The sequence below is a fragment of the Prevotella herbatica genome (genome assembly GCF_017347605.1).
Classification (GTDB): domain Bacteria; phylum Bacteroidota; class Bacteroidia; order Bacteroidales; family Bacteroidaceae; genus Prevotella; species Prevotella herbatica.
On record NZ_AP024484.1, the window covers coordinates 2,872,231 to 2,929,901 of the forward strand.

The following is a 57,671-nucleotide window of genomic DNA, read 5'->3' on the forward strand; positions in this document are numbered from 1 at the left end:
AAAGCTTGCAGCTATTCGTTTGTGATATTCTACCTGATATTGTACTACATTACTGGAACCACGATCTATTTGTTTTGCTATGTAATTTTGTAGTTCAGGACTTGTGAATGTTTCTTGTTGTCCTTTTGAGTACACCAAGTCATTAGGTTCCATTTGTATTAAAGTATCTTTTCTTGCTCCTGTCTCTATTTGTTCTCGGTATCCATTAAATCTGCGTATCTTATAATTACTGGCTGACCAGTGATATTTTGAGTCGCTCACAGTATCATATTGGATTTCCATTGCTGTCATGTGGCTGACAAGTTTTTTGTTGTTGAACTTGTCTAAAGAGAATCCATAGCCTTTTTTCGCATTGTTGTCATAGTGCTGAATATACGCAATTGTACCTCTTTCCACTTGGAGCATAACATTATCTGCGGCAGTGTTTTTCTTTTTGTTTTTATACATTGACTCAAAATTCTGCCTTATGACATTACTATGCGGAATAACGTATGCACTTAAATAAAAAGACAACGAAGATAACAATATACATGAAATCATATATGGACGCATAAGACGTCTAAAAGATATACCTGTAGCAAGCATGGAAATAATTTCACTGTTTCCTGCTAGTTTTGACGTAAAGAATATTACCGCAATGAAGACAAATAATGGGCTGAACAGATTGGCGAAGTATGGTATGAAATTCATGTAATAATCAAAAACAATGGCTTTTAAAGGCGCATGATATTGACTGAATTTCGCCAAGTTCTCATTTATATCAAATACAATCGATATGCTTATAATCAAGGCTATTGAGTAGATGTAGGTACCAATAAATTTCTTGATAATATACCAATCAATTCTCTTGATGTAGCGTAAAGGATTCAGATACTTCATCCAACGCATCTTATGGCATGTCCATCTTAAAATTTTACGCAACCATGCTGTATGGCTATGAAGCCATCTAACCAATCTGTGCAGCCATACTGGGTGCTTGCTGGTCCAGCGCAGAAAGCTATATAATTTATGATGTTTTTTAAGTCTACTGAATTCCGTCATGATTATTTATAAACGTTGACCTAATTGATCTATTATCGAGTTTTTCCATGCAACAAAGTCACCTTTCTCAATGTGATTTCTGGCATCTGTAACTAATCGTAGGTAGAAAGCCAGATTGTGTATACTTCCTATTTGCATAGCAAGAAGTTCTTTTGCCTTGAACAAATGATGGAGATATGCTTTGGTATATACTTTGTCAACTTCACATCCGTCTTCGTCAATTGGAGTGAAATCATTCTCCCATTTTTTGTTACGCATGTTCATTGTCCCATTGTAAGTAAACAATAATGCGTTGCGCCCGTTACGTGTAGGCATAACACAATCAAACATGTCAACACCACGCTCTATTGCTTCTAAAATGTTTTGAGGTGTTCCAACTCCCATTAGATAACGAGGCTTGTCTTTTGGTAGGATTTCGTTAACCACTTCAATCATCTCATACATGATATCAGTTGGCTCTCCTACAGCAAGACCACCTATGGCATTTCCGTCAGCACCTTTGTCAGCAACAAATTTCGCAGCATCGCGTCGTAAGTCCTTATATGTGCATCCCTGAACAATGGGGAAGAGACTTTGATTGTATCCGTAAAGTGGTTCTGTCTCTTTAAATCTTTTAAAGCATCTATCTAGCCATCTTTGAGTCATAGCAAGACTTTTCTTGGCATACGCATAGTCACTTTTGCCAGGAGGACATTCGTCTAGTGCCATCATGATGTCTGCACCGATGACACGTTCTGTATCCATAACGTTCTCAGGGGTGAAAATGTGTTTGCTTCCGTCAATATGTGACTGGAAAGTGCATCCTTCTTCGGTTAGTTTACGAATGCCAGTCAGTGAAAACACTTGAAAGCCTCCACTGTCTGTAAGAATAGGACGTTCCCATCCGTTAAAACCGTGCAATCCACCTGCTGCACGGAGTGTTTCCAATCCAGGACGAAGATACAGATGATACGTGTTTCCAAGAATGATCTGGGCATTTATCTGATCACGCAATTCACTGAAGTGTACACCCTTTACGGTACCAGCTGTGCCTACTGGCATAAAGATTGGGGTCTTTATCTGCCCGTGATCGGTTGTAATGACTCCTGTGCGTGCGTCGCTTGCGTTATCTGTGTGTTGAACTTCAAATGTCATTTGTCTTTTTCTTCAGGGATAGTAAATTCTACAGCATTCTCTACTTTCTCTTCTGTTAGGGCGAAATCCCATACCTGTTGAACATTCTCAACGTAATGGAACTCTACACCAATACGATATTTCTCAGGTATTTCCTCTATATCCTTTTGGTTTTCCTTGCACATCACGATGTCTGTTATTCCTGCACGCTTTGCTGCAAGTATTTTTTCTTTTATACCACCTACAGGGAGAACTTTACCTCTAAGAGTAATCTCACCAGTCATAGCTGTATTTTTGCGCACTTTGCGTTGGGTTATAGCAGATGCTATTGATGTAGCGATTGTTATACCTGCAGAAGGACCATCTTTAGGTGTTGCGCCTTCTGGTACATGAATATGTATATTCCAGTTGTCAAAGATGCGGTAGTCAACGTTTAAATTGTCAATGTGAGCCTTTACGTATTGTAGAGCTATCATTGCCGATTCCTTCATCACGTCACCAAGATTACCTGTTAAGGTGAGTTTACCGCCCTTACCCTGATTGAGTGATGTTTCAATAAACAAGATTTCACCACCAACACTTGTCCAAGCCAAGCCTGTTACTACTCCAGCATAGTCATTACCTTGGTATATATCTCTGTAGAAAGGTGCTTTACCCAATAGCGATTCGATTTCGTTTGGAGTAATGTTGTTTTCTACGATATATCCCTTAACAGCTTTTTCGTATGCTATTTTGCGTAAAGCTTTGTTTATTTGCTTTTCTAGTTGTCTTACACCGCTTTCACGTGTGTATTGTTCTATAATTCTTTCAAGGGCGACCTTGTTGAATTTTATTTTAGGTCTTATAGAATCTAGACCTGTATTCTCAAGTTCTTTAGGAAGAAGATGGCGTTTTGCTATTTCAATCTTTTCTTCTGTAATATATCCGCTAACCTCAATTATTTCCATACGGTCGAGTAGAGGGCGTGGAATTGTATTTAGATCATTTGCTGTAGCAATAAACAACACCTTTGATAAGTCATAATCCACGTCAAGATAATTATCGTGGAATGCGTTGTTCTGTTCTGGATCTAAAACTTCAAGAAGTGCAGATGAAGGATCACCATTTACGGTGTTTTGAGTAACCTTATCAATCTCATCAAGTATGAATACCGGGTTACTTGAGCCTGCTTTTTGTATGCTCTTTATGATTCTTCCAGGCATTGCACCAATATATGTGCGGCGATGTCCGCGAATCTCTGATTCATCGTGTACACCACCTAACGATACGCGTACATACTTACGGTGTAAAGATTCTGCAATGCTTTTTCCGAGAGAAGTTTTGCCGACTCCAGGAGGGCCATAAAGACAGATTATTGGTGATTTAAGGTCTCCGCGTAACTGTAGTACGGAAATGTATTCAAGGATTCTTTCCTTAACTTTTTCCATGCCATAGTGGTCGTGGTCCAAAACCTTTTGGGCACGATTGATATTCAAGTCATCTTTAGTGTATATACCCCAAGGTAAATTCACCATGTTTTGTAGGTAATTAACCAGAACGGTGTATTCAGGACTTTGGGGATTACACGTTTCTAACTTTTCAAGTTCCTTGTAAAATGTCTTCGAAACATCTATGTTCCATTTCTTGTTCTTGGCCTTCTCTGCTAGCTCGTGTGCCTCTGGAGATTCGCCATGTCCAAGTTCTTCCTTGATGTTCTTTATCTGTTGTTGCAGAAAGTATTCTTTCTGTTGATCATCAAGGTCGGTGCGAGTCTTCTGGAAGATATCTTGCTTTAGTTTCATTAGCTGAATATCACGGTCAAGTATCTTCAGTAGTGATAAAGCGCGCTCCTGTATATTTTTTGCTTTTAAAAGTTTTATTTTCTCTTCAACATCTAAAGGCAAGTTTGAACAAACATAGTTTATCGTTAATACATCATTGTGTATATTGTCAAGTGCAAACTGAGACTCATCAGGCATTTCATCACTGAGAGTGATGTATTTTTTTGCCGTGTTAAGTACGGTTTCGTATATAGCTTTGAAATCTTTGTCTTTTGCAGGTGTAATATTTTCAGCTAAAGGTGAAACTTTGCCTACATAGTATGGTTTTGTCTTTACTAAATCCTCTAGTTGGCATCTTCCTAATCCTTGAATGATGGCAGTGACGTTTTTCTCAACTCCTGGCATCTCAACAACTTTAACAATCTTAGCATAGACTCCGCTATTATATAAATCCTTGAAAGTTGGATTTTCAACATTTTCATCTTCCTGACTGAATATTCCGAATATTGTTTCAGGGTTCTTTTGTAGTTTCTTTATGAGCTTTACGCTAGGTTCTCTACCTACTAAAACAGGCATAAGTATACCTGGGAACAATACTAGGTTACGTGTAGCAAGAATAGGAATGTCGCCGGCGATGTTTATATCAAGCAGATTGTTGATATCGCCTTCATAGTCGGCAATCATTTGTATCGATGTATATTTGTTATTCATTTTTATAATTGATAACTTTTTGGTCTGCAAAGATACATATTTTAATTAGAAATTCTGCAAAAGCTAGTGATAAAATCAAATTAATAATATGTAAATCAGTAAAATGTATAAAATAAATCTATTCGATATACGTTATTCTGATGATTGAATATGAGCAGTGATATCTTTAAATTCAGACAATTTGATGTCTATCAGGATTTTGACGGCATGAAGGTAGGCTCCGATGGGGTCATGCTTGGAGCTTGGGCTAAAGGAGGCAATCGCATTCTTGATGTAGGTACTGGCACTGGATTGATCGCTTTGATGATGGCACAGCGGTTTCCAAAAGCGGAGTTGATGGCAATAGATATTTCAGAGGATGCCTTTTTACAGGCTGGTAGAAATATTGCAAACAGCATATTCGCTAATAGGATAGAGGTCAAGCATACTTCTTTTCAAAATCTATCAGTTACAGATCGTTTTGATGCTATCGTAACAAATCCCCCATTCTTTATTGATTCATTGAAGAATCCTAATCAAACTCGGAATATAGCGCGTCATACAGATACGCTGTCTTATTCAGATTTGTTTCATTCTGCAATGAGATTGTTAGCTGATGAAGGTTGTTTTTCAGCTATTATCCCATCTGATTATAAGGATAGATTTATACAGGAGGCGTGTCTATGCGGATTCTTTATATCTCGCATTTATGGAATTAAGACAGTAGAGCGTAAACTGGTTAAGCGTTATTTGCTGGAATTTAAGCTCAAACGCTCTGATGTCATAGACGCAAAAACGTTCACAATGATGACTCATAATGAACGTTCAGAATGGTATGAAAACTTAGTTTCTGACTTTTATTTATAAATTCAGTCTACGTTGGATAACTTTGTTTATAGCCAGAATATGTCTCTTTTGTCTGTTTATGTCTTTTCTGAAAATATTTATTTCGTTAAACAGTTCGGCTGCAGCGTTTTGCACAGCGTTTGGTTTGCGTAACTTTTTGTTGGCATTTGGATTTACTATAACTTTTATACCTTTTTCTTTTAGTGTGATTTCAATATCTTTTCCTGTCATTACAGGATCTCCGTCATAGTGGATATATCCAGGTTCTTTGCGATGTATGCTTAGATGTTTGCACTTAAAAGTCTTTATCTTTGAATTTTTATCCAAAGTCTTGTTGAACATGTCTATGCTTATCTGTGGTGCTTCAATTACATCAAATGGTTCCATAACAATTATATCCATCAAGCCATCGCTCATTGATGCTTGAGGTGCTATATATGCATTGTTTCCGTATTGTGATGCATTGGCGCATGATATGAGAAATGCTTTTAGACGTGTAATGCCTTTTTCATCTTGTATTTCATAAGTTTCAGGCTTATATTTCAGCCCCTCTTTTAAAACGTTTTCTACGTAGGTTATAGGACCGCGTTTACCAGCTTCTGCAAACTTATGGCTTACAAAAGCATCAAATCCCATTCCGCATGTGCAGAAAAAAGGAATATCGTTTATTATGCCATAATCAAGTTGATGTATTTCGCACAGATTAATTATCTGGATAGCTTTTGCTAAGTTCATTGGTAGCATCAAGTGTCTTGCCAGTCCGTTTCCCGAGCCACATGGAATTATACCGATTGCAGTGTTTGAATTTACGATGGCTCTAGCCACTTCATTCACTGTTCCGTCACCACCTACAGCTACGACGATGTCAATGTTGTCGTCTTTAGCTTTAGATGCAATTTCTGACGCATGTCCAGCATATTTTGTAAGTGAAATCTCATAATCGAATATATCATGATTGATATATTTATCAATCAAGCTCGGTATTCCGGATTTATTAACCGTACCCGAGATAGGATTCATTATAAAAATTATCTTCTTTTTTTCCATGAGTTTATTATCTGCTGCAAAATTAATAAAATTGTATTATAAATGTGTTTTACCTTTGATTATTTTCACTATTTGGTATATTTCTTATGAAAAGTGGAGAATTATTGGTTCTTTTTTGTATCTTTGCAGCCTAAAATGAATATAAAGTAGTTTACTACACCTATTAAAATGGGACAGTTACAAGAAAGATACAAAAAATATCGTGAGCCTCAAAAATTTATGGAGGCAGGTGTGTATCCTTATTTTCGCGCTATAACAAGCAAGCAGGGTACAGAAGTTGAAATGGCTGGTCATAATGTTCTTATGTTTGGTTCTAATGCCTATACTGGATTGACTGGCGACCAGAGAGTTATTGACGCAGCTAAGGCTGCTCTTGATAAATATGGTTCAGGATGTGCTGGTAGTCGTTTCCTTAATGGAACACTCGATCTACATGTTCAGTTGGAAAAAGAACTCGCAGAATTTATTCACAAAGATGATACACTTTGCTTCTCTACGGGCTTTTCTGTTAATCAAGGTGTGTTGGCACAAGTTGTCGGAAAGGGCGATTATGTAATTTGTGATGACCGTGACCATGCAAGTATTGTAGATGGACGTCGTTTGTCATTTGCTCGTCAGCTTCATTATAAGCACAACGATATGGAAGACCTTGAGCGTGTATTGAAAGGATTACCTCAAGACTCTATCAAATTGATTGTTGTTGATGGTGTATTCTCTATGGAAGGCGACCTTGCTAAATTGCCAGAAATCGTAGAATTAAAGCATAAGTATAATTGCTCTGTCATGGTTGATGAGGCACACGGTCTAGGTGTATTCGGAAAGAATGGACGTGGTGTTTGTGACTACTTTGGTCTTACAGATGAGATTGATCTTATCATGGGTACATTCTCAAAGAGCTTAGCTTCAATTGGTGGCTTTATTGCTTCTGATGAGGATACAATAAACTTTCTTCGTCATACATGTCGTACATATATCTTTAGTGCATCAAATACTCCAGCCGCAACAGCTGCTGCTATGGAAGCACTTCATATCTTGCAGCAGGAGCCAGAGCGCATAGAGCGTCTTTGGGATGTTACCAAGTATGCATTAAAACGTTTCCGCGAAGAGGGATTTGAAATTGGTGAGACTGAGAGCCCTATCATTCCACTTTATGTACGTGATATTGAAAAAACATTCATTGTAACTAAGTTGGCTTTTGATGCAGGTGTCTTTATAAATCCTGTTATTCCACCAGCTTGTGCTCCTCAGGACACACTTGTTCGTTTTGCCCTTATGGCAAATCATACAAAAGAACAGGTTGAGCGTGGTGTTATTGCTCTAAAGAAGGTATTCGTAGAGCAGGGCATAATCAAGTAAATTGTATATCAAATATACTAAAAGGCTACAGTTTTTCTGTAGCCTTTTTTTATTAGTATCTTTTTTTTTATTAGTATCTTTTTGTTTATTTGTAGATTTTAGGTTTTCATATTCGTTTATGTTGATTGAATATTTCCTTAGTAAAAAATGAATAGTTTGCATTTTGTTGTTGATGCATATTCATTAAAATACTATCAGATTACGTTTTTACAAGATAACTGTTTATATTATAAAGACAGATGTTTGATTCATTATTTGTTTTATTTAGATGATGATGGATGCTTTTTGAGTATATATCTGTAACTGCTTACATGCAATGCATGTAGTTTTACTTATTAAGTAGTCGTGGATTTTATATAAAAGTTATAAAAAAAACATTGAATTATTTGGTGCTTTCGGATAAAAGTGATACCTTTGCATTCGCAATTGAGAAATAAGATGCAAAGCGGGGTGTAGCGCAGCCCGGTAGCGCTCCTGGTTTGGGACCAGGCGGCCGCAGGTTCGAATCCTGTCGCCCCGACTTTTAATCTTATTCTATGCAAGCGGGGTGTAGCGCAGCCCGGTAGCGCTCCTGGTTTGGGACCAGGCGGCCGCAGGTTCGAATCCTGTCGCCCCGACAAATTAAGAAAGAGACAATCTATTATAGATTGTCTCTTTCTTTTTTTTGCCAATAACGACGTATTCTAAAGGCTGAAAGTGGGTCTGTTTGTAAAGTTGGGGATTAACAATCCTATGCATAGAGTTTTCCTGAAAAGGAAGAATTCTTATGTGTTGAGTAACATATCTAATCTCTACTACAAAAAGTTTTTTTAATGTCACTAATGTCATAATGTCACAAACCCTTTATTTATAAGGGATGAGCGAGTGACATTTAGTGACATTATCGGGGTAAAAGTGGCATTAACCCCTAGAGTACACCTGTTTTTAGCGTTTTTTCCGCAATTATGCTATTTGCATCATATATTTGTGCTTATAGAGTTTTCACAAACGCAAGCTTTTGAACAGTGTAGATAATTAAAAAATCTATTTAATACATTTATATAAACAAGAATGAACTTGAAGAACATAAATATATTTATAAACTAAGCTCACTAACAATTACCTAAATGTTCACAACTTTTGTGTAATCCAGTTACATAACGTGTGTGTAATCAAGTTACATCAACACGTGTGTAATACAATTACCTCAGCATGTGTGTAATCCGATTACCCAACGTAGGTAATCGGGTTACCTAGCGTGAACAACTCTATTACCTACGTTAGGTAATAGGATTGCCCAGCGTGAAAAAGGATATTACCTGACGCAGGTAAACGAATGATTATCAATAAAACTACAACAAAAGGATTGATGACAATTACTATGATCTTTGCTGTTAAGTTCTGAGATATGAACTTGTCATTTTGCGAAGTATAGTGCACACGATGACGAGTACAGACCTCTACAAACGAAAAATGAGTCTATACGTTTAGTGCATATTTGGTGAAAAATTGCCAAAAACAGGTATGATTTGCTGTTTAATGTCACTTTTACCTCGATAATGTCACTTAATGTCACTCGCTCATCCCTTATAAATAAAGGGTTTGTGACATTATGACATTAGTGGCATTAAAAAAACTTTTTCTAGTAGAGCTTGGTCCATTATAGAGGATATTTCCCTAAATTGATGAAGAACCTTTGTTGTGGTTGGAAATATTACTTTTGTAGCATTTGTTAAATGCCAGTACCTATGAACTGAAAAAGGACTTGGCAATTTAGTCAAGTCCTAATTTTTTTCTTCTGTTAATATACCACTTCACTAAGAAATATATAAATGCTATTGCAACAAGCGCCATTATGATAACCTTTATATATTCTCCATATTCCATGATCTTATCAGTCAGTTTATCTTCTGGAACAATAGCATGTAAATACCATCCAAGTCCAGCTAGAATGCAATTCCATAGTCCCGCACCAAGCGTTGTGTAGAGCAGAAATTGCCAATATTTCATTTTCGACAGACCTGCAGGAATTGATATAAGATGCCTAATTCCTGGTATAAGTCTACCTGTTATAGTAGCAACCATTCCATGTTGGTAGAAGAATTTCTCGCTTTTTTCTACCTTGTGTTGATTAAGGAGGCACATCTTGCCCCATTTACTGTTGGCGAAACGATAAATTATAGGTCTTCCCAAATAGTAACCTGCTAAGTAATTTATAGTTGCTCCACAGTCTGCACCTAGAGTTGCGAATAGTATTACCAGAAATACGTTTAAATTGCCTCCTGCTGCATGATATGCAGCTGGAGATACTACAAATTCAGATGGAACAGGGATGACAGTACTCTCCAATAACATAAGAAGGAAAATAGTGCCATAATTAAGATTACCTAATAGTGTAGATAGCCAATTCATTACTGATCTTTTTTTGTGTTAGTTAGATATTTATAATAGTCTTTGGGATCCATATTCTCTGGAAAATATTCCTTTAATATTTTTTTTGCTTCATTAGGAGTTTTCTTTACTGCTTTTTTTACAGCTTTTTTGAATTCGTCTTCATATCCCAAAGTTTTGCAGCAGGCAGCTAGGAACACATATACCTTATCTGATTGTGCTTCATCGTCATTAATCATGCAATGAAGAATCTTATATGCCATTTCTACGTATCCATTATCCATAAGTGCTGCGGAGATACGTACATATGTTTCTGGATTATTGTTAGATTCTTTTGCCGCTCTTTCAAATACTTCTCTGGCATTTTCCATATCACCATGTTGCAGATATAAATTTCCCTTGTTAAGGATGGTTTCGACGCTTCCGCTATTTTTATAGCAGTCGTCTGCGATTTTTATAGCTTCGTCAAGTTTATCTGCTAGCGAGAGTGCATTAGTTAGCTCTTCATATATTTCGTTTTTAGCGGGGGGATAATCTGGACAATTTTTAAGCGCCTTATTAAAAATATCTATTGCTTCTTCATAGCGTCCAAGATTATTTAGTGCCATGCCTTGCAATATATAACCTGAATATTCATCAGGACATAGTTCTATGTATCTCTTTGAATATTTCAGAGATTCCTCAAAGTTTTCCAATCCGAAAAGCCCATTACTCTTGTTTAGTATAGCGTCTGCATCATTAGGATTTATCGCAATTGAAAATTCACTACTAGATATACAGTCGCTAAATTCAGAATTAAGCAATTGAGTAGATGCCAATTGATTCCAATATTCAGTAGAGTAGGGTTCTTTGTCTAGAAGACTGTTATATATGAATTCACTTTCTTTTAGATTACCCAATCCCAATTCAATTTGTCCCTTAACTTGCCAATAGTCTGGGTCGTCAGGATTGTTGGAAGTGTCAATCCACTTTTTCGCTATTTCTAGTTCTTTGTAGTCTGCGAAAAGAGTAGCTACTTCTATTATATAGCTTTCCGCATCATCTTCATCAATATCATTTGCCTTACGTTTAAGATACTTAGAAGCTAGTTCTGGATGTCCCTCTGCAATTTTCACTTCAGCTACAGCATAGTAATATTCTATGTCGTGCTTATCTATTATAGCTTTAAGATATTTTTTTGCTTTTACAATATCATCTTCCATCAATATTGCCATTCTTGCTCTGAATACCAATGGGTACACGTCACCAGGATAGAGTCTTATTGCATAATCAATTGTATCTATCGCGGCAAGTGAATTATCACGAGTTTCATAGTATCCAGCTATATTGGCAAGAACATCTGTTTCAAGATAGATGTCCTTACCGTTCTTGCGTGCTTCCTCATACTCTTTTAAAATATCGAGGAAATCGTCTTGCTCAAAATACTCTGATTGGTCTAAATGCTTCATTAATAGTTTTTTAGTAATTTAATGACAGCCTTTTATTTATTCTGCTTTGCCCATGTATCTTTTAAACCAACAGTCTTGTTGTAAACAACATGCTCGGTTGTAGAGTCTGGGTCAGCAATGAAATAGCCTGTACGTTGGAATTGTAAATATTCACCATGTAGCAATGTTGCAGCATAGTTTTCAACATAACAATTATTGTAAATTTTAAGGCTGTCTGGATTTAATAGTTCTCTAAAATCACGCTCGTCAGCAGATGGATTTTCAATATTGAAAAGGCGGTCATATTCGCGGATTTCAGCTTTCTGACAATGATCAACAGATACCCAATGAAGTGTACCTTTTACCTTGCGGTTGGCACCTTCCATTCCACTCTTGCTTTCTGGGTCGTATTCTGCTTGTATTTCGACAATGTTACCTTCTGCATCCTTTGTGCATCCTGTACATTTTATGATGTATGCATTTTTAAGGCGAACCTCTTTTCCTGGAGTCATTCTGAAGAACTTTTTCGGAGCATCTTCCATGAAATCAGCACGTTCAATCCAAAGATTCTTTGTGAAGATAATCTTATGGCTTCCTGCTGTTTCGTTTTCAGGGTTGTTTATTGCATCCATCTCTTCTGTTTGATTATCAGGATAGTTGGTTATTACAAGTTTTACAGGATCTAGTACTGCGCTTACACGGATAGCCTTTTTGTTTAGATCTTCGCGAACGCTAGCTTCCAATAAAGCCATGTCGTTTAGTGCATCAAACTTTGTATAACCAATAGAATTGATAAACATTCTGATGCTTTCAGGGCTGTAACCACGACGGCGCATACCACAAAGTGTCGGCATGCGAGGATCATCCCAGCCATTAACCAAATTTTCATCAACAAGTGTGTGCAACTTACGTTTACTCATTACTGTGTAAGTAAGATTCAGACGGTTGAATTCTATCTGTCGTGGGCGATTGTCATGCATATCACCTTTGATTCCTGTTTCATCATATTCTTTTAATAAGTCGACGAACTTATCATATAGAGGACGGTGAGGTACAAATTCCAAAGTACAAATAGAATGTGTTACACCTTCAAAGTAATCACTTTGTCCGTGTGCAAAGTCATACATTGGGTAACAATGCCATTTTGTTCCTGTGCGGTGATGAGAAGTTTGTATAATTCTATACATTATAGGGTCACGGAAGTGCATGTTTGGATTTGCCATATCTAGTTTGGCACGTAGTACCATGCTACCTTCTACTGCTTCAGGAGTATTCATCTTCTCAAAGAGATCAAGATTTTCTTCTACTGGGCGGTCACGAAATGGACTAGGTGTACCTGGGGTTGTTGGAGTGCCCTTTTGTGAGGCAATATCCTCACTAGTCTGTTGGTCTACGTAAGCGTATCCCTTCTTTATCATCCAGACGGCAAAATCCCATAATTTCTCAAAGTAATCAGAAGCATAGTAAATGTTTCCCCATTTGAATCCCAACCATTTGATATCGTTAAGTATATTTTCTACATACTCATTGTTTTCCTTGCTAGGGTTGGTATCATCAAAGCGAAGGTTGCATACTCCATTATATGTTTCAGCAACTCCAAAGTCCATACATATAGCTTTAGCGTGTCCGATATGAAGATATCCGTTAGGTTCTGGCGGAAAACGAGTTTGTATTTTTCCTCCATTCTTGCCATTGGCAAGATCTTCTTCAACAAATTGTTCTACGAAGCTAATGCTCTTCTTCTCTTCGTTAATTTCTTCTTTATTTGCCATAATGTATATACTTATTATTTTTGTTTTGCAAAGGTAACTACATTAAGGTTAAGAATCAACAAATTTGTGTGATTTTTATTTATTAATGTAATTATTGACTGCAAAGATAGCGCAAAAATCTGATTAATCGAAGCGAATAGAGATAAAATTTCCATTATATACTGTATGGAATGCCATATCATTGGTTTTTCGCAATCATAAATTTATTTTCTATATTAGTAAAATTTAGTTATTCTACTAATAAATATTACAAATTGAATAAATATGATGGTAAAAACATGTTTATAAACATAAAAAAACATTTGCATGGAAATGAAAAATCATTTATCTTTGCAAATGTTATCCTGAATACAATCTTTTTACCTTAAAAAAAAGCTAATACCTATTGAGATTGATGCCGCACTCTGTGAAGAGGGCGGCATTTTTTTTTATTTAATCCCACGTTCGTTAAGTGCTTTCGAATATTTAGCTGCGTTCTTCATATGCTCTTCGTAAGTTGTTGCGAAGTTATGGGTACCGCTAAAGTCTTCTTTTGCACACATATATAGATAATTATGATGTACTCTATTTAGAACAGCATCAATACCTGCTACTGATGGAATGCGTATAGGACCAGGAGGAAGCCCAGGATTTTTGTATGTATTGTATGGGCTCTTTATAAACAATAAATTGTTATATATACGCTTGAGGTCGAACTTCTTCCATGCAAACTTTATTGTAGGGTCGGCCTGAAGTGGCATTCCTTCTGGATATTTCGCGTCGCGGAACATCAGACGATTATAATACATTCCTGCAATCATTGGCTTTTCAGAATTGTTAGCAGTTTCTTCGTCAATGATACTAGCAAGTGTTATGACTTGATTAGCTGTAAGATTCTCTTGTTTAGCTTTTTCAGTTCTTTCAAAGTTCCAGAATTTCTTACTCTCTTTTTGCATACGATCAAGGAATTTATCTATTGATACGTTCCAATAAATGTCGTATGTGTTTGGAATGAACATACAAGCAATAGTTGCAGTATCGTATCCGTATTTCTGACAAGTGGCTTCATCTGTTAATTTCTTGTACAGCTGTGTGCTGTCAATCATAAGTTTCTTAGAAATTTCAGCTGATAGCTTGTCTAAAGTTCTAACGCTGGGAATTGTTAGACTAACAGGAGTCTGCAATCCGTTTTTCATGTGTCGGAAGATTCTTAAAGCTCCTTCGCTAGGTTTAATAGCATATCTACCTGTTTTGATTTTGTCTTTGTAATTAAACTGGTGTGAAAGTGCCTTGAAAGCACTCATTCCATGACTAGAGGCGATTGGCTCAATCTTACTGTATACAGAATCGATGTTATCATCGTTGTCAATGTATACGTACTCAACGTCTTTCTTTACGGAAAAACCTGAAAAAAAGTAGTAGTAAATCACTCCTAAAACAATCAAAATGAAAGCTGTGGCGGGAGCAAGATACTTTTTCTTAAAATCCTTTTTCATAATTATATGTTGAAATCGTGCGCAAAGATACATCAATTTTTTTTATCTTGTGCTCATCAATCACTTTTTTTTCTTAACTTTGCATAATCTCATGTTATTATGATAGGTATTATTTTTAGGGTATGAAATATAAGTCTTATATTTTTGATTTAGATGGAACGTTGCTTGATTCCTTAACGGATATAGCAGCAAGTTGTAATTATGCACTGCGTATGAATAATATGCCTGAACGATCAATTGATGAAGTAAGGATGTTTGTTGGTAATGGTGTGCGTAAATTGATGGAACGTGCTATTCCTGGAGGAGATAATAATGAACTTTTTGAAAAGACATATTCTGACTTTCGCCAGCATTATCTGATTCACAATGTTGATCATACTTCACCATATAGTGGTATTCTTAATATGTTAGGAGAACTGAAAAAAAATGGTTGCAATATTGCTGTTGTTAGCAATAAATTTTATGCTGCAACTCAAGAACTTGTTAGACATTTCTTTGGAGAATATGTGACGGTTGCAATTGGTGAACGCGAAAATATAAAAAAGAAACCTTCACCTGATACGGTTTTAGAAGCATTAAGACAGTTGGATGTTGATAAAAATAGTGCTGTCTATATCGGTGATAGTGATGTTGATGTCATGACGGCACAAAATTGTGGCATGCCGTGTATCAGTGTGTTATGGGGATTTAGAAGTAAACAGTTTCTCATCGAACACGGTGCTAGTGTATTCGTTGAGAAACCGTCTGAAATACTTTCATTATAAAAGTAACACTAAATACTATGTTTTGCTACATATTTAAGGACATTCTCCTTGTAAGATTCTGATATAGGGATATTTAGATCTCCATATACAAGATGCATTCGCTCAATCATGTCTATTTTTGAAAGGTTAGCTATGTATGAACGGTGTATTCTCATGAAATCTTCACCGGTAATAGCTTTTTCGAGTTCTTTCATGTTCATGAGTGACATTATCGGTTGTTTACCGTTGTCAACATAGAATTTTACATAGTCCTTTACACCCTCAATAAATAAGATGTTTGACAGATTTACCTTTATGACTTTGTAATCACTCTTTATAAAGATGAAACTGTTACTCTTTAAGTCAGGTGTTTTCTCTGTTTCAGAGAAAAATGCCTTGGCTTTAGCGGCAGCCTTTAATATATCTTCAAAGTTTGCCGGATTCATTAGGCAATCAACAGCATTGACTTGATATCCTTCGATGGCATGTGATTTGTTGTCAACAAGGAATATCACTTTTAATGTTTCTGGAAGCATCTTCGCAAATTCCACACCACTCATTTCCGGTAATCGGATGTTGATGAAGGCTATGTCAATATGCGAATTTCTGATGACCTTCATTGCCTCTATGGCATTAGTACAACTATCTGTTAGATTGAGAAATGGTATATTTCTCAGATATTCGCTCATCTTTTCTGCCGTACTAGCGTCATTTTCAATTAAAATACAATTTAGCATCATACAAATTTGTTTGGGTTGTTATGTTATTTTCTCGTAATGTAATGTGTCATTTTATTTTATATCTCCATTCATATAGAATTTCAACATGTCTATGTTTAATATTGTAAGATATTTGCTTTGAAGCTCGTTTTGTTGTGCTCTCAATAGGTTGTCTTTTCCGGTCATCAACTCGATGATATTTTTTAAACCTAGATTGAATTGTTCACTTAATAGTTCATAGCTTTCTTTAGAACTTTGTGTACTAACCTTTGCACTCTTAAACAAGCTTTGATTATTATTAGCCTGTAACCAATAGTTTTCTATGGTCGAGTATAGGCTTGTTTGTTTATCTTTTAAGTCAAGCATATAATTCTCACGTTGTATTCTTGCTTTGTTTATTGCAGTCTTAGCTTGTCTGTTGTCAAATATTGGCACGCTGACAGTGAATCCGCCGCCCAACGCAAAGTTGTTCTTAATCTGCTTATCCCAAGCATTACTGTTCATAGATGTCGTGTTTGTGTTAAAACCAGCATTCATACTTACTGTAGGTAGCTTTTGGGCTTTGGCTATTTTTATGCTAATATCACTGCCTTGTATACCAAGTTGAGCACCTTTTATCTCAGGTCTGTTTAGCGCCAGATCGTATACGTCATTTATTGTAGGGATATTTTCTAAAGCCATTTCGTCTGTGGTCTCAGGTATGGTTATGTCAAAGTCTTCGTTGTTAGTAATCTGTAATAGTTGTTTTAATTGTCGTTTATAATTTTTCAGATTACTTTCTGACTCGATTATTGCATATTCATCCTTTGCTCTTTGTGCTGTTAGTTGAGCAAGATCAGCTTTACTCATCTTACCAACCTTCATCATCATTATTCCTCTTTCCTCGTTTTTCTTACTTGTTGCAAGGGTTTCATTGTTTACATTAACAGCCTCATTAGAATATAATATTTGAACGTATAATTGCGCTATTTGTTCCATAAGAGAATTTGCTGTAACAGCAGAATCCAGTTCCGTTTGCTGCTCAGAAACCTTATTCAATTTTATCTGATTGCGGTTTCTGTTACCATTCCATACAGTCCAATTTGCGTTTACACCATAGCTTCCGTTGTAATATGTTTTGTCAACACTTGTTTGCACTTTGTCCCCAGCAACTACAAAACTTCCTGTTTGAGGCCATGGATTGTATGTTAGGTTTTGTGATGTACTGAGTGATAAAGACGGCAACAGTTCTGCCTGACTCAGTTTTATATCTTCACGTGCACTTAGTTTTGCAAGACTCTTTTTCTGTATTGTTATATTGTTCGTTATTGCATATTCAATACAATCCTTTAATGTCCAACTTCTAGCAGAAGCGCACATCGGGAAAAGAATAAATCCTGTGCATAGTAGGACTTCTATTATGATTTTATTCACTTTGTATTTAATTATGTTATTGTTCATATCAAATCTATAGTTTTAGATGTAAAAAGATGATAAAAAGTTTATTTGTTGGTGTAAAAATTAACAAAACTTTTAAAATGTTGGCAATAAAAAAGATTGCAGTTGTTAAATAGACTGCAATCTGGCTATATACTTACCTAATATATCAAATTCTATATTTACACAACTCTCTAACTTTATATCGCAAAAATTTGTAGTTGCTTTTGTATAAGGTATTATTGCTACAGTAAAAGTATTTTCTGTAGGTTCACAGACTGTTAATGATACTCCGTTAACTGTAACTGAACCTTTATCTACAGTAAAATAGCCTTTTTTAGCCATTTCTTTATCCTGTTTGTATTCAAATGTAAAATAGGTACTTCCGTCAGCATCTTTGATATTAATACATTTTGCGGTTTCGTCGACATGTCCTTGTACTATGTGTCCGTCAAGCCTACCGTTCATTATCATAGAACGTTCTACGTTCACGTGGTTACCAATTTCAAGCAAACCAAGATTTGACCTATCAAGAGTCTCTTTCATTGCTGTAACAGTATAAGTATCGCCTTCAATGTTTACAACAGTCAGGCATACGCCATTATGAGATATGCTTTGGTCTATTTTTAACTCATTTGTGAATGAGCATTTCATTGTTAGGTCAATATTTCCTTTGTCTCTCTTAATAGCTACTACTGTAGCCATTTCTTCTACAATTCCACTAAACATAAAAATAAGATATTGATTTAATAAAAAGGGGAAAAAAGGGGTTGCTCGATGATGTGATGAAACTCCGAGCAATTCAAGATTTGAGAGCTCCCAGTTTTTGTAATCCGCTGGTCAACAGACTTACCTTCTAAGAAGTTTATGCGGCCCGCCATAGACATAAGAAACTTTCTCGGTTTTCGATATTATTTGATGAGTATCCCGATCAAACCGACACAACCCCGAATATCTTTCTCCTTTATACTGCAAAGATAATTTCTTTTATTGTATCTTCCAAATATTTTGCCTAAAATCTTTTTATTTTGATAAACCCTATTCTGTGGCTTATGCCTTTTTTATTTATGATTCTTATCGTGTACATACCATCTTCTAGGCTTGTAATATCAACGACATTCGATTTCGCATGTAATGTTTTTATTCCGTTGCCGTTTAATCCGGTAGCAATAATCATTCCGTCACACTCTTTACACCATGTCGGTAATATTGCTTTCTTTCCATCATTAGAGATAAGGTTTGATGTATTGCAAACCTTTGACACACTTTGTACGGCTTCACTTTCATTGCCATATCTATCCATTGCTGCAACAGCATAGTATCTGTCGTCATTTACAGGGATAGATATAATATTAGTTTCTTGCCTTGTAAGCATTAGATTTTCTGGCTTGCTTGTATCCACAGGCCATGTCCTACTGCTATATATGTTGTACGTAATATCTTTTTCCTTATTCCAACGCAATACTCCGTTGCTTTTAGTCAAGCCTGTAGGTGCCTTTGGCGCAATGCTGTCTATCCATGTCATAGCAGGCACTAGGGCAGGTGATGTATCAAATTCATTTTTTGCGAAATCATATATACCCTTTGTATCATCAGTAAAAAATTTACTTCTGAAATATGCGTGCCCCATACCGTATTGACGTGTTATTTCCATTTCACGTGTTATGTCATCAAGACTCCAATCTTTTTCACTTGGTGACATGAAGTATATCCCAAGTCCTGGACATATAATTTTATTGTCAGATAGTTCTTTCCAGTCAATCGCAAAAGGATAGAAATTGTTTTCTTTGAAATACATCATGGGAAACAGTTCGTCCATGAGTCCGCTTTTCAGCCATCCCTGTGCATCTTGTAACACCTTTGAGTAGGCGTTCCAGCCATGACTCCAGTATCTTGTAAGGTCATCAGCTTTTCCGATAGGCGAACAACTCATTTTCACCCAAGGCTTAATACTTTTTACTTGATGGCTGATAGCCTCTACGATTCTAGTGATATATTGTCTTCCTTGATTTCCGCTAACCTTAATTTTCCATGTTTCAGGATATCTTATATAGTCAAGGTTGATTCCATCTATATCATATTTCTCAGTAATCTCTTTGCATAAAGTCGCAAGATAAGTGGCTGTTTCTGGCATTTCTGGATTCATGTATCCCTCATCAGCAATCTTGCGTATTAATCTAGGAAATCTTTGTCGCAGTCTTTTACAGCCTAGAGAATTCCATTTACCAACAGGAATTGTCACAACCCAAGCATGTAGTTCCATTCCTCTTTTGTGGCATTCATTAATTGTAAATTCTAGAGCGTCATAACCAGGGCTCTTTCCAGGACAACCACTAAGGCAACCATCCCAAGGTTCATATTCTGAAGGGTAAATCATTGTACCTCTTACTCGTGTTTGTAAGAGTACAGTATTGATTCCTGCTTTTTGGAGCTTGTCAAGTATATTTGTCAGTTCTTGTTTCTGTTTTTCCATTGATTGGCTATGCTGTGAGTAGCTGTGGGGCCAGTCTAATCCACCAATAGTTGTAAGCCAAACAGCCCTTACTTCTCTTTTTGGTTGAGCAAAGGAGAGTAGGGTAGTTGATAAGAATGTCAAAAGTATAATGAAAGTTCTCCGGTTCATATTTTATCGTTTCTGTGTATAAGATAGAGCTGCACCAATAGCGGTACAGAATTCGCTGTATTTTGGTATTCTGAAATGTACACCATATAGTTTTTCCATAGAAGGGTAGACTTCTCTACACTGTGGCAGTAGTGTTAGATTTCCAATAATCACGAAATCCTTTATTCCACTTCCTTGGCTGCTTAATATACTACTAGAACCTACGGCTTGCAATACCATATAGATTAATCCAATCGCAATATCTTCACGGCTTGCATTTGCTTTAGCGTTACTAAACAAACTAGCAGTCGCTGTCATAGGCAATCCAGGTAATGGTTTTGCGCTAATGTCACCTATAAGAAGATTAATCTTTGATATATCGCCTTCCATTGCTAATGTTGCAACTTGCATTATATCATCTGTTTGAAGCATTATGCGACTCAGTCCTTGTAATGTTCCCCCGCCAATACCAATACCACCGATATGTCGAATGTCTTCGCCGTCACATTTTACAAGGCTTGTTCCTGTTCCCATACTGACAACAATCATTCTGTCTAGTTTACTTTCATATCTTGCTCCAAGACCGTCAGCAATGAATTCTTCAGCTTTGCCAGTAGACAAACCGTATATGTTTTCATCAATGTATTCGGCCCCTACACCTGTAAGCATTACTTTTTCCACATCCTCCAACTTGATATTGTTGTCGTGAAGATATTTGCCGAAAGCTCCGTATAATGAAGTTATCGGATCAGTTGCCTTAATGCGGAAGGGATTGATAACAACTCCGTCCTCATTAATACCTACAATCTTTGTAGTACTTATGCCTACGTCAATTCCAATTACAATACTCATAATTTTAATTGATTTACTTTATTTTGTATTACAGCTCTTCTCGTTTGGAGTAGAACGCTTGTTAATATCAGTATAATGCCAATATAAAATGAAAGGTTTACATATTTTGCTTCACCAAAGAATATGAATGCCATAAGTACGGTGTAGCAGGGCTCAAGGTTGTATGTAAGGTTTACTGTGAATGCGCTTAATGAACGCAGTGCCTGAATTTGCAGAAGATATAATCCTACAGTGCAGAATAAAGCATGGCAAAGCATCCACCATAAATTGCTCCCACTAGGTATCACCTGTATATCTTGATGAATATTGAATATCGTTGTATATATTGGTATAATTGCTGTTACAATAATCAATCCTGCAGACATTTCATAAAATAATACCGTTCTGCTTTTTATACCTTTACTATATTTCTTGTTGAAAATTGAATATATGGAACTAATTGCAGCACTTCCCACACCAATCAGTATTCCGTATCTGTATCTGGAATCAAACGAGAATACGCATAACAGTCCTAATACTGTAATAAGCGAAAACGCTATCTCGGTCCATGAAAATCTTCTTTTAAGTATTGCTGGTTCGAATATGGCTGTAAATACACCAACTAAAGAATAGCATATAACACCAATTGAAACATTTGATGCCTTAATGCTCCCATAAAACATCATCCAATGAAGTCCCAGTAATGCTCCGCACATAGCAAGTTGTGCTAGTTTCTTTAGACTAATCTTTGGAAGCCCAGTAAACACAATTAGTATTAGTGATGTGAAAAACATACGATACCATACGATGTCTACTTCATTAAGTGTTATTAATTTACCAAATAGACCTGTAAATCCAGCAAGCATTACACTTAAATGCAGTTGTATAAAGGCTTTATTCGTCTTTTCCATTTATATATTTAATGGTGCTCTGGAACTATAGCTAGATATTCAACGTCTTCGCTAGTAGTATTTTCCATGTAATGGTTATGGTTCATTGGACAATAATGCACCTGACCTTCTTTAGCAGTCTCAACATTTCCATCATAATGGAATGTCACGCTACCTTTAAGTATATATACTATTTCACAATTCCCCTCATGAGTGTGAAGACCTGTTGATGCTCCTGATTTAAGAACACTCTTCATAATCTTTACTTTTTCATCAACATAATTGCGGGTGTCAAGTTCGCCTTGACCTCCTTTAAAGCCCATTATCTTGGCTTCTTCAATGTCTTTAAAATCAATTATCATAATTGTTTTGGTTTATGGCTGAAAGTTTATCCTGCTTCCAGCTTATTAACATTCTCGGCAAAGGTAATAAAAAAAAGGTAACCTCAGAAAGAGATTACCTTTTTTTATATATTATCTAAGTTCAATTTCTATATTAGAAAATCAAACGGAAACCAATTTGTGCATGCCAGCGTGAAGCGATGTTGCTTGCAGTAGGTGTGTTGTTTGAATTATAATAGAATGTTGTTTGATTATTCTTGAAACCTGCAAATGTAAGTGGAGACAAGTTGTATGCATTGTCATATTTAGCACCCCATTTCTTATTAAGCATGTTTGCAAAATTCATTATGTCAAATGTAATCTGGAACTTTCCTAATCCCTTGCCATTATATATAGTCTGTGCTAAATGGAGATTGATTTCATGTTCCCAAGGAGTTAGCTGAGAATTACGTTTTGCATATTGACCACGATGATTCTTAGCATAGCTATCACTCTCAATCCAGTCTTCGTATGCCTGACGGCTTTGGTCTGCAGTCATGATTACAGCCTTAGTCTTACTATTTACATTATCTACGAAATTCATGACAGCAAGTTCTTCTTTAGTCGGAATGTAAAGTAAGCTGTTACCATTGAATCCATCGCCGTTGTAGTCGCTCTTTTCGTTCATTGTGAGGCTGTAACGACCACCACTATATCCGTTGTATGTAACAGCAACAGTTGTGCTCATCCAATTATTCCAGTATTTAGGAGAATCGTATGAAACCTGAACAGTTACCTGATGTGGGATATCAAATTTAGACCAGCTAAGTTCGTGTGCATCATTTGTGTTACGGCTATAGTTGTATTTCCAGTTAGAATATGCAACAGAAGATGTTCCGTCATTTACAGAATATGAGTGACCAAATGTGTAACTAGCCATTAAATTCAAACCAAAATCAAAGCTCTTTTCAAGTTTGGCTGAAACATTATAAGAATATCCTTTGCTTGTGTTACGAAGATTGATGATACTGTAGTAAGGCATATTTGCTTGAACCTTAGTGTAGCTTGTTACAGCAGAAGCCTCTACACCCTGTACAGCGTAAGTCTTATTACCTTGGTCGGAATATGCAAGATTCTCAAAGAAAACATTGTTCATATTCTTAGAGTAGATACCTTCTAATGTAAATTTGATATCCTCTGGTAGTCTCTGTTCAAGAGCAAGGTTAGCACGGAATACTTGTGGGTATTTAAAGTTTTTCTGAATTGTTACAATATCAGGAGACAATGAACCACCCTGATTTGCTGCATCAATGAGTTTATCTTTGTAATCTGTTATGTTAGGAGCTCCATTAGTGTAGTTTTTCTGTGCATCTTTTGGTGAGATTGTTGAACCTTTAGATTCAACACCATTATTACTATATGCATTAGACAACCATACAAAAGGAGCACGACCTGTAAATACACCAACACCACCACGAACAAGAGTACTGTGGCTGTCATTAGTATACCAACTGAAACCTACACGTGGAGAAACCATTAACTTAGCGTTTGGCATTGTTCCAACTTTAACTCCAAACTTATTTGCATCTGCAAATGTGTTAAAAGCATCATTAGTTGTAGGATTGTTAAGAGTTGAACTGATATCAAATCTTAAGCCATAAGTCAAATTCAAATTTGGTGTAATGTCCCATTTGTCTTGAGCATAAATACCAAATATACCAGCCTTCATTGTTGGTGCATATCTTGTGTCACCATTTGTCAGTGCAGGGTCTGTGTATTTGTATGTAAACTTGTAAGGTTGGTCATTCATGAATAAATCCAAAGAATTGTAATACCAAGCTCCTGTTGCGGCTTGAATAAATAAATTCTTCATATTATAAATTTCGTTGTGTGTACCGAATGTCAAAGAATGATCACCAAGATACCATGATAAGTTATCTTCTGCGCTCCAAATATTTTGATTCAAATAGTTTGCTCCTGAAGAAAATTCTGTACCGATATTTACAGTGTTTGTACTTTGACCATCTCCACCTTGTACGTTACTAATCTGTACAGTTGGTCCCATATAAGGAATTACTCTGTTATCGCGTATAAAGTTAGCTGAAACACGAGCCTCGTTATATAGGTTGTCACTGATATGTGATGTGAGCTCTGCTACAAAAGAATTAGTCTTGTTGTTCATACGATAGCTACTATTGTTGAATGTGTAGCTTGTTGAAGATGAACCAGTCTTATCATCGAAAGAATCGTTATGTTGGAAACGGAATGATAAGTGATTTTTAATGTCAATATTCCAATCAAGACGAGCTAGAAGTCCCAGAGATTGTGTGTTAATTTGGTTTTTACCATAATTATCCTGGTTACCTGTCAATTGATTGTATTTGTCTGATATTTGTTTAGCTACATCTTCTGTAATATATTTGTCTGTGTATCCTGGAAATATACTATTTGGATAAGATGTCTTTTTGTATTCAGCACTAGCAAAGAAGAATAATTTGTTCTTAATGATAGGGCCTCCGAATGTAGCTCCGTATGTATTTGTATTCTGTTGTGCTAATTTGTCAAGAGCATGACCATTAACCATATTATACTTACCATACATTGCTTGGTTTGTATAGTATGTATAAGCAGATCCATGGAATTCGTTTGTTCCAGACTTTGTAATAGCATTGATAGCACCACCTGTAAATCCGCTCTGACGAACGTCAAAAGGAGCAACAGTTACTTGTAGTTCTTCTATTGCATCCATTGATATTGGATTGGCACCTGTCTGACCACCATTTGTGCCAGAAGCAGAAAGACCAAATACATCGTTACTTACAGTTCCGTCTATTTGGAAAGAGTTGTAACGGTTATTCGTTCCTGCGATAGTAATACCACCAACTTTTGATGTTGATACTAAAGGTGAAAGTCTTGCTACGTCATAAATGTCTCGATTAACTGTTGGTGCGTTATCAATTTGAGATTTGCTGAAATTGCTACCTGCACCATTAGCATTACGACCTGATTTACCTGTTACTAAGACTTCGCCTAGCTGATTAATGTCTTCTTTTAAGTCAGCATTTATCGCTAGTGGTTGACCCAGTGAAAGGCTAATATTGCCTAAAACTTCGTCTTTGTAACCAATGTAGCTGATAGTCACTTTGTAAGGACCACCAACACGCATACCCTGAATGGTATAGCGACCGCTTGAGTTTGTAACTGCATTATAAGTTGTTCCTGATGGAACGTGAACAGCTGTGACGGTAGCACCTATAACATCTTCGTTACCTGCCACAACCTTACCATTAATGCTTGAAGTTGTTACCTGCGCCATAATGGATGTTGTAAAGAACAACATCAGCGCTAATAAAAAATGCAATCTTTTTTGCATGACTTTTAACTGAAATTTAATTAATAATTTGAGGGGGTATAAACCCAGTTAATAATTCAACGCTGCAAATTTAGTTAAAAATTTCCAAAGTTGTGTTACAAAACAGTTAAAAGTTTGTTTGAATATACAATAAATAAACCGTGTCACAAAAATGACACGGTTTGTGTTCGAAATGTTACGATTTTATTCTTTTCGCTTCCAAATACTTGCAATTTTGTTTCTTATTGCAATCAAGTTGCAAATACTAACAAGTACAAGAAGTGATATTCCAACAACAAATGTTGAAAGCATGCTGCCATCTTCCATGTCTGGGAATAGAGTTTCAATAATTCCTATGTAATAGTTTCTCACGAAGAACAGAATTATCCATGCCATAATTAATACAGCAATATTAAGTGATATTGTCAATAATTGGTATGGACGTGCAACGTGCCCTGGACTATATCCAATGAGAAGCAAGTTTTCTAGTTTGCTTGAATTCTTCTGTACCAATAGATAGATACTTAGCATGAGGATATAGAAACTGAGGACAGAGATGATAAGACCAACAACCATGACCATTGTCACCATCATCTTCAGGAAGTATGTTGTCTTTTCTGCATTCAGTTTGTCGTTTTCTATTTCATATCCCTTCTTGTCAAGGTATTTTGTGAAGTTCTGATCGCCAGGATTTTTCAACGACATGATAAGTCTTGTCGGTTCAGTCTGCTGACCAGGAGCATATTCATTATTACTCCAGTCCATAAATGCTTGTGGAACAAGGATAGAACTTAGTCGACTTGAGAATCCAATCACCTTACCTTTGAATTGTGCCTGCTTCTTGTTTCCATGTACGAATATTTGGAAATCAATCATACCGATTAGCCCGTCACTGATTTTAGGCAATGAATGACTTTGTGCGAAACCAAAGTTATACATTGTTAGATATATACGTGGAAGTATTATAGGCACAACTTTAGATCCTGGTGTATATTTCCAGTCGCTGAGTTGTTTTACTTCTACAAAATTATCAGGAACACTCTCAAAACTAATTTCACCGTTGTCCAATACAGGTACTCCGTTGACGCTCATGTTTGCATCTACTTTATATTCAGTACTGGTGAATTTGCCTATTTTATCAGAGAAAGCTTGTTCACCCATATCATCAACTTCTGTATTTGAGAATGTGTTTGATCTTCCACTGATAGAACTGGCAGTTCCTATCTTTTTGTTTACTATCATGAAATCACTTTTCATGAAACTGTCTTCTGCTGTGAATATTGGCACTACATCATGGTAGAACTGAAATCCAAGCAAGACGATTAACATACCAAACAAGTTCGCAAAGAAAAATCCTGCGAACTGTGGCACACTAATATGCTGACGTAATAATTTCCAAACTAAATTCATCTTAAAGATAAAATTATAAAGACATGCAAAGTGCCCTATTACAGTTTAAATGTTTTTTCGTAATCCAAATCCATGTGTTTACCTATTGAGGTAACAATGACACCAGCACCTTGTGCTTTAGCTTCTGTCATCATTATTTCAGCCATTATTGCTGAGTTTGTGTCATCAAGGTGACTTATAGGCTCATCGGCGAAGATAAAGTCAAAAGGTTGTACCAATGAGCGTATTAGCGCAACTCGCTGCTGCTGACCGAATGACATTCTTCCTATTTTGGCATCCAACTTATCAGCTATACCAAGCATGTCAAACCATTTCACAATCTGGTCTCTGCTTTTGAAGCCGGTAAGTTTGTTTTTAATTTCCACGTTTTCAAAAGCTGTAAGTTCAGGGAATAGTCTCAATTCCTGAAATAGGTGACTGATGTGATGTTGGCGCATGTCTACCCATTCCTTCACTTGGTATTCTTTGGTGTTATCATTGTCGAATGTTACACTTCCATCGTAGTCGTGTCTGTAGCCAACAACATAGCTACAAAAAGTACTTTTCCCTTTTCCAGAATCAGCTTCTACAAGATAGAGATGTCCTTTTTCAAAAGTAGCATCCGTGTTCCAAATATCCGAATCTAGTTCATTTACTCTTTGAGCAAACACTTGAGGGATAACGTAACTGAATTTAATCGTTTCCAATTTCTTTATTTTAAAGTATAAACTATTGTTTCTAAGTTTCCGAAGATAGGTTTCAGCATACTTGTTACAGCTCCAGCCTTGTCTCCTTTCATGGCATTCATATTAATTACCATTACTAGTTTCTGACCCTTTATTATCTCCTTCACTTTGTCATCAAGTTGATCCTTTGAAGCTATTATTGACTGTGCAGCTTCCTCTTTACTACTTCCGCTGAAGAATTGCATATCCTTACTAACTCCAAAATAGAATGTAGTCTTCTTATCTGTGTAATACCATGCATTTTTCTGCCAGTCAATTATTTTTCCACCAGCAGGGCAACTTTCTTTCCAGTAACCAACATCATTAATCCAGTTGCTGTTGGCTAGTTGTGCCGTCATACTCATAGATATGTTGTCAGAACCATACGTAGGAGTGATGATAGCCATTTCTCCATCAACGCTGCGTATGATATTATCCATGTCGATAGCAGCGTTTACACCCATAAGTAATTGTTGAATACCTTTGTTACTCTGCATAAGCGGAAGGAACTTGGTTCCATTTACGTTAAGGAACATACCAAGCATTGCAGTCTTAGGCATAGAATTTATATATTTGCCTTTTATAGGTCTGTATATCTTTGTTGCATCTTTCAGAGATTTGTCTATGGTCTTGTTAAAAGAGAAAGTTTCTCCATTAATGTGCATTATGCCTTTCTTTACGCTCATTTCTGCTGCAATCATCACTTGTGATGCATCTGCGCCTTTTGGTGCGCCAAGAGTGAATGGTGCGATAAATTGATCTGGTAGAGCCTGGGCTTGTGCTACCATTGCCATTGGTGAATCTATGGAATCTAATTTCTCATACATTTTGCTTGCTGTGATGCCATCTTCCTCGTCCTGTTTCAGATATTTAGCCATCTGTTGCTGAAGTTGTGGTTGTGCATCTAGAGTTACAGGTCCCATTATGAGTATTGAAGCATCGCTCCAACCTGCAATCCATGCGCCTTTGAGTACCGTGAAATGGAATCCTCTGCGCTCTTTTGGTTTTGGACAGGATCCTTTTGCTGCCAGTTTATTGAAAGTCTCAGTCAAGTCATCCTCGTCTTTAACCTTCGCGCATACACCCAAATTACCGTCAGGTGATTCAAAAAGATAAATTTTATTACTTGCATCAATACCACTCTTGTCGATATTGCTAAAGTGGAGTAGGGTTTTCAATACAGCCATATTATTTACTCCGCTCATTTTTACTGGATCCATAGATATGAGGGCTGTACTCTCGTTAGGAATGGCGTTAAGATAACTATTGTCTGAACATGATGCAAATATAAGCACCATAAGACATGATATAAGGTATACTACTTTCTTCATAATCTTAATGATAATTGTGACATTGTCACAGCCATGAGTCCGGCCGTTTCAGTGCGAAGTCTGCTTTGTCCCAAAGAAATACTTTCGTATCCGTTTTCAATGGCAAGTCTTACCTCTTCAATTGAAAAGTCTCCTTCTGGACCAACCAATACGGTTATACTTTCGTTCTCTTTATCACTATTTATAATATCGAATAAATCGTTTTTCTCTATTTCTTGATAGCAATGTGCTATGAATTTTCTTCCTTTACGCGGAGTAGAGATGAAATCCTTGAAAGATATCATTTCGTTAACAACTGGCTTCCATGGTTTTCGGCTTTGCTTTACAGCCGAAACGACTATTTTTTCAATTCTTTCAGTGCGTAATACTTTGCGTTCTGAAAATGTGCAGTTTAGAAATGTAAGTTCATCAAATCCAATCTCTGTTGCTTTTTCAGTCATCCACTCTATGCGGTCCATATTCTTTGTCGGTGCTATGGCTAAATGAATGTGTCCTTTCCAAGTTTTATTCTGTGGTAAGGTTTCTTTTATTTCATATAAGCACTTCTTGTTTGTAGCTAAAGATACTTCTGCATGATAGAAGTTTCCTGTTCCATCCATGATAAACATCTCGTCACCACTTTTCAAGCGCAACACCCTCAATGCGTGTGTAGCCTCTTCCTGTGGTAACTCATTGTTGTTTTCAGCATCTGGTACATAGAAATATCTAACTTCTTTCATTAGTTTTGTTTCCTCCTCTTTATTTCTTCGCTAAGATATTGTGCCATTTCGTAATTTTCTTCCTTAATAGCATTGTCAAGAGATGTCTTTAGCATTTCGTCTGTTAGTGCGTTTACTGGTAAAGACATTCTGTTCTGCCCTTTGACGTATTTCACACTTTGTGCTTTCATCAGTTCGTCATCTATGTAAATAGGGATATCGCATGTGGTGGCTAACAGAATGGAGTCACTTACTCTTATGTTAGTTGAAACTTGTGCAATCTTATCGAATATTGTTGCTTGGTATTCTCCATCAATAATATCGTAGATGCGAACTTCAATATTCATACACCCAACCTTCAATACTTGCCCTATAGCTTCTGGCAGTCTGTCTTTTGTTATGTCTGATTTTATAGTTCTTATACTGAATTCATGTATCATGAATTTGTCGCATGTAATAGTCAGTTGGCGCTTTTCTTCTTCATCTGTAAGCACCAATAATCCTATATCTGTATTGCCAACAATTTCTGATACACTGTTGAATTTCAGTTTGACATTAAACATTTGTTCTCCTCCTGTAATTTAAAATTATTTATCTTCCGCCACAGGTGCTTTTGGTCTGAACATCAGTGCGAAACTAATTCCAACAACCATCGCGTATCCAGCGAATGTGAACCAGCATGATTGCCAGTCTGTTACTCCGTTTGCGGCTGTGTGATTTGTTACCACAGCCTGAGCAGCGAATGCACCGACAGTAGCACCTATACCGTTTGTCATTAGCATGAATAGTCCCTGTGCACTTGAACGCAATGATGGATCTGTGGCTTTGTCTACAAACAGTGAACCTGATATGTTGAAGAAGTCGAATGCTACACCATATATAATCATTGAAGCAATAAACATCCATACTCCAGAACCAGGATTACCTGTTCCTAAGAGCCCGAATCTCAATACCCATGCAAACATGGCGATAAGCATAACGTTTTTAATACCGAATTTCTTCATGAAGAATGGTATCATCAATATACAGAGAGTCTCACTGAATTGTGATATAGAGTAGAGTATTACTGGATATTTTACTCCGAATGTTCCTGCATACTCATGTATGGTCTTAAAACTTTCGATGAAAGGAGTCGCAAAGCCGTTGGTTATTTGTAGACTAACTCCAAGCATCATAGAGAAAATGAAGAATATTGCCATTTTCTTTTGCTTAAACAACGAAAAAGCCTTCAATCCGAAAGCATCAGCAATGCTTGTCTTGTCCTGATTCTTCTTAATTCCACAATTCGGTAGAGTGAATGTATATAGAAATAAAATTATGCTGAGTAAACCACTTACTATAAATTGAGTCTGGTTGCTCTTGTATCCCATAATATCAACAAACCACATTGTGCAGATAAATCCAACTGTTCCGAATACACGTATTGGCGGAAAGTCTTTCACTGTGTCAAGACCTGCTTGACTTAATGAAGAATATGCTACAGAATTGCTCAAAGCAAGTGTTGGCATATAGAAGGCAACACTTAGCGAATAGAAGGTGAACAGAATACCAAAATTGGCATTTGTCCCTGTTTCATTGCCATACCATGCTGCAGCAAACATGAATAGTCCGGCTAGCAAATGGCAATATCCTAAAAGTCTTTGTGCAGGTATAAATCTGTCGGCTATGATTCCCATGATTGCCGGCATAAATATAGATACAATTCCCTGCATAGCAAAGAATATTCCGATATGGTCACTCATACCTATGTTTCCCAGGTAAATTCCCATACATGTCAAATAAGCTCCCCAAACCGCGAATTCCAGGAAGTTCATCACTGATAGTCTGATTTTAAGATTCATCTATTATTTTTTTATTTTGCATGCAAAGATAGCGCAAATCGTGAGCAGAACAAAATAAAATACAAAGTTTTTTGTTTTTTATAACAAGATGCTGTCTATCTTTAATGTTGTGCTAAGTTAATGCGAACTTATAGAACAACTTAAATTCAGAATGATGAAGATAAAATCAAACGTTATTACTAGCCAAATTCCGCTGAATTCTCGGCAAAGATACTGCTAATTTTTTGTCCATGCAATCAGATTTAGTTTAGACTGTTAGCCAAAGTTTTAAATACTTGGGACTGCACATCATATTACACGTGCTCACGTATGCGCGCACTCTGGGTTTTTCATAAAAACAAGTGTCGAAGTGTCTATCCGTTGAGCATCAACTTGTTTGAACTCTTTTCGGTTTGAATGAAGTGTCGGCTATTCGTCGGTAAAATCTAGGCAATTATTTTACTCATATTGCCTTGCATTTTACGAAGAATTTCGATGCGTTTTACGATGTTTTACAGTGCGTTTTACGTTATATTGCACTGCGTTTTACGAAGCAATAGGAGGTAAAACATCGCAGAAAAGTTTGTATTTCTATATGGAATGAGTTGCGTTTCTATATAGAAACGCATGTAAAACTCGAAATTTTCCTGTCAGATTACCGTCACTTTCTTTAGTCTAATTCGTTGATAAAATATTGATATTCATTAAGTTGACACATCGACACTTATATTTTGCAAAACCCTAAGTGCGCGTGTATGCACGTACATTAATATGAGCCGAAATGGACGACGTAGCTACAACGTAGCTCATCGAAGCTAAATGGACCTGGCTGCGTATCGTTACTCTCAATGTTTATAGGCTTTGCGAGAGATACCGTAGCTGCGTAGCTAAAAAATATAAAAATGCGGGGAAGGTACCCTAAACATAGAAAATTCAAATCTAGATTGAAAAGTCTAAAACTGTTTGTAATATGTTACACTAAATGCTAATCATTTTAAGAGAACACTAGTGGAAATGCAAGAAATATTATTTGTATTATAATCTCATTAGTTTGTTTTTCGTATGACCATGTTTTGTTGTATAAATTGCACAAAAGTATAACATATAGTTAAAATAGTATTATTGTTTAATGGAATAATTTGTTATTTTTGTGTGATAATATTGAATATGATATAATGAAGAAACTGTTAACGATTTTAGCGGCGGCTTTTTTCTCCGCAAGTGTCAGTGCAAATGGTGGTTTTGTGAAAGTGCAGAATGGGCATTTCATAAGAGACGGCAAACCATATTATTATGTTGGTACTAATTTCTGGTATGGTGCAATTCTCGGTTCTACAGGACAGGGCGGAAACCGTAAACGACTTGTTAGGGAACTTGACAATATGAAAAAACTGGGAATTAATAATCTCAGGATTCTTGTTGGTTCAGATGGTGTGCAAGGAATAAAAACAAAGGTTGAACCAACTTTGCAGAAGTCACCAGGAGAGTATAATGACACTATCCTTGCTGGTTTGGATTATCTGATGAAAGAATTAGGAAAGCGTAAGATGGTCGCAGTGTTATATCTCAATAACTCTTGGGAATGGAGTGGTGGATATGGTTACTATCTTGAGCATGCTGGAGCTGGAAAAGCTCCACGCCCTAATGAAGATGGATATCCTGCCTATATGAATTTTGTAGCGCAATATGCTAATAATGAAAAGGCACATAAATTATTCTATGACTATGTGAAATTCATAATAGGAAGAACTAATAGATATACAGGAAAGAAGTATACAGAAGATTCTGCTATCATGAGTTGGCAGATTGGTAACGAACCGCGAGCTTTTTCAGAGGAGGCATTGCCTGGTTTTGAGAAATGGCTTTCTGAGGCATCAGCCTTAATACGGCACTTGGACAATAATCATCTTATCAGCATAGGTTCTGAAGGTGCTTGGGGATGTGAGGGAAGTTATGATGTGTATGAACGTATATGTTCTGATAAGAATGTGGATTACTGTAATGTTCATCTCTGGCCTTATAACTGGGGATGGGCTAATAAAGACAGTCTTGATGAAGACTTGGCTAAAAGTTGTGCAAAAACAGAAGATTATCTTGATAAACATCTCGCAATTTGCAGACGAATAGATAAACCATTAGTAATGGAAGAGTTTGGATATCCACGAGACGGATTCTGTTTTTCTCCCAATTCATCAACTAAGAGTCGTGATGGATATTATAAATTTGTATTCTCATTGATATCTGAAAACGCAAAGGCTAAAGGAAACTTTGCTGGATGTAACTTTTGGGGATGGGGTGGAGATGCCAAACCGCAACATGAACAATGGCAGGTTGGTGACGACTACACTGGTGACCCCGCACAAGAACAGCAAGGATTGAATAGCGTGTTCATTACAGATAAGAGCACATTACAATTGGTAAAGAAATACAATTTAAAATAATAAAAAATGCGTGTCATTTAATGTGACACGCATTTTTTATTATTTGCTTTCAAGATATAAGCCATTCAGTTTGCTTAGGAATATTGTGTGTTCATTATTGTAGAACTTCATAAATCCCCGTATCTTGTCATTTCCTTCACCAGGATATGGAGTGAAGAAATGCCCACCTTTATAATCTCCATGATTGGCTCCGAACATGACGTATACCAAACGATGATGTTCAACAATAGGCAGCAGAATATTAGAGAAATAGTTACTGTCAGGTATGCTTTCAATTCCTGTTGTGAGACCTAATGTGCTGTTGTGTTCCTGTGCAAAACTTATGGCTTTAGGCAAGAACGTTTCAAGTGTATTCTTGTATTCATTAATATTTATATGCTCTTTTGTCTGCATATAAGTTATGTTTACAATCTCTGCATTGTCAGGATATCTTTCAAGGAATGCTTTGTTTACATAAGTTTCAGAATAACCGAAAATCACGTTCGTGACATCATTGTCATCAAGCATATCCTTAGTGTCCTCATAAAGTTTCTTATATTTGTCTATACTCATTTTGCAATACCATGACTTTCCATCAACAGGATAAAGATACAACACGATAGGGACTTTTATTCCGTATGAGTCTTGCAGACTGCTGATAAAGTTTGAAAGACTTTTGACGTAATCTTTAAGAACATCCTTATTGCCGTTATAATCAGGAGCTGTCCAGTTCATAACAATCATTGAACCGTGTTTGAAAGCGTTAATGGCATTCTTCGCTATCCAACTGAATTGCAGACCGTCACTATTTATTTTCTTTCCGCTCTCTATTCCTGACAGTTCATATCCGTTTACGGCAGGATTATCGTGGCATATACTGAAGAAGTCGCTTCTCGACTTTTCGTTTTTCCATCCGATACCTTCAAGAGTTCCATACATCTGACCAATCATCACACCCTTATTTGTGAATGTTGTGAGATTCAACTTCAAATTTTCTGTGCGAGTTGTACGCCCGCTACTGGCAATTTCGTCGTAAGATTTCTTTTTTTCTCCACATGACGAGATAACTAAAGTAATCATTAAAGTATAAAATAAAGTTTTTATTTTCATAGTTCTTATTCGTTATATGCATTCTCCATCGCTGTAGCTACTGTAGGCAGTGACCATTGTGGAACACTGCGGTCTGTGCCATCGATGATACTCATCCAGTAAAATGTAGATATTCCATAGGCTTTAGCCTGTTTTACCATGTCGGCTGCTTGGTCTGCAGCGGCTTTAATCTGAGTCGTTGTAGACGTCTTACTTACTGATGTCTCACCGTGGGTGCCATATTCACCAACAATCACTGGGATACCTTGACTCACGAAACGAGTATTAAGGCGAGTAAACATATTCTTGATCTCATTACTGCAAACTGGTGTCCACTGTCCGTAGTTCTTAAACCAGTTATAAGGATCATAAGTGTGTATTTCCACAGCTATATGTCCACTAACATTGTCGGTTGGAACCGTTAGATTATTTATAGCTACATCAGAGCTGTTTGCTGCATAGGTGTTTACAATTAGGTTACGAGTCGTATTGTTTCCACCTGTTGCTCGCACGGCATTTACGAAACTTTGCGCATAGTTATTAATTGCTGTATAGCTTGCACTACCTGCTACAGGAGGAGTCCAACTGTTGTTTGTGTCAAGCATCTCATTGTAGCCTTCAAAAAGCAAATGATGATCATAACCTGAAAATTCGTTTGCAATCTGAGTCCACAACTTTTCAAACTTATCCTTTGTAGAACTATATACATTAGCGTCTGCTTTAATCCATGACTTGAAACCAGTACTAGCATTGTCTGCACCTGTATCATGATGAATATTCAGAATACAATACATTCCAGAATTGATAACATAGTCAACAACTTCTTTAACTCTTGCCATCCATTTTGCGTCAACATTTCCATCTGCATCAAGATGTTCATACCAAGTTACAGGAACACGTACTGAGTTGAATCCTTCTTTTTTTAGGAATGTCATAAGAGCCTGTGTTGTAACTGGTTGTCCCCATGCTGTTTCATACGCCGAAACATCCTTTCCTGTACCAATATTGTTTGCATCAAGAGTGTTTCCTAGGTTGAAGCCAAGTCCCATATTGGCTACAGCTTGCTTTGCTGGTTCGTCAACAGTGGTAGAACCTATCTTAACATCGCTTCGTGAAACTACATAACTCTGATTCATTGCATCTTTCCACCAATCGTCCGAAGGCATGTTTTCTCCATACCAAGGCATGAAATATAACCATTTAGCTCCTCCGTTCCATACATCAGATATGTTTGCGAATGATGAAGTATTTGAAACACCACACTCCGCCAATGCAACCATCTTGTTGCTATATTGAGAAGTAAGCTGTGTGAATTCTGTCTTGTTTTGTGTGGCTGTATATCCATAAAGGTCGCGCCCTATCAAGTCTACATAGTTATCACCTGGGTAGAATGCATTGTCGTTGTCGTAATTATTGCTGTCTCCGTTGTAATTCTGTGCTGTCCATTCCCATATAAGATTATGGATGCCCTTCTCTTGGAAATATGTAAACATCGCTTTCCAAAGAGCCTTGTAGGTATTAGCTCCGTCTTCTCCCCACCAGAACCATGCAGTACCAGTGTATGCCTTTGCGTATGAGCTTCCTGCTCCTTCATGGAATGGACGCCATATAGCAGTAACGCCTGCATCCTGAAGTTTCTGCAAGATTGCTACAACCTTATCCATTTGTCCATAAAACCATGTGTTTTCCCATTTACCAGAAACAAGGGCATTTGACGCTTTGAATGTTGTTTCAGACGGTGTGCATGTTACTCCGCTACCATCAGCACCTATAGTCGTTGTTTCAGTCTTTGGCACATTGAAGTGCCACATCAGTGAAACAATACCACCGGCAGTAGCCCATTCTGTAACAGGAGTAATATTGTTGTAGTTTATCCAACCATTGTTGTCTGGTACATAGATTTGTATAAAATCATAACAGTTTATAGCTGGATATTTACCTGTAAGGGTGTTTATTTTATCTGCTTCAGTATGATTCCAATTTATATTAGCCATAATTGAAGACAGTATCTTGCTTCCGTAATTAAGTTTGAGATATTTATAAAGTCGCTTTGTGTTATCTGAAGCGGCAGCATCAGCAAGAGTAATGTCGCTGACATCGCTTTCATGATATATGTTGAAGACAACATTGCTAATATTGTCAACACTGAATTCATTGAAGTTGGTACTTCCGAATGCAGGATTCTGACTTCCGAATTTGTTTCCGCTGTCATAGAAACTTATAACAGGCAAATCTGTGATCTTCACACTTTTTGAAGTTCCGTCTTTTTGGTTTACTGTATAAGTATCAGTACTTATCTGCGCATTTGCCGTAAATAAAATCAGCAAAGAAGCTAGAGATAAAAATAACTTTTTCATTGTTTGCTTACTTTTACGGTTTTGTCATTTGCTTTTATAATATAAACACCTCTATTTAAAGAAGAAATGTCTATTACAGTAGAGTTTGAAGTGTTTGTTGTTTTTAGAGTAGCCGATTTCCCGTCTACAGAGAATATTCTTACATTAGCATTTGTGCCTTCAATAATAATTCTTTCACCTTCAGCTATTATAGAAGACTTATCCTCAATATTTTTAATTCCTGTAGTTCCTGAGAACGTAAATGTCTTTATTTTATATAAATCATATTCAGCGGTAGTGCTACCGGCAGAGATCGTCATTTTATTGTTAGACATTGTAATTTGTGGAAGGGAAGAGAGAACATAAGTCAGAGTAGTGTTATCGCTGAAAGTAATGATCAGTGACTTGTCTTCCGCTTGTGCAACGATGCTACAGAATAAAGCCAATAGTGAGAGTAATAATTTTCTCATAAGCTAATATTTTTGTTTTTAAATAATTGTGGCGCAGAATTACTACTGCGCCACAAATATACTTTTTTTTTGTTAACGACTATGGCTGAACAGTCATTTTTGTTATATCATCCAATCCACCTTGTATAACGATAGATGGTGATTGATTGATGAAATCCATGCATGTCTTATCTATAGTGAGAGTAAGAACACTTTCTGTACCGTTCCAGTCTGTCAGAGTTGTGTAGGGTTTCCAAGCACCATTGTTAATCTGAACCTGTCCTTTAGTTGTTGTCTTCTTGTAAAATCTAAGAACAGAGCCAACCTTGATTCCCATTTTCGTCATGACATCCTGTGTGATGGTAAATCGTCCGTCATCACCCCAAGTCATAGTATAAGGATATGCAATAGCAGTACCGTTCATGTTCTTTACATAATCTGCGACATCAAGTTCTGGAGAAGCTGCCGTGATTTTGCAGACAACAGTACTTGTTCCGTCTGGAGTTACCATCTTCAGGTCGTAAGTACCTGCAGCAACAGTTGCTGGAATTTGGAATGTCATAGATGTATTAGTGCGTGCCGAGAATTTAATAACCTTTGTGTCATCAATAGATACAGTTTCTACATTATTAAAATTCTTACCATTTATCGTGACATATTCACCTATTGTGCCTTTTATATCAGCTGATACAGCAGGAGTAGAAGATGCATTAATAGTGATACCTGTTACGTTAACAGTCTCACCATTCTTAAGAACAAATTTAATACCAGTACCTTCGGCAGCTTCAGGAATTGTTAATCCAATTGCTGTTTCTGTCTGTGTCAATGTTGTAACAGTTGGAGAGCCGTCACCTGGGAATACAACAGATGCAACAAGGTCAAGGTTGGTACCTTTTATAACAAGAGCATTGCCTGCAATAATTGATGTCTGGCTGAATTCTGTTACTACTGGTGCCACAAGCTTGTATGCCACAGTTACATTCTTTCCGTTTGCAAGAGATAGGGTGATGTCACCATTCTGTGCTGCTTCAGGAACTGTAGCTACGATTGTCGTTGCGTTTGAAGACTTAATACTTCCCGCTGCATTTGGAAACGCAATACCTGTAACAAGATCAAGATCTTTACCGGTTATAGTAACGTCAGCCCCGTTCTTTACCGGATTTGGTGCCGCTACTAGTTCTGTAGGTACAACGGTCTTAATACTTCCGGCAGGTATTTTAACACCAGAACTTGTTACAAGATTGACTTCACCGTCTGTAGCCTTAGAAGGAACAGTGACACTGATAGATTTACCATCCTGAGCAATCGTGAACTTCTCTGCAGGTGCTCCAGTGAACTCAATAGAAGCAATCTGGTCTAGACTTTCACCCGCAATAGTGATATTGTTGCCAGCTTTTATTGTTTCAGGAGCAAGAGATGAAACTGTTGGTAGGTTTATAACAAGAGCTTCAGAAGTCTCAATTTCGTTAGGACTTGCCGCTAAATCGGTAAGTTTAAAAGTACCAGTCTTGGCTTCCTTTGGAATAGCAACAGTGATCGTATAACGGTCGTGAGAAGTAAACTGTTTTTCATTAACAGTATCTTTATCTGCGAAGATAATACCATGGATAAGATTTAGATAGTCACCCTTTATCGTTAAAGTTTGGCCAACACTTCCTGTATAGTTTTTCTCTGTACCGACATAGAACTCAGTAAGTTTAATATCTTCACGATAAGTGATAGGAGTAACAGATGTAATCACTCCGCCTTTAGCTGTTTTAAGAGTAACGGTACCAGTCGTGCATTTTTCTGCAGGAACTTGAATTGTTATCTCACTTTCGCGTCCACTCTTCAACACTTCATACTGAGTGATAGGATCTGCGCCAGGAAGATCAATCTCACTAATTTGGTCGAGATTACTACCCATAAAATGAAGAGTACCACCGCGCAATACTGGACAAGGTCCGAAAGACAGGAGGGATATATCGTTTCCGAATTGGTCGGTATTCAAGTCATCGTTGCTGCAACCTGCTAGCGACAGCCCCATAAGGGCTATCACTAACATGATGAATGTATTATAGTATTTTTTCATATCTAATGTGATTTATAGGTTATTTATTAGGAACCACACGGATGTTATCAATCTTGATGATAGGGTGGCAGTCCTTACCAGTAGGTGTAACGGTCTTACTATCATAAGAACCAGTCGTTACGAAGATTGTAAGACTCGCAAAATCTTCAACGCTAGAGAAAGATTTCTTTGCTGCATTACCATCCCAATCCTTATTGAAATCAGATAGAGGTATTGTTACTGTAACCCATTTTCCACCAGTGTCATAAGAAAGGTTGTCGTTATTCCAAGGCATGTATAATGCACGTCCCCAACCATCACCGCTGTGGAAGAATGTGTTGTTGGCTGTAGGTAAAGTCACTTTATCTGTTCCAGCAAATATAACTTGCATAGGAGCTGCGCACCAAGGATTAGATGAAGGAATATACATTTCGAATTTTATACTCTTATTTTGCCAGTCTGAGAAATCGCCAACGTCATTTAACTTAGGACCATCGGCATCAAAAGTATGATTCCATGTACCAGCCCAATATTCAAATGAGAAGTTACCGTCGTTCCAAGCTCCGTCTTTGGTCATGTCGGCATCACCAAGCATAAGATAATTTCCACTTAGTGAAGTGTCATCATGCTGTATTTTTTGGCTATGCCATCCATGGTTGCCAAGAACATTAACTCCGTCCCAAGGTGTGTCGAAATCAAAGAGCATACCACGCTTGTCTTTGTATTGGAAAGCAGCTTTTGTCGTTCCATATTTTGTGGTAATGTAGAAGTTCTTTCCTGTTGGAACATCACTAGGCATAGTAAATGTAATGCCTGTCTTGGTTATACTCTGGATTGCAGTTTTTGGCAAAGTGTAATCATCACCAACTTTAATGCTTAATGGATAGTTTGAGTAATCAAGGAAATAATCACCAGTAATGGTAACAGTCTCATTTGCGGCAGCCCACTCATTGCTCATAGAACTGATTGTTGGAGCTGGAACAATGACCTTGAAATCATAAGGTATAGTGTCGTTCTTTGTTGTTATTACATATATCTTATCCGACACAGTTGAAGGGATAGTTTTTGGAACTGTAACGATAAGAGTGTTGTCAGTGATGTAGCTGGTGTTCAAAACGGCTTTCTGATCGTTGAAAACCAATTCCTTTATGCTGCGTAAGTTGTTACCTACCAAGCATATAGTACTGCTCATTGAAGCTGATGTAAGGAGCGAGTCCTTACTTGCTACATCAACCGGACGTATATAATTAATACTAGGCGTAGCTGTGGTTGTTTCATATTTGTCGGGCTCGTCTTCGCAAGATGTAAAGCCGATGCTAGCAGTCGCAAGAACAACCATCAACGTCCATTTTATATTTTTTATTTTCATATTATTAAATTCTAAAGGATTAATAGCTGTATGTGTTGCGTACATCAACATGAATAGGTGTGGCATTGCTACCCAAGTTTGGATTCAAGGCTACGTCTTCTGTTGGATAAGGGAGTGTAAAACTAGAAGCGGTAACATTTGGAGCAGCTGTTTTGCTGTCGTATTCGATCTGAGATCCATCCCACACACCAGACTCGTAATAAGTCTTGTAAGCAGTATCACAGTTCCACATTGCATTTCTGCGCTGTGCTGCAAGTTCCTTTATACATGCGTTGACATCATAGTAACTGCGGCGTACATAATCATACCAACGGTCACCTTCACCTGCAAATTCAAGACGACGTTCTTTCCATATATCGTCAAAAGTCAGACTTGTTTTCTCTACGTCTGTAGGAACTGCGCGCTGATGAACTGCATTGAAAACTTTGAGAGCATCGGTATTTGTTGTATTGCCAAGAAGAACTTCTGATTCTGCAAAAATAAGATAAACATCTGAAAGGCGAAGTATTTGTGTAGCGAGTGCATTAGCCATACGTCCAGGTGTGATAGCCATCTCTGCTATATGGTCAGCATTGTCACCATAAAGATTCTTTACGTTGTTACCACCGCAAGGACCTTGACACTGCCCAGTTGCAGCCTTGTTATAGGTCTTGTCATACCAAAATTGCAGATAGCTGAATCCTTTCTTGTTATTTTTCATTGTATGGTCACGCCAGAAATAACTGTATGTATCGCCAGCCATCATGATAGTAGCTTTGCGACGAATATCTTTGTCAATTCTCTTAGAAGGATCTGTTGCTGGTGAAATGCCAAATGCATCCATGAGATCAACAGACGGACCACCCCAACCACCCCAGCAGTCACCATTTTCATCGAAACCTTCTGGGGCAAGGTCACTCTGTAATGTATTCTGGCAAGTCCAGTGAGCACCAACAGTCCAACGCCATGCAAACAAGCTTTCATCGCTAGCGTTTTTGCTTCCACGGAATATATCCTCATAGTTGGCTAAGAGAGTACGTCCTGAATTTTTGATAACATCATCTGAATATTCAGCAGCCTTTGTTAGATCATCTTTGCTCAAAGTGCCAGAAACACCAGCTTTAGTTAGATAAACCTTAGCAAGCAAGCCTTCAGCGCAATAATAGTCTATACGACCAGTTGTGCTCTTTGTCTTAGGAAGAAGTGACATAGCTTTCTCTAAAGTCATAATGATATAATCATAAACATCAGACTTCTGTACCTTACTTAAAGTATTGTAGTCTCCATTTTTGATATTATCAGAGTTATTGTGAACGATAGGCACATCACCGAATGTGCGTACAAGGAAGAAATAAGACATTGCCTTCCAAGCAAGACATTCGCCCATGCACTGATTCTTCACAGCCTCAGAAGCCTTGGCTCCCTTTAATGACTGATATACCGTATTTGCATGTCCAATAACAGCCCAAAGAGAATATGACATATTGATAAGGTCCTGATCGGTACCATTTACACTGAAGTTCATGTATGCACTAGAACCCCAATACATATTACCAGACATTACTTCTCCAACCTTGATGAAACCGCGTTGGAAATCATACCATGGAGAATTATACAGATAGTCAACACCTGAAATACAGGCATCATCTGAAGTATAATAATTCTCGGTGTTGTAATTATCCTCTACAGGTCTGTCAAGGAAGTCACTACAAGATGACATTCCGAGCCCAAGGAATATTGCAACAGCTGCATATTTTATATTTTTAATTTTCATATTGTATTATATGTTTAGGTTGTTAGAATGATGCATTCAGACCGAATGTGAATGATGTTGGTGATGGGTAACGACCGTTATCAAGACCAAATACATTTGCGCTGGCTGTTGAAAGGCCAATTTCAGGATCATAACCATCATATCCTGTTATAGTGAACAGATTGGTTGCATTAAATGTAAGACGAAGGTTTGTGAGACCTATCTTCTGAATTAGTTTTTTGTCGAATGTGTACCCTAAAGTTACGCTCTTTAGGCGTAGATAAGATCCATTCTCTATATAACGGCTACTGAAAGCGTCGTTATCATTAGGGTCGTTGATTGAAGCGCGTGGCAATGATGCATCAGGATTAGAAACCATTATATTTGATATGTTGTCATACCAAGATCCTGTTACGTTACCGTCTGTGGCTGTAAGCCTTGCACGATTGTTAATATCTGCAAGTTGGTTAGTCCATGGACTATTCATATGAGTAAGTTTCAGCTTCAGGTAGTTGGCAACCTTGTTACCTACATTACCATTGATGAATATGTTCAGGTCAAAGTTCTTATAACGTAATGTGTTGTTCCAACCGAATGTCCATTTTGGAAGTGGTGAACCAATGTTTGTTTTATCCTTTTCATCAATAATACCGTCACCATTTACGTCTTTATACTTTAAATCGCCTACATAAGTAGTATTTGTGCGACTATATTTTGTTGGGTCTGTGCTCCAAGATTTCTTGCCGTTTGCATCTGTTATGATAGGGTTGTTTTTTTGAAGCGTATTTACAGGTGAGTTAAGAATATCCTGGAAGTTCTGATAAACGCCTTCAACCTCATATCCATAGAAACCATAAAGACTTTCGCCTGGTGTAGTACGAGATACAACGTCTGACCATTGACCATAACCAAGTAGGGCAGTACTTCCAGCAAGACTCTTCAATTTGTTTCTATTGATAGAGACGTTGATATCTGAATCCCATTCGAAGTCCTTGCTAACGAACGGCTTTGTGTTAAGTGCTAACTCGATACCATGATTCTCGATATTACCATAGTTGCCATAAGGAGCAGCAAGAGCAGAAGAAGAGTTGCCACTTGTACCCATGATAGAAGGCAATATAAGCTGCATAAGCATATTCTTAGATTCCTTTTTATACCAGTCTGCAGTGAAGTTTACTCGATTGTTGAACAAACCAAGATCAAGACCAATGTTCCACTGATCTTGAGTTTCCCACTGGATGTCGAGGTTTTTCAAGTTCTGTGGCCGATATGAAGTGCCAAGTCCTGTTTCCATAACTGACATTGCAGATCCCCATTTGTAACTACCAATGTTAGAGTTACCTGTTTGTCCCCAACCTATACGTAACTTACCATTGCTTAGCCAGTCGCCAGCGATATCTTGAATGAACTTCTCGTTAGAGAAACGCCATGCAAGGGCTACTGAGTGGAAACCAGCCCAACGCTTGTTAGGACCGAAGTTTGAACTTCCATCATAACGATATGTATATGTACCCAGATAACGGTCGTTGTAGTTGTAGGTTTCACGAGTAAAGAAAGAAGCCATAGAAGAACTTCCCCAGCCTTCTCCAATTTGTGGCGTACCAGAACCTAATGCAGGGTTGTGTACTATATCGTTTGGCAGGTTGGTGTTGAAGATAGAAGTAAAGTCATAATTTGATTCCCAACATTCCTGACCAAGCATTGCTGTTATACCGTGTTTACCAAACTGCATATTATAGGTAAGGTAATTGCTTAAAGACCAATAGTTATTGCTGTTCTTCTGAATACGACCTTGGTTCTGTGCTCTTACCCATGTTCCAAGGTTAACCATTGGATTATAAGTTTCAGCTTTTGATGCACCGATATCATAACCTAATTGTATGTGCCAAGTCAGGTTTTTCATAGGGGTTATATCAGCAAAGATACTACCGTTAAGTGATTGGCGATCTAACAGAATATCATCCAACATCGCAAGGGCAATAGGGTTTGGATTGGTAAATCCTTCCTTTGAAACACTAGAATATCCACCATCAATATTATAGATTTGGATATCAGGAGGTGTTGTCAGTGAGTAGTTGATAAGTCCCTCGTCGCTATCAGCAAGTTTCAGACTTTCTGAAGTCTTAGAATATGTTGCGTTAAGACCGAGTTTAAACCATTTTTTTAGTTGTGCTGTGAGGTTTACACGGAAAGAGTAACGGTTGAAATTACTACCAATGATAGTTCCGTCCTGATCTGTGTAACTACCAGAAACATAGTAGTTGATCTTATCTGTTCCGCCTTCAGCGCTAACTTGATGCTGTTGTTGCCATGCTGTTTGGAATATGGCATCTTGCCAGTTAGTTCCCTTTCCTAGAATAGAAGGATCACTATATGTTTTGTCTGGTTTTGAAATTTCACCTTGTGCAGCCATATCGTTATAAAATTCTGCAAATTCTCTTAAGTTGAGAATATCAAGGCGATTATTTTGACGTGATGCTGTAACGCTTCCACTATATGTGAACTTAGCTTCTCCAGCTTTTCCCTTCTTTGTTGTGATAAGTACAACACCGTTAGCACCCTGAGCGCCATAGATAGCGGTAGCAGAAGCATCTTTCAATACTTCTATATTTACGATATCTGATGGATTGAGAAGTGACAAAGGGGAGATAGTTGAATGCGAACCGTTGCCAAGAGCATCTCCTAGTCCAAGGCTAGCGCCACTGTTACTTTGTGATTGAAATATCACCCCATCAACAACATATAATGGATCTGCACCTGCATTGATTGTGGCATTACCACGGATGCTAACAGAAATGGCTGAGCCTGGAGCGCCAGATGTTCGAACAGCATCGACACCGGCTATACGTCCCTGGAAACTTTGGTCAATATTAGTCATAGGTGCAGACTTAAGAGTCTTTTCGTCCAATGAAGCAGATGCACCGGCAAGGTCGCTTTTCTTCATTGTACCATAACCTACAACGACAACTTCTTGCAGCGAGTGGTTGTCTTCTGAAAGAGTTACTTTAAGATTATTTTCGTTTCCTAATTTCACAGTACGTGTGATATAGCCTATATAGGAAACCTCAATAGTGGCATTGGCTGGTGCATTGAGAACGAAGTTACCGTCGATGTCGGTAATAGCTCCTGCATTGCTGCCTTTAACTTTTACAGTTGCACCGATTATTGGACCTTGAGAGTCAGACACGGTACCTGTGATTTTTTTAGTCTGTTGCACAGCCATAGATGTAGTTGTAGCATTGGCTGCTAAAGTTTGCGGAGAATAACCTAGGAGACCTAGGCTGCAGAACCCCGCAAGCAACTTTACTTTACTGTTTGAATTCATACATTATTGGTTTTTGGTTACAGCACTTTTGTGCTTTCGTTTTTAGGTTTAAATAAATTCGTATTAAGCAAGTTCTTATATGCTTTGTCGGTTACTTATGTTAAGATTTTCTTTTCCATAATTAGATTTTAGTTATAATGTTTTATAGTCGTAAAGATTATCGGTTGCAAATATACGCATTAATCTCTTATGCTTTTTGACTTTAATTGCTTATTGCTGATACTTTTTTGCTTAATAATGAAATGGTTTATATTTGGTCTTATATACATAATATATAATAGTAGAAGTCGTTTTTATTCGATTTTGGTAATATGTAATTTTGTTATATAAACCAAATTGTGTAGTTTTTTATTAAAATGTTATAATTGTAATTAATCAATATACTGCATGAAAGTTGAAGTAATGAGCAAGAAAGTATCAAATATATATTGGAATATTGTATATCTTTGCAGATGTAATTTTCAATCTGTTTTAAGTTTCTTATAAAAACCAAAATGAAAAAACTGCTATTCTTTTTATTTGGATTATTTAATATCTTATCTGTTTCCAGTCAAGTTCGCGGAAATAGTATAGTTGTTATGGTTCAGCCTGATCATAAGGAATGGAACTATGTCGTTGGAGAAACGGCTGTTTTTAAAGTTTGTGTATTGAAATCGAGTACGCTAATTAGTGATGTCAAAGTTTCTTATGAGGCAGGCCCAGTGATGTATCCAGATATTAAGAAAACCACTATACTCAAAAATGGGACAATGACATTCTGTGGAAAAATGAATGCTCCTGGATTTTATCGTCTGAAAGTTATTGCAAACGTAAACGGTAAAGAATATGAAGGACTTTGCACAGCAGGTTTTTCTCCTGAAAAGATAACGCCTTATGCTTATGAACCAAAGAATTTTGATACTTTCTGGAGCAAAGCGCTGAAAGAAGCAAGACTTAATGATTTGAATCCTACGAAAAGACTTTTGCCAGAGCGTTGTACTGTAGACGATGACGTATATGAAATAAGTTATGTTAACAATACATCTAATAGTAGAATTTATGGAATACTGTCTGTTCCTGTAAAACAAGGTAAATATCCTGCGTTGCTAAGAGTTCCCGGAGCAGGAGTCAGACCTTATAGTGGTGATACATATACAGCCCCAGGCAAAGCCATAGTGTTGGAAATCGGTATACATGGTATTCCCGTTACGATGCAGCAGGGTGTTTATGATAATCTGCTTGGTGGCGCATTGAATAATTATTGGGATACAAATATTGATAATCCTGATAAAAATTATTATAAACGTGTTGTTACAGGAGCAGTTCGTGGTGTTGACTATATAGTGTCATTGCCTCAATGGGACGGAAAAACGATAGGCGTGACTGGCGCAAGTCAGGGAGGTTTCCTTTCATTAGCAGTTGCTGCATTGGATAAGCGTATTACATTTCTAGGTGTAGTTCATGACGCTATGTGTGATTATTCGGCAGAAGTGCATGGAGTAGCAGGTGGTTGGCCACATTATTTTTATAAGAATACTGATAAGTCATTAAATGATAAAGTAGATGCTAGTATGTATTATGATGGTGTCAATTTTGCAAAAAGGATTAATGTTCCTGGATGGTATTCTTTTGGATATAACGACGAAGTAGTGCCTCCGACATCATCTTATGGACTTTATAATGTTGTTAAAGCACCAAAGATATTGAGTGTGTATCAGCAAACGGGCCATTACTGGTATCAGGAACAATGGGATGAATGGCAGAATTTTATAAAAGAACACTTAAACGTGAAATGATATAGGTTGTAATAACTAAATTTTTGATTATGAAGAGATTCGCAATTCTTAATGCAATATTTTTTCTAACTCTTGGTGTTAATGCTAATACACCTGCATGCAAATTGATTAAGCGCCTTAAAACTTTGCAAAAGGCTGGTATAATGATAGGACATCAAGATGATCCCGTATATGGAAAAACTTGGAAGTGGGATCTCGGTAAATCAGATGTCTTGTCTGTTACTGGTGATTATCCTGCAGTTATGGGATTTGATTTAGGAGAGATAGAATTAGGCCACACGAAGAATTTAGACAAAGTTTCATTTGATAGAATGCGGAAAGAAATAATAGCACAATATAAAAGAGGTGGAATTATTACCTTGAGCTGGCATCCTCATAATCCTGTTACAGGTAAATCTGCATGGGATACAACTGGTAATGCTGTTAAAGAGATTTTTCCAGAGGGGAGTATGTATTCAAAATTTGATGGCTGGTTGAAGATCGTAGCAGAGTTCATTAATTCATTAAAGACAGAAGATGGTATTAAGATACCTGTGATATTTCGTCCTTGGCATGAAATGAGCGGTGGTTGGTTCTGGTGGGGCAAAAATGGTTGCACATCTGATGAGTATAAAAGATTATATATGCTGACACATGATAAACTTGAAACAGAATATCATTGTGATAATATTGTGTGGGCATTCTCTCCAAATAGTGGATATAATGATTTTATGAAATATTATCCAGGAAACCGTTATGTTGATGTTTTGGGTGTAGACTTATATGAGTTTGACAAGGATAATGCAAAATATCAGCAGAGTCTGAAACATGATTTGGACGAAATAACACTGATAGGGAAAAAAGAAAAGAAAATAGTAGCTCTAACAGAAACAGGTTGTCAACAATTGCCTTATGCTGATTGGTTTACAAATACATTATGGACTGTGTTGAAAAATTATAAATTAAGTTATGTCCTGTTTTGGCGAAATGCTTGGGATAATGAGAAAGAACTTTATATTTCATACCCAGGACATTCAACAGAGGCGGATTTTAAAAAGTTTTATGACATAAAGCAAACTTTATTTGTAAAAGATCTAGATAAATAAAATAAACAAGATATAATTATGAATAGCTTTCAAGAAAAAGTTATATCACTGCGTGAGCATCACGAACAGCTGATAACAAAAGCAAATGAACCAGAAGAGTTTGGAAACGGAATTTATATAAGGTATAAAAATCCAATACTAACCGCTGATCACACTCCATTGGAATGGCGTTATGATTTTAATGAAAAGGATAATCCATATTTGATGCAGCGCATAATGATGAATGCTACATTGAATAGTGGTGCCATAAAATGGAAGGGGAAATATCTATTAGTAGTGCGTGTTGAAGGTGCTGACAGAAAAAGTTTCTTTGCTGTTGCTGAGAGTCCTAACGGAGTAGACAACTTCAGATTTTGGGACGAGCCAATAACAATGCCTGATGATGTTGTTCCTGCAACAAACATTTATGATATGCGACTTACAGTGCATGAAGATGGATATGTTTATGGCGTTTTCTGCGCAGAGCGTCATGATGATTCACAGCCAGAAGATTTAAGTGCAGCTACGGCAACAGCTGCTATTGCACGTACAAAAGATCTTATAAGTTGGGAACGCTTGCCAGATTTGAAAACAAAATGTCAACAGCGCAATGTTGTATTGCATCCAGAGTTTGTTGAAGGTAAGTATGCCTTTTATACGCGTCCACAGGATGGGTTTATTGATACAGGTTCAGGCGGAGGCATTGGTTGGGCTCTTGTTGATGATATTACCGATGCGAAGATTACCGATGAAAAAATTATTAACTTTCGCCATTATCATACAATAATGGAAGTTAAGAATGGCGAAGGTCCTCATCCAATAAAAACAAATCGTGGATGGCTTCATTTAGCGCATGGTGTGCGTGGATGTGCTTCTGGATTGCGTTATGTGTTGTATATGTATATGACAGCACTTGATGACCCTGCAAAGGTAATTGCAAAGCCAGGAGGTTCTCTTCTTGTTCCTAAAGGTGGAGAATATATCGGTGACGTAATGAATGTTGTTTTTGCCAATGGCTGGATTGCTGACGAAGACGGTAAAGTCTTTATATATTATGCAAGTTCTGATACTCGCATGCATGTAGCTGTTTCGACAATAGACAAACTTGTAGACTATTGTCTAAACACACCTGAAGACGGTCTCACGACAAGTGCTTCTGTTGAGACAATAAAAAAGCTTATTGCTAAGAATAAAAAACTATAATATTTGATCCATAAGTTATATAGAGTTATCTAATTTTTATTATATTTGCAATTCTGTGTAATTTATGGATTTATTTAAATAATAACCTAATGATAAAATCTAAACTAATTGAGAAAATAGGATATGGCTTTGGTGACATGTCTAGTAGTATGTTTTGGAAGATATTTTCTTATTATCTACCGATTTTTTACAGTGATGTTTTCGGACTGTCACTTGGCGCCACAGCAACTCTGATGCTGGTTACTCGTATTTGGGACGCTATATTAGATCCGATGATGGGCATTCTTGCAGACCGTACACAGACAAAATGGGGTAAGTATCGTCCTTATCTATTGTGGTTTGCTGCTCCTTTCGCAGTATGTGGAGTGTTCTTATTTACAACACCTCATCTGGGAGAAACAGGGAAACTAATATGGGCTTATGTTACATATATACTCATGATGACAGTTTATACAGGTATTAATGTTCCTTATGGTTCAATGCTTGGAGTATTAACAAATGATTCCGATGAAAAGACTGTATTTTCTAGTTTTAGAATGTTTTTCGCTTATGCAGGTTCATTCATAGCTTTGTTTGCTTGGGAACCTCTTTGCGATTTGTTTAAGGCGCATGGTTGTGCAGAAACAGGTGCATGGCAAGGGGCTATGATCGTAATTGCTGTTTTCTGCTTTTTATTATTCCTATTATGTTTTAGAATTACTAAAGAGCATATTAAGGTCGAAGCTACATCTCTAGGTTCAGATGTTTCTTCTCTGTTGAGAAACTCTCCTTGGTGGTTGCTGACAGCTGCTGCTCTGTGTTCAAATTTATTTAATACTGTACGTGGTGCAACGGTAGCTTATTATTTTAAGTATTATATAGGTGAAAATGTTCATATAAATTTAGGTATTGCAAGTTTTTTGTTCTTTGCAGGTTTATTCCTTGCTGTAGGTGAAGTTTGTAATATGGCAGGAGTTGTTATGGCTGTTCCTATTAGTCGAAGAATAGGTAAGCGCAGTACTTTTGCTGTTTCTTGTATAGGAATGGCTATTCTTAGCTGCTTGTTCTTCTATTTGCCGTGTACAAATGTTGGCTTTATTACAATGTTGTTATTGCAAATTCTGATATCTATCTGTACAGGAATAATCTCTCCTCTTATTTGGAGCATGTATGCAGACGTTGCTGATTTTGCTGCTGTAAAAGACCATACATCTTCAACAGGACTTATATTCTCATCAGGTTCCATGGCACAGAAGTTTGGAGGTGCTATTGCAGGAAGTGCAGTCCTATGGTTGTTTGCAGCTTTTGGACTAGTTCCAAATGCATTGCATCAAACAGACAGTGCAATTCTTGGAATGAAACTAACCATGAGTTACATACCTGCAGCTGTTGCAATTCTTATGGTTGTAATAATGGTTGCTTATCCGTTGACAAAGAGTAAGATGAAACAAATCAATGCTAAGTTAAAGTCTATACGTAAAATAGAAGATTAATGGATAGTTTTAAACAGACAATGCAGGATGTTCTTGAAAACAACATCCTGCGTTATTGGATTGACAATGTTACTGATAATGTCAACGGTGGATATTATGGTAGGGTAGACGGTCATGATATTGTTCATGCTGATGCTGAGAAAGGTGCCATAATGAATGCTAGAATTTTATGGAGTTTTTCGGCAGCATATAGAGTGCTGGGAAAGAAAGAGTATCTTGTTGCAGCAACTCGTGCACGAAATTATATTTTAGACTATTTCATTGATAAGGAGTTTGGTGGAGTGTTCTGGTCTTTAGACTATAAAGGAAATCCTTTAGATTGTAAAAAGCAGACTTATGCTATAGGCTTTACTATATATGGTTTAAGTGAATATGTTCGCGCAACTGGTGACAAAAGATCTCTTGAAGTAGCTATATCATTATATAATGACATAGAAAAATATGCTTTTGATGCAGATAATAATGGTTATATTGAAGCTCTTACTCGGGACTGGAAGCCTATTGAAGATATGCGTTTGAGTGATAAAGATGAGAATGGGAGCAGAACAATGAATACTCATTTACATATCATAGAACCGTATACTAATCTTTATCGTGTCTGGAAAGATAAAAAATTGGAACAGAGTATGCGTAACTTGCTTGATATATTTACTGATAAACTCCTTAACACCGAAACTCATCATCTGGATTTGTTTTTTGATGATAAATGGGATGGAAACCGAAACATAGAGAGTTATGGACACGATATTGAGGCTAGTTGGCTTTTGCATGAATCAGCACTGGTTCTTGACGACAAAAAGTTATTAAGGAAAATAGAGCCTATAATAAGAAAAATTGCTGTGGCGGCTGATGAAGGACTGCGTTCTGATGGGAGCATGATATATGAACATTGGAAAGATAATGATAGTTATGACATGCAGAGGCAATGGTGGGTGCAATGTGAAAATATAATTGGGCACATGAATATATATCAGTATTTTAGAGAGGAAACATCTCTTGGTATAGCTGTAAGATGCTGGTCGTTTATACAAAAGAATCTTGTTGATTGGGATAAAGGAGAATGGCATTGGGCAAAACTTGATGATGGAACTTTGAATATCGTAGATGACAAAGCTGGTTTTTGGAAATGTCCTTATCATAACAGCAGAATGTGCCTTGAACTTATAGAGCGTCGGTTTTAATACCGGTGCTTTTTTTTATTTATGTGATCTTTTTTTTGTTAATATAGCGTAATATTTATAATATTATTGCTAACTTTGCAAACGCTTTTGGCAGATCAGCTATCTGCCTTAGTTTAAGCAGATTATTAAAATAACGTTATAGATTTTATGTATTTTACTTTATTCATTACCGTTTTGATAACGGCTGTGTTCTTAGTATTGGCATCTTATGTCATTGCTAAGCTTATCGGTCCGCGTTCTTACAATCCGGTAAAGGGTGAACCATTTGAGTGTGGTATTCCTACTCGCGGCTCTTCTTGGCTGCCAGTACACATTGGATATTACCTTTTTGCCATCCTTTTCCTGATGTTTGACATTGAGACTGTATTTCTCTATCCATGGGCAGTCGTTGTTAGACAATTTGGGCCAATGGCTTTAGTTAGTATTGGTTTCTTCTTGGTAGTATTAGTATTTGGCTTGGCTTATGCCTGGCGGAAAGGAGCGTTGGAATGGAAGTAAGAAAACCTCACATTAAGAGTATTCCTTATGACGAGTTCAAGGATAATGATTCTCTTGAAAAGATTACGCAGGAATTAAACGAAGGCGGAGTAAATGTTGTGCTTGGTTCATTGGATCAGGCCATTAACTGGGGACGAAGCAATTCTCTTTGGTCACTTACTTTTGGTACTTCATGTTGTGGAATTGAGTTTATGGCTGTCGGCTGTGCACGTTACGATTTCTCTCGCTTTGGCTTTGAGGTGACTCGTAACTCTCCACGTCAAGCAGACTTAATTATGTGTGCCGGTACAATTACCAATAAAATGGCACCTGTATTCAAGCGCTTGTATGATGAGATTGCAGAACCTAAGTATGTTGTAGCTGTTGGTGGTTGTACCATTAGTGGTGGACCTTTCAAGAAAAGCTATAATGTAGTTCGTGGTATTGACGAGCTTGTTCCTGTGGATGTGTACATTCCAGGATGCCCTCCACGTCCAGAAGCAATTCTTTATGGTATGATGCAATTGCAGCGTAAGGTTAAGATTGAAAAGTTCTTTGGTGGTGCAAACCATAAGATGACAAAGGAGGAACGTGAACTATCTTTAAGTAAGGGTGGCTTACGTGGAATCAGCAATGAGGTTCTAACTTCATCTGAGAAACTTGGAAAGAAAACTCCAATCATCGTAACGGATGTTCCTGAAGATTTTGATCCAAATAAAGAGCTAACTGATTAATAAGGTACAAGAAAATGAAACTAAATAATATAGAACTCAATTTCGATAACTTTGCTTCTGAAATGGCAAAGTTGAAGAACGAGAAACATTTCGATTACCTTGTTACCATTATTGGTGAAGACTTTGGAGAAGAAGGTCTCGGATGTATCTACATACTTGAAAATACAGATACTCACGAGCGCTGCTCAGCTAAGACTATTGGTAAGAAGGTTGGCGATGATGTAGTTATTCCAACAACACTTAATCTTTGGAATGCTGCTAATTTGTTAGAGCGTGAAGTATTTGATTTCTTAGGAATAAAGTTCTTGGGACATCCAGATATGCGTCGCTTGTTCCTTCGTACGGATTTCACTGGTTATCCTCTTCGTAAGGACTTTGATGAGAGCCCTGAGAATAATAAGTTCCCTGTTACAGACGAACCTGAATCAGATTTCACTACAGAATGGAATCTTGATAGAAGTGGTAATCTTGTAGCTACACAGCATCGTCTTTTTGATGAAGATGATTTCGTTGTAAATATGGGACCTAACCACCCTAGTATGCATGGTGTGTTACGTTTACAGACTATTGTAGACGGTGAGACTATCAAGGGGGTATATCCACATTTGGGATATATTCATCGTGGTATGGAGAAGATGTGTGAAAGTATGACTTACCCTCAGACTCTTGCATTAACAGATCGTTTGAATTATCTTTGTGCGATGATGCAGCGTCATGCGTTGGTAGGTGTTGTAGAAGAGGGTATGGGAATAGAACTCTCAGACCGTATTCTATATATCCGTACAATAATGGATGAGTTGCAGCGTATTAACAATCACTTGTTGTTCCTTGGTACATGTGCGCAGGATTTAAGTGCTTTGACCGCATTCCTTTATTGTATGCGTGATCGTGAGCATGTGCTGAATGTAATGGAAGAGACAACTGGTGGTAGACTTATACAAAACTATTATCGTATAGGTGGTCTTCAGGATGATATCGATCCAAATTTTGTACAGAACACAAAAACTCTTTGTAAATATCTGCGCCCTATGGTTCAGGAATACATGGACGTGTTTGGTGATAATGTAATTACACATCAGCGTTTGGAAGGTGTTGGTCCTATGGGGCTTGACGATTGTATTAATTATGCTCTTACAGGTCCTGCAGGACGTGCAGCTGGATGGCATAATGATGTTCGTAAAAATCATCCTTATGGTGTATATGATAAGGTGAAATTTGACGAAATAACTCTTACTGGAGCTGATTCAATGGCTCGTTACATGGTTCATATAAAGGAAGTATATCAGAGCTTGAACATTATTGAACAGCTTATTGATAATATTCCTGAAGGTGAATTCTATATCAAGCAGAAGCCTATCATTAAGGTTCCTGAAGGTCAATGGTTCTTCTCTGTAGAAGGTGGAGCTGGTGAATTTGGAGTTTATCTCGACTCTCATGGTGATAAGAGCCCTTATCGTTTGAAGATGCGCCCAATGGGATTGACCTTGACCGGTGCATTCGACAAGATGCTTCGTGGACAGAAGATTGCTGACTTGGTAGCAACTGGTGCTGCAATTGATTTCGTAATTCCTGATATTGATAGATAAATTATGTTTGATTTTAGTATAGTAACAAAATGGTTCGATGCGCTCCTTAGTCAGACTTTGGGGTTGCCTAGTTTCTGGACCATTCTTATTGAGTGCGTACTCATCGGACTTTTAGTCTTGACAGCTTATGCGCTTATTTGTATCGTACTGATTTTTATGGAACGTAAGGTTTGTGCTTATTTCCAGTGCCGTGTAGGTCCTATGCGTGTAGGTCCTTGGGGTATATTTCAGGTGTTTGCAGATGTTTTGAAGATGCTTATAAAAGAAATCTTCACAGTAGATAAGTCTGATAAACTTTTATATGCGATAGCTCCGTTCCTTGTAATGATTGCTTCAGTTGGTACATTCTCTTTCCTTCCTTGGAATAAGGGTATGCACATTCTGGATTTCAATGTAGGTATTTTCTTGGTTACAGCAATTAGTTCTATTGGTGTGCTAGGTGTATTCCTTGCTGGTTGGGGTTCTAACAACAAGTATTCTGTTGTATCAGCAATGCGTGCTGCAGTACAGATGATCTCTTATGAGGTGTCTTTAGGCTTATGCCTTATTTGTGCTGTAATTCTTACAGGTACAATGCAGATGAGTGGTATTATTGAGGCTCAGACAGGTCCTTGGAAGTGGCTTATTATTCAGGGGCATATTCCAGCAATCATCGCTTTTATAGTATTTCTTATCGCTGGTAATGCTGAGGCTAACCGTGGTCCATTTGACTTAGGTGAAGCCGAAAGTGAGTTGACTGCTGGTTATCATACTGAGTATTCAGGTATGGGCTTTGGTTATTATTACCTTGCAGAGTATCTGAATCTATTTGTTATATCAGGACTTGCGAGTGCTGTCTTCCTCGGAGGTTGGGCACCATTGAACGTAGGTATTACCGGATTTGACAATTTGATGAATATGATACCAGGTTTCGTTTGGTTCTTCGGTAAGACATTTATGTTGGTATGGATTCTAATGTGGGTCCGTTGGACATTCCCTCGTCTTAGAATTGATAATCTTCTGAAACTGGAATGGAAATATCTCATGCCTTTAATGCTGTTCGTGCTTGTTCTTACAACTTGCTGTGTTGCATTTGGTTTGACTTTTTAATCCGCATAGGTAATAGAATATAAATATTGAATAATAAAATGGAAAATAATAAATCATATTTCGGTGAAATAGGAGCTGCAATCAAAACTCTTGCTACTGGTATGAAAGTTACTCTGATAGAGTACTTTACTCCAAAGGTAACAGAGCAGTATCCTGAGAACCGCAAGACTACCCTCCATGTTGCTCAGCGCCATCGTGGCCGTCTCGTTTTCAAGAGAAATGAGGATGAAAGCCATAACTGTGTTGCTTGTACAATGTGTGAGAAAGCTTGTCCAAATGATACAATCAAGATTACAGCTCACATGGAGGAAGATCCTGAGACTGGTCGCAAAAAGAAAAAGCTGGATGATTATCAGTATGATCTTGGCGACTGTATGTTTTGTCAGCTGTGTGTTAATGCTTGTAACTTTGATGCGATTGAATTTACAAATGATTTTGAGAATTCTGTATTCGACCGCAATAAGTTGGTATGTCATCTTGACAAAGAAGTATATAAAGGTGGTAGCCTTCCAAACATCCTTGATGGTGGCGCACCTTTGACTATCGGTAAGTTTAACACTAAAACCAAGTAATAGATTATGGCAAAT

General features: G+C 37.3%; 44 protein-coding genes and 2 tRNA genes (2 of these 46 only partly in view). 17 read left to right on the top strand and 29 right to left on the bottom strand.

Translation table 11 applies throughout. From position 1 onward, the window contains the following. The 3 genes in view from prwr041_RS10800 to lon are tightly spaced (at most 6 nt apart) and all read right to left on the bottom strand, a layout consistent with a single transcriptional unit that may run on beyond the window. Positions 1–1,041, bottom strand: the 5' portion of a protein-coding gene (locus prwr041_RS10800; protein WP_207153781.1) for an LptF/LptG family permease. The gene continues 234 nt to the left of window position 1, outside the view; the window shows 1,041 of its 1,275 coding nt (coding positions 1–1,041); its start codon is at positions 1,039–1,041; the stop codon falls past the left edge of the window. 6 nt (positions 1,042–1,047) lie between these two features. Beyond that, positions 1,048–2,175 (bottom strand): tRNA guanosine(34) transglycosylase Tgt, encoded by a 1,128-nt coding sequence (gene tgt, locus prwr041_RS10805; RefSeq protein WP_207153782.1) that lies wholly within the window; start codon positions 2,173–2,175, stop codon positions 1,048–1,050. Then, a complete protein-coding gene (gene lon / locus prwr041_RS10810) occupies positions 2,172–4,625 on the bottom strand; it encodes an endopeptidase La (protein ID WP_207153783.1) in 2,454 nt (817 codons plus the stop codon). The genes tgt and lon overlap by 4 nt, the downstream gene beginning before the upstream one ends. A gap of 150 nt (positions 4,626–4,775) precedes the next feature. Here lon and prwr041_RS10815 point away from each other — a divergent pair, with 150 nt between their 5' ends. Then, positions 4,776–5,471 (top strand): tRNA1(Val) (adenine(37)-N6)-methyltransferase, encoded by a 696-nt coding sequence (locus prwr041_RS10815; RefSeq protein ID WP_207153784.1) that lies wholly within the window; start codon positions 4,776–4,778, stop codon positions 5,469–5,471. Here prwr041_RS10815 and prwr041_RS10820 read toward each other — a convergent pair. Continuing rightward, positions 5,466–6,497, bottom strand: a complete 1,032-nt coding sequence (locus prwr041_RS10820) for a diacylglycerol/lipid kinase family protein (protein ID WP_207153785.1) — start codon at positions 6,495–6,497, stop codon at positions 5,466–5,468. The two genes, prwr041_RS10815 and prwr041_RS10820, sit on opposite strands and share 6 nt — an antisense overlap. A gap of 168 nt (positions 6,498–6,665) precedes the next feature. On the opposite strand from prwr041_RS10820, the gene spt reads away from it, so the two are divergent. The 3 genes from spt (at position 6,666) to prwr041_RS10835 (ending at position 8,470) form a co-directional block, all read left to right on the top strand. After that, positions 6,666–7,853: a serine palmitoyltransferase gene (gene spt, locus prwr041_RS10825; protein ID WP_207153786.1), complete on the top strand. Its 1,188-nt coding sequence runs from the start codon at positions 6,666–6,668 to the stop codon at positions 7,851–7,853. A 446-nt stretch (positions 7,854–8,299) separates the two neighbouring features. Next, positions 8,300–8,373: transfer RNA gene (locus prwr041_RS10830), tRNA-Pro, on the top strand. Positions 8,374–8,396: 23 nt separating this feature from the next. Continuing rightward, positions 8,397–8,470, top strand: a tRNA-Pro gene (locus tag prwr041_RS10835). 1,135 nt (positions 8,471–9,605) lie between these two features. Here prwr041_RS10835 and prwr041_RS10840 read toward each other — a convergent pair. From prwr041_RS10840 to mltG, 4 genes are all read right to left on the bottom strand, one after another. Beyond that, positions 9,606–10,244 carry a DedA family protein gene (locus tag prwr041_RS10840; protein ID WP_207153787.1) on the bottom strand — a complete coding sequence of 213 codons (639 nt, stop codon included), beginning with the start codon at positions 10,242–10,244 and terminating at the stop codon, positions 9,606–9,608. Continuing rightward, positions 10,244–11,671, bottom strand: coding sequence for a tetratricopeptide repeat protein (locus tag prwr041_RS10845; RefSeq protein ID WP_207153788.1), 1,428 nt, complete (start codon positions 11,669–11,671; stop codon positions 10,244–10,246). The genes prwr041_RS10840 and prwr041_RS10845 overlap by 1 nt, the downstream gene beginning before the upstream one ends. Positions 11,672–11,703: 32 nt before the next feature. Continuing rightward, entirely contained in the window at positions 11,704–13,422 is a 1,719-nt protein-coding gene (locus prwr041_RS10850; RefSeq protein WP_207153789.1) for a glutamine--tRNA ligase/YqeY domain fusion protein, read from the bottom strand. A gap of 428 nt (positions 13,423–13,850) precedes the next feature. Then, complete coding sequence (gene mltG, locus prwr041_RS10855; protein WP_207153790.1) at positions 13,851–14,897, bottom strand: endolytic transglycosylase MltG; 1,047 nt, start codon at positions 14,895–14,897, stop codon at positions 13,851–13,853. A gap of 122 nt (positions 14,898–15,019) precedes the next feature. On the opposite strand from mltG, the gene prwr041_RS10860 reads away from it, so the two are divergent. Then, positions 15,020–15,661, top strand: a complete 642-nt coding sequence (locus prwr041_RS10860) for an HAD family hydrolase (protein ID WP_207153791.1) — start codon at positions 15,020–15,022, stop codon at positions 15,659–15,661. 8 nt (positions 15,662–15,669) lie between these two features. On the opposite strand, the gene prwr041_RS10865 is transcribed toward prwr041_RS10860, so the two are convergent. The 14 genes from prwr041_RS10865 to prwr041_RS10930 all read right to left on the bottom strand — a co-directional run bounded on the left by prwr041_RS10865 (position 15,670) and on the right by prwr041_RS10930 (position 31,754). Then, positions 15,670–16,380, bottom strand: a complete 711-nt coding sequence (locus tag prwr041_RS10865) for a LytR/AlgR family response regulator transcription factor (RefSeq protein ID WP_237072225.1) — start codon at positions 16,378–16,380, stop codon at positions 15,670–15,672. A 51-nt stretch (positions 16,381–16,431) separates the two neighbouring features. Beyond that, on the bottom strand, positions 16,432–17,799 hold the full coding sequence (locus prwr041_RS10870) for a TolC family protein (protein ID WP_394370795.1): 1,368 nt from the start codon (positions 17,797–17,799) through the stop codon (positions 16,432–16,434). A 105-nt stretch (positions 17,800–17,904) separates the two neighbouring features. Next, positions 17,905–18,504: a riboflavin synthase gene (locus prwr041_RS10875; protein ID WP_207153792.1), complete on the bottom strand. Its 600-nt coding sequence runs from the start codon at positions 18,502–18,504 to the stop codon at positions 17,905–17,907. A gap of 283 nt (positions 18,505–18,787) precedes the next feature. Beyond that, positions 18,788–20,398, bottom strand: a complete 1,611-nt coding sequence (locus prwr041_RS10880) for a glycoside hydrolase family 10 protein (RefSeq protein WP_207153793.1) — start codon at positions 20,396–20,398, stop codon at positions 18,788–18,790. Between the two features lie 3 nt (positions 20,399–20,401). Continuing rightward, positions 20,402–21,229: a type II pantothenate kinase gene (gene coaW / locus prwr041_RS10885; protein ID WP_207153794.1), complete on the bottom strand. Its 828-nt coding sequence runs from the start codon at positions 21,227–21,229 to the stop codon at positions 20,402–20,404. Next, positions 21,226–22,119: a DMT family transporter gene (locus prwr041_RS10890; protein WP_237072226.1), complete on the bottom strand. Its 894-nt coding sequence runs from the start codon at positions 22,117–22,119 to the stop codon at positions 21,226–21,228. The genes coaW and prwr041_RS10890 overlap by 4 nt, the downstream gene beginning before the upstream one ends. A gap of 8 nt (positions 22,120–22,127) precedes the next feature. Next, complete coding sequence (locus prwr041_RS10895) at positions 22,128–22,460, bottom strand: cupin domain-containing protein (protein WP_207153795.1); 333 nt, start codon at positions 22,458–22,460, stop codon at positions 22,128–22,130. Positions 22,461–22,593: 133 nt separating this feature from the next. Continuing rightward, the gene (locus prwr041_RS10900) at positions 22,594–25,791 is read right to left on the bottom strand and encodes a TonB-dependent receptor (protein ID WP_207153796.1); all 3,198 of its coding nucleotides are present in this window, start codon (positions 25,789–25,791) and stop codon (positions 22,594–22,596) included. 183 nt (positions 25,792–25,974) lie between these two features. Further along, the gene (locus prwr041_RS10905; RefSeq protein ID WP_207153797.1) at positions 25,975–27,180 is read right to left on the bottom strand and encodes an ABC transporter permease; all 1,206 of its coding nucleotides are present in this window, start codon (positions 27,178–27,180) and stop codon (positions 25,975–25,977) included. Between the two features lie 38 nt (positions 27,181–27,218). Next, positions 27,219–27,866, bottom strand: a complete 648-nt coding sequence (locus prwr041_RS10910) for an ATP-binding cassette domain-containing protein (protein WP_207153798.1) — start codon at positions 27,864–27,866, stop codon at positions 27,219–27,221. A gap of 5 nt (positions 27,867–27,871) precedes the next feature. Next, positions 27,872–29,215, bottom strand: coding sequence for a DUF4836 family protein (locus prwr041_RS10915; RefSeq protein ID WP_207153799.1), 1,344 nt, complete (start codon positions 29,213–29,215; stop codon positions 27,872–27,874). Beyond that, positions 29,212–29,934, bottom strand: coding sequence for a 16S rRNA (uracil(1498)-N(3))-methyltransferase (locus prwr041_RS10920; RefSeq protein WP_207153800.1), 723 nt, complete (start codon positions 29,932–29,934; stop codon positions 29,212–29,214). Before prwr041_RS10920 ends, prwr041_RS10915 begins: the two co-directional genes overlap by 4 nt. Further along, the gene (locus prwr041_RS10925) at positions 29,934–30,476 is read right to left on the bottom strand and encodes a bifunctional nuclease domain-containing protein (protein WP_207153801.1); all 543 of its coding nucleotides are present in this window, start codon (positions 30,474–30,476) and stop codon (positions 29,934–29,936) included. The genes prwr041_RS10920 and prwr041_RS10925 overlap by 1 nt, the downstream gene beginning before the upstream one ends. Before the next feature lie 24 nt (positions 30,477–30,500). Beyond that, entirely contained in the window at positions 30,501–31,754 is a 1,254-nt protein-coding gene (locus prwr041_RS10930) for an MFS transporter (RefSeq protein WP_207153802.1), read from the bottom strand. A gap of 1,154 nt (positions 31,755–32,908) precedes the next feature. Between prwr041_RS10930 and prwr041_RS10935 the strand changes: the two genes are divergently transcribed. Next, entirely contained in the window at positions 32,909–34,174 is a 1,266-nt protein-coding gene (locus tag prwr041_RS10935; protein WP_207153803.1) for a glycoside hydrolase 5 family protein, read from the top strand. Between the two features lie 39 nt (positions 34,175–34,213). On the opposite strand, the gene prwr041_RS10940 is transcribed toward prwr041_RS10935, so the two are convergent. The 7 genes from prwr041_RS10940 to prwr041_RS10970 form a co-directional block, all read right to left on the bottom strand. Next, positions 34,214–35,263, bottom strand: a complete 1,050-nt coding sequence (locus tag prwr041_RS10940; protein WP_237072227.1) for a hypothetical protein — start codon at positions 35,261–35,263, stop codon at positions 34,214–34,216. Between the two features lie 5 nt (positions 35,264–35,268). Continuing rightward, complete coding sequence (locus tag prwr041_RS10945) at positions 35,269–37,599, bottom strand: cellulase family glycosylhydrolase (RefSeq protein WP_207153804.1); 2,331 nt, start codon at positions 37,597–37,599, stop codon at positions 35,269–35,271. Next, positions 37,596–38,048, bottom strand: coding sequence for a T9SS type A sorting domain-containing protein (locus prwr041_RS10950; RefSeq protein WP_207153805.1), 453 nt, complete (start codon positions 38,046–38,048; stop codon positions 37,596–37,598). Before prwr041_RS10950 ends, prwr041_RS10945 begins: the two co-directional genes overlap by 4 nt. Positions 38,049–38,127: 79 nt before the next feature. Continuing rightward, positions 38,128–40,098, bottom strand: coding sequence for an IPT/TIG domain-containing protein (locus prwr041_RS10955; protein WP_207153806.1), 1,971 nt, complete (start codon positions 40,096–40,098; stop codon positions 38,128–38,130). A gap of 19 nt (positions 40,099–40,117) precedes the next feature. Then, a complete protein-coding gene (locus prwr041_RS10960; RefSeq protein ID WP_237072228.1) occupies positions 40,118–41,446 on the bottom strand; it encodes a glycan-binding surface protein in 1,329 nt (442 codons plus the stop codon). Between the two features lie 19 nt (positions 41,447–41,465). Beyond that, complete coding sequence (locus prwr041_RS10965) at positions 41,466–43,199, bottom strand: RagB/SusD family nutrient uptake outer membrane protein (RefSeq protein WP_207153808.1); 1,734 nt, start codon at positions 43,197–43,199, stop codon at positions 41,466–41,468. 22 nt (positions 43,200–43,221) lie between these two features. Further along, positions 43,222–46,503: a SusC/RagA family TonB-linked outer membrane protein gene (locus prwr041_RS10970; RefSeq protein WP_207153809.1), complete on the bottom strand. Its 3,282-nt coding sequence runs from the start codon at positions 46,501–46,503 to the stop codon at positions 43,222–43,224. A gap of 494 nt (positions 46,504–46,997) precedes the next feature. Between prwr041_RS10970 and prwr041_RS10975 the strand changes: the two genes are divergently transcribed. From prwr041_RS10975 to prwr041_RS11025, 11 genes are all read left to right on the top strand, one after another. Beyond that, positions 46,998–48,278: an acetylxylan esterase gene (locus prwr041_RS10975; RefSeq protein WP_207153810.1), complete on the top strand. Its 1,281-nt coding sequence runs from the start codon at positions 46,998–47,000 to the stop codon at positions 48,276–48,278. 29 nt (positions 48,279–48,307) lie between these two features. Next, entirely contained in the window at positions 48,308–49,363 is a 1,056-nt protein-coding gene (locus prwr041_RS10980) for a glycoside hydrolase family 26 protein (RefSeq protein ID WP_207153811.1), read from the top strand. 18 nt (positions 49,364–49,381) lie between these two features. Beyond that, complete coding sequence (locus prwr041_RS10985) at positions 49,382–50,545, top strand: glycoside hydrolase family 130 protein (RefSeq protein ID WP_207153812.1); 1,164 nt, start codon at positions 49,382–49,384, stop codon at positions 50,543–50,545. Between the two features lie 89 nt (positions 50,546–50,634). After that, positions 50,635–52,017 carry an MFS transporter gene (locus tag prwr041_RS10990; RefSeq protein ID WP_207153813.1) on the top strand — a complete coding sequence of 461 codons (1,383 nt, stop codon included), beginning with the start codon at positions 50,635–50,637 and terminating at the stop codon, positions 52,015–52,017. Continuing rightward, complete coding sequence (locus prwr041_RS10995; RefSeq protein WP_207153814.1) at positions 52,017–53,198, top strand: AGE family epimerase/isomerase; 1,182 nt, start codon at positions 52,017–52,019, stop codon at positions 53,196–53,198. The genes prwr041_RS10990 and prwr041_RS10995 overlap by 1 nt, the downstream gene beginning before the upstream one ends. A 147-nt stretch (positions 53,199–53,345) precedes the next feature. Further along, the gene (locus prwr041_RS11000; protein ID WP_018463926.1) at positions 53,346–53,696 is read left to right on the top strand and encodes an NADH-quinone oxidoreductase subunit A; all 351 of its coding nucleotides are present in this window, start codon (positions 53,346–53,348) and stop codon (positions 53,694–53,696) included. Continuing rightward, positions 53,687–54,409 (top strand): NADH-quinone oxidoreductase subunit B, encoded by a 723-nt coding sequence (locus tag prwr041_RS11005; RefSeq protein ID WP_207153815.1) that lies wholly within the window; start codon positions 53,687–53,689, stop codon positions 54,407–54,409. Before prwr041_RS11000 ends, prwr041_RS11005 begins: the two co-directional genes overlap by 10 nt. A 14-nt stretch (positions 54,410–54,423) precedes the next feature. Further along, positions 54,424–55,995, top strand: a complete 1,572-nt coding sequence (locus tag prwr041_RS11010) for an NADH-quinone oxidoreductase subunit D-related protein (protein ID WP_207153816.1) — start codon at positions 54,424–54,426, stop codon at positions 55,993–55,995. A 3-nt stretch (positions 55,996–55,998) separates the two neighbouring features. Next, positions 55,999–57,084 carry an NADH-quinone oxidoreductase subunit NuoH gene (gene nuoH / locus prwr041_RS11015; RefSeq protein WP_207153817.1) on the top strand — a complete coding sequence of 362 codons (1,086 nt, stop codon included), beginning with the start codon at positions 55,999–56,001 and terminating at the stop codon, positions 57,082–57,084. Positions 57,085–57,122: 38 nt separating this feature from the next. Next, a complete protein-coding gene (locus tag prwr041_RS11020; protein WP_207153818.1) occupies positions 57,123–57,656 on the top strand; it encodes a NuoI/complex I 23 kDa subunit family protein in 534 nt (177 codons plus the stop codon). Between the two features lie 6 nt (positions 57,657–57,662). Then, positions 57,663–57,671: the 5' end (the start) of an NADH-quinone oxidoreductase subunit J family protein gene (locus tag prwr041_RS11025; RefSeq protein WP_207153819.1), read on the top strand. Its footprint extends 513 nt past the window's final position; only the first 9 of its 522 coding nucleotides appear in the window; its start codon is at positions 57,663–57,665; the stop codon falls past the right edge of the window.

Coding starts and splice junctions, on each gene's coding strand:
- prwr041_RS10840 (WP_207153787.1), bottom strand. CDS start 10,244: ATGAATTGGCTATCTACACTATTAGGTAATCTTAATTATGGCACTATT.
- prwr041_RS10895 (WP_207153795.1), bottom strand. CDS start 22,460: ATGATAATTGATTTTAAAGACATTGAAGAAGCCAAGATAATGGGCTTT.
- prwr041_RS10990 (WP_207153813.1), top strand. CDS start 50,635: ATGATAAAATCTAAACTAATTGAGAAAATAGGATATGGCTTTGGTGAC.
- prwr041_RS10845 (WP_207153788.1), bottom strand. CDS start 11,671: ATGAAGCATTTAGACCAATCAGAGTATTTTGAGCAAGACGATTTCCTC.
- coaW (WP_207153794.1), bottom strand. CDS start 21,229: ATGAGTATTGTAATTGGAATTGACGTAGGCATAAGTACTACAAAGATT.
- prwr041_RS10900 (WP_207153796.1), bottom strand. CDS start 25,791: ATGCAAAAAAGATTGCATTTTTTATTAGCGCTGATGTTGTTCTTTACA.
- prwr041_RS10875 (WP_207153792.1), bottom strand. CDS start 18,504: ATGTTTAGTGGAATTGTAGAAGAAATGGCTACAGTAGTAGCTATTAAG.
- prwr041_RS10925 (WP_207153801.1), bottom strand. CDS start 30,476: ATGTTTAATGTCAAACTGAAATTCAACAGTGTATCAGAAATTGTTGGC.
- prwr041_RS10960 (WP_237072228.1), bottom strand. CDS start 41,446: ATGAAAATAAAAAATATAAAATGGACGTTGATGGTTGTTCTTGCGACT.
- prwr041_RS10870 (WP_394370795.1), bottom strand. CDS start 17,799: ATGAACAATAACATAATTAAATACAAAGTGAATAAAATCATAATAGAA.
- prwr041_RS10820 (WP_207153785.1), bottom strand. CDS start 6,497: ATGGAAAAAAAGAAGATAATTTTTATAATGAATCCTATCTCGGGTACG.
- prwr041_RS10950 (WP_207153805.1), bottom strand. CDS start 38,048: ATGAGAAAATTATTACTCTCACTATTGGCTTTATTCTGTAGCATCGTT.
- spt (WP_207153786.1), top strand. CDS start 6,666: ATGGGACAGTTACAAGAAAGATACAAAAAATATCGTGAGCCTCAAAAA.
- prwr041_RS10970 (WP_207153809.1), bottom strand. CDS start 46,503: ATGAATTCAAACAGTAAAGTAAAGTTGCTTGCGGGGTTCTGCAGCCTA.
- prwr041_RS10955 (WP_207153806.1), bottom strand. CDS start 40,098: ATGAAAAAATACTATAATACATTCATCATGTTAGTGATAGCCCTTATG.
- prwr041_RS10975 (WP_207153810.1), top strand. CDS start 46,998: ATGAAAAAACTGCTATTCTTTTTATTTGGATTATTTAATATCTTATCT.
- prwr041_RS10915 (WP_207153799.1), bottom strand. CDS start 29,215: ATGAAGAAAGTAGTATACCTTATATCATGTCTTATGGTGCTTATATTT.
- prwr041_RS10945 (WP_207153804.1), bottom strand. CDS start 37,599: ATGAAAAAGTTATTTTTATCTCTAGCTTCTTTGCTGATTTTATTTACG.
- prwr041_RS11020 (WP_207153818.1), top strand. CDS start 57,123: ATGGAAAATAATAAATCATATTTCGGTGAAATAGGAGCTGCAATCAAA.
- prwr041_RS10905 (WP_207153797.1), bottom strand. CDS start 27,180: ATGAATTTAGTTTGGAAATTATTACGTCAGCATATTAGTGTGCCACAG.
- nuoH (WP_207153817.1), top strand. CDS start 55,999: ATGTTTGATTTTAGTATAGTAACAAAATGGTTCGATGCGCTCCTTAGT.
- prwr041_RS10865 (WP_237072225.1), bottom strand. CDS start 16,380: ATGATGCTAAATTGTATTTTAATTGAAAATGACGCTAGTACGGCAGAA.
- mltG (WP_207153790.1), bottom strand. CDS start 14,897: ATGAAAAAGGATTTTAAGAAAAAGTATCTTGCTCCCGCCACAGCTTTC.
- prwr041_RS10965 (WP_207153808.1), bottom strand. CDS start 43,199: ATGAAAATTAAAAATATAAAATATGCAGCTGTTGCAATATTCCTTGGG.
- prwr041_RS10880 (WP_207153793.1), bottom strand. CDS start 20,398: ATGAACCGGAGAACTTTCATTATACTTTTGACATTCTTATCAACTACC.
- prwr041_RS10980 (WP_207153811.1), top strand. CDS start 48,308: ATGAAGAGATTCGCAATTCTTAATGCAATATTTTTTCTAACTCTTGGT.
- prwr041_RS11000 (WP_018463926.1), top strand. CDS start 53,346: ATGTATTTTACTTTATTCATTACCGTTTTGATAACGGCTGTGTTCTTA.
- prwr041_RS10890 (WP_237072226.1), bottom strand. CDS start 22,119: ATGGAAAAGACGAATAAAGCCTTTATACAACTGCATTTAAGTGTAATG.
- prwr041_RS10940 (WP_237072227.1), bottom strand. CDS start 35,263: ATGAAAATAAAAACTTTATTTTATACTTTAATGATTACTTTAGTTATC.
- prwr041_RS10985 (WP_207153812.1), top strand. CDS start 49,382: ATGAATAGCTTTCAAGAAAAAGTTATATCACTGCGTGAGCATCACGAA.
- lon (WP_207153783.1), bottom strand. CDS start 4,625: ATGAATAACAAATATACATCGATACAAATGATTGCCGACTATGAAGGC.
- prwr041_RS11010 (WP_207153816.1), top strand. CDS start 54,424: ATGAAACTAAATAATATAGAACTCAATTTCGATAACTTTGCTTCTGAA.
- prwr041_RS10935 (WP_207153803.1), top strand. CDS start 32,909: ATGAAGAAACTGTTAACGATTTTAGCGGCGGCTTTTTTCTCCGCAAGT.
- prwr041_RS11005 (WP_207153815.1), top strand. CDS start 53,687: ATGGAAGTAAGAAAACCTCACATTAAGAGTATTCCTTATGACGAGTTC.
- prwr041_RS10850 (WP_207153789.1), bottom strand. CDS start 13,422: ATGGCAAATAAAGAAGAAATTAACGAAGAGAAGAAGAGCATTAGCTTC.
- prwr041_RS10860 (WP_207153791.1), top strand. CDS start 15,020: ATGAAATATAAGTCTTATATTTTTGATTTAGATGGAACGTTGCTTGAT.
- prwr041_RS10815 (WP_207153784.1), top strand. CDS start 4,776: ATGAGCAGTGATATCTTTAAATTCAGACAATTTGATGTCTATCAGGAT.
- prwr041_RS10995 (WP_207153814.1), top strand. CDS start 52,017: ATGGATAGTTTTAAACAGACAATGCAGGATGTTCTTGAAAACAACATC.
- prwr041_RS10930 (WP_207153802.1), bottom strand. CDS start 31,754: ATGAATCTTAAAATCAGACTATCAGTGATGAACTTCCTGGAATTCGCG.
- prwr041_RS10920 (WP_207153800.1), bottom strand. CDS start 29,934: ATGAAAGAAGTTAGATATTTCTATGTACCAGATGCTGAAAACAACAAT.
- tgt (WP_207153782.1), bottom strand. CDS start 2,175: ATGACATTTGAAGTTCAACACACAGATAACGCAAGCGACGCACGCACA.